This is a genomic window from Psychrobacter sp. 4Dc (assembly GCF_002836715.1).
Classification (GTDB): Bacteria; Pseudomonadota; Gammaproteobacteria; order Pseudomonadales; family Moraxellaceae; genus Psychrobacter.
Genome location: NZ_PJAT01000087.1, coordinates 1 through 48,780, shown reverse-complemented (window position 1 = coordinate 48,780; position 48,780 = coordinate 1). Strand labels below are relative to the sequence as shown.

Below are 48,780 nucleotides of genomic sequence, written 5' to 3'. Positions count from 1 at the left end.
CAGAACCATGAGATATGATTGGTTAAATCAGGAGCTGTTTGATAATCTAGAGCAGGTACGCGCACAAGCAGAAAACTGGTTATACCATTATAATCATAAGCGCCCAAATATGGGCAATGGCGGTTTTACACCGATACAGAAACTCAATCAGGCAGCTTAATTCTATTTATTAGGTGTCTTAAGTTTGGGAGGGTTACCAAGTAACCGTGATTTTTCTTCACTGTGGTTTCTCTAGAAAACAACCTTGCCACTCAGTTTAATGATTAAGCTCTATGGTTACATTAAGACAAGTCTATATAGTGATAGTTTTGCTTAGACTGCTCTAGTTCCTCTAAATCTATATCTACTGTTACTATATCTGGCGACGAACCAAGTTTTTTGATGATTCGTCCCGTAGGAGAAACGATTAGACTCTCTCTCCTACAAACTGACCGCCATGACCGACGCCGACACCATTGCAGGTAATCACAAAACATTGGTTCTCTATAGCCCGAGCTTGAGTCAATACATAGTGGGTATTCGCATAGGAAGACATGTTGCCATTTGGCATAAAAATAATTTTGGCGCCTTTTTTTGCCAGTGCTCTTGAGCCTTCTGGAAACTCTAGCTCAAAACAAATCTGAGCACCGCAAACCACATCATTAATGCTAACCACTGATAAGTCTTCTCCACTGGTAAATACCCCAACGTCATCAAGCCAAAGCTTTGATTTTCGGTGTTTATGAATGATTTTGCCGTTTTTTATAAAAGAACATGCGTTATAGAAAAGTTGATACTGCTTATCAATATGTCCAATAATGATGGTTGCCTTTGTATTTTTGCTTGCTTCCAATATGCTTTGGAAGTGCTCTGTTGATTGATGATATAACGCTTCAATATTGTCTAGCGTGGGAAAGCCAGTCAAAGCAAGTTCTGGAAAAATCATAAAGCCATCGCAAACTTGATGATCATGGATTGATTTTAATATCGCAGCAGCATTTACCGATACTTGATAATCGGTAATATCCATTTGATTGAGGATTATTTGCATAGGTCTTGCTCTTTATCGTAGGGGGTTGATACTTTCACAGCACTTATTGGTCGCAATTATGGGTAATACTCGTTAATGACGGTCTTTAGAAACACTTATTTCAAATGCTATTTAAAACACTTTTAAAGACATTGCGATTCCAACCAACGGCTCAATTTAATAATGTCAGCTTGATTTGACTTTAAATCATTATAAAAGAAATAGAAACTGTCGCCAGTGAGTAATTCATGCATTGGGATTTTGACAAGATTTTGCTGATGCGTTTGTTCTAGCATCATATAGTTGTCGATAAGCGTAATACCTAAGTTATAACGCGCGGCCTGTGCGGCAAGAAGTACGTGGCTAAACTGATTGATTTTTACATTGCTTGGTAACTCGAACCCACCTGCTTTGCACCACTTTAGCCAATCATTGGCCGCGTTTTCACTTTTTCCAGCGTATTTTACGGACAGTATAGGGTGTTGCCATAACGCCTCAGGCAATGGCTGATCCTTTATTTCCGCCCAAAGTTTTTGGCCACAGACAGGAAATAGCTTCTCAGCGAATAAAAGCTTGCTGACTACATTGCGTTTCGGTGGATTGACGGTAATAAAGCAATCCGAACACTGCTCATTATAGTCGTCTTGGTCTGTCACCATATTTAAGGTCAGCTCAATCTCTGGGTGCTGTTCGCGGAAGTTTTCTAACCGAGGAATCAACCAATTGACAGCCACTGAACTATACAGTGCTAGGCGAATATGCCCAGGCTGGTCATTTCGAATGGCCTGACTGGTATTGGACAGAGCCGTCAGCGATTGATTTACTTCTGTGAAATAACGCTCGCCTATATCTGTTAAAGAAAGGGTTCGGCCCTGCCTATAAAACAACGCTTCACCAAGATATTCTTCAAGCGTTCGAACCTGATGACTCACGGCACTTTGCGTCACGTTGAGGCTTTCTGCTGCCTTAGAAAAACTATTAAGCCTTGCTACAGATTCAAAGCATTGTATGGCACGTAATGGGGGGAGTTTCATTATGAGTTCAACTAATACTAAACGTTTTTATATCATTATACGTCATGAGTATACGCGAATATACTATTTATCTGACCATTAGATTAAATGGCTTAATTTAAAATTTTATGTATTTTGAGATAGGTATAAGCATGATAATGCCGAAGATGAGTGTTGGATTTGCAATGTTACTATTGGTTGCAGGAAACATGATTGCAGTCCTTTCGGATGCGCTGATAAAAGAGTTGCCAGATGGCGCAGCGGTCTATCAGTTTGTGCTATTGCGTCAGCTAACAGCTGTCTTGATGCTGCTACCGTTTTGTTTATTCAACCAAAAAGCCAAGCTACTTAGTCACGTAAAATGGCATTTTGTACGTGGGCATATTTGGTTGTTTGGCGCGGTATTTATGGTGTTGTCTATCCAAGCGCTACCGCTAGCCACGGTCAATGCGATTTTTTATACTGCGCCTTTACTGATGTTGCCGTTAGGGTTTTTGTTTTATAAAGACAGACTTACAGCACCAAGCATCATTGTGGCAATACTAGGCTTCATAGGTATTCTTGTCGTGGTAAAACCAACGCAAATTAATATGGGTGCTATATTTGCGTTGATCGTGGCCTTAACGATGGCGACGAACAACCTACTAGTGCGAAAATTACCTTCGAATCACACAGTTGCTCAGACCTTGTTTTTGACCAATTTAGTCGGAATACCGTTGGGGCTTAGTTTGGCTATTTGGGAAAATGCCCCTTTGAATTGGTACGCGCTATGGATAGCAGCAGGCTCAAATCTGTTTATTTTGATTTATGCGGGTATCTGCGTGCTGGTTTACCGAGCGGTAGAAGCACATAAAATATCTAGTGCAGAATATACCGGTCTGTTAGGAGCAGTGGTTATCGGCATCGTATGGTTTGATGAAATACCGGATATCAGTCTTTTGATAGGTTCGGCTCTTATTGTCTTACCTTTAATTTGGCTCGCCACGCTTGAGTCTATTAAATATAAAAGAACAGCCTTATAGCGTTTTGAAACATAGAGAACAGATAAGGAAAGCGTCATAATATTAGCATGACTTTATGTCATGAATTCGTGTGTTTAAATCGTTTTTTCATACTCATTTTTTGTGGCAAATTACTATAGATACAACCATTCAGGCAAGGCTCTAGTCTTCAATGGAGCCTGTGTTTGTTGGAGTTATTACTATGAGATAGGCCAAATAATGAGCAATATAACCACATTCTCAGTCACATCTTCAAATCGAAAAATCGACCCTCCACGGCGTCGAGGTGGCGCGTTTAAAGCTGATGGCTCTCTGAACGATAATGACCGTGTCGAGATAGGTCCCACAGATATTGCTTTCAATGAGTGGGCTGAGCTAGGGTTGACACCTCCTAACCTTACACGAATGCGTGAATACCGCCTCCAAAGAATCGTAAAAGAACTACAGAAAAGAGATCTTGGCGGCATCTTATTGTTTGATCCTCTTAATATTCGATATGCGACTGACTCCACAAATATGCAGGTATGGGTAACCCATAATCACTCTAGAGCCTGTTTTGTATCGGCATCAGGCCATCTTATTTTATGGGATTTTCACAATTGTGAGCACTTATCAGCACACCTTCCTTTGATCAAAGAAGTCAGAGGAGGCGCTTCTTTCTTCTACTTTGAAACCGGTGATAGAACTGACGAACATGCCTCTAGGTTTGCTTCAGAAATTCAATCTATTTTACGGGAGCATGCTGGAGACAATAAAAGATTGGCTATCGATAAAATTGAAATTGCTGGTTTCAATAAGATAAAACAGTTAGGAATCGATGTTTTTGATGGTCAGGAAGTGATGGAGTTTGCTCGATCTATTAAGAACGAAGATGAAATTAATGCCATGCGATGTTCAATTGCCTCAACAGAGGTTGCGATGAAGTGCATGCAAGAAGCAACAGTACCCGGTATCACTGAGAATGACATATGGTCTATTCTTCATGCGGAAAATATTCGTCGAGGTGGTGAGTGGATAGAATGTCGAATTCTTTCTTCAGGGCCTAGAACCAATCCTTGGTTTCAAGAAAGTGGCCCTCGAATTGTGAAGGAAGGTGAGTTACTTGCATTCGATACAGATCTGATTGGCCCTTATGGAATGTGTGCAGACTTGTCTCGAACTTGGATGATTGGAGAGAGCTTGCCAAGTGCAGAGCAAAAGCATCTCTATCAGGTAGCTTATGAACATATCCAACACAACATGACTATATTAAAACCAGGAATGACATTTGAGGAGGTGACAAAATCTGGTTTATTACTACCTGAAGAATATAGAGCGCAAAGATATGGTGTGATGATGCATGGCGTTGGTCTTTGTGATGAATACCCGTCTATTCGTTACCCCGAAGACCTTGAATGCCATGGCTATAGTGGTGTGTTGGAGCCGGGCATGGCCCTCTGCGTTGAAGCGTATGTAGGTCGAGTTGGAGGTAAAAATGGTGTCAAACTTGAAGATCAAATCATTATTACAGACACTGGGTTTGAAAACCTTACTAACTATCCTTTCGAAGCCGCTTTATTGGCTAATTAAAGATAGTCTATACAAGCTTGTTAAGATAAAGATTTGACATAGGTATAGTGCATTATCTGCGGGTTTAGATGGTTAGGATACTCATCAACACGCTGATAGCCATTGTTATCGTAGTACTGATAAGTGCACAGGGTGTCTGTATGTAATGCATACATGTCTGCACCCTGTGCCACGAGATAAGTCTCAAATGCTTGAATCAACGTCGCTCCAATACGGTGGCGACGATAGTCTGGATCTACACAGAAGAACTGTAGCTTGCTATCAAAATCGACTGTCTTTCGTTTCGCGCCAGCCGTTTCTTTTTTCTGTAAATCAATTAATACCTGTTGTCCTTGTTCAGATAGACCCAGCTTTTGTTCTATCTGAACAATAATAGGCTCATCATCGAATGGTAATGCCTTGTATGAATCTTCTTTAGTAACACCTATCACCACACCACAAGTGATGTCATCATATTCTGCAACTTGTATAAAAGTAGCATGATGACAGTCTTTCGCAAGAAATAGGGTAGCCAGTTGCTTTAGAACCTGCTTATCTGTAGCAGTAGTAAATACACTCAAATTCATATTGAAGACAAAGAGGTCGACAATGGCTGCAAAGTCTTCAGGCGTAGCACGACGATACTGTATTGTCATTAGTCACTCTCATTTATCATCAAAAGTACTGGCGTATGCTGATTGATCAAGCATTCATACGCCAGCATTTTGACATTCGTATTTCGCTAACAGACTTATCAAATAATGCTATTTTTATCTAATAATCCGTATTTACCACTTCATTTCACCTGTATTTACTTTACTGCCTATTTGTAAACTAGTATCCCCAGATAACGCGGGATAGGCTGCTTCCATGGTAGAAATTACTTTTTCTGACTGCTTGGAGTCTTGCTTTTTTGCCTCATCCAGTGCTTGCTCAAAGGTTTTTAGATAGCTGAGGGTGAAATCAACAGCATAGTCTTTTTTGAGTAGGTTGCCCGAATAGTGACCTGGTATCACAAGGTTTGGCTTTAATTGCTTCATTTGTTCCAATGATTGCATCCACTCGCTACGAGCTTCTTTAGTTTGGGTATCAGCAGTCCACACATGCATACCTGATGTTACCGACACACCGCCGAACACAGTTTTTGACTCTGGTACCCACATGTATGCTTGATGGGTTCCCATCTCTTTGATTTCGATTTTGTGACCTTCTAGGGTCAGTGTAGACTGATCAAGTGTTTGCGGTACTGTGATCTTGGTAGGCGCATGCTTGCCAAGGATTGGACCCCAATGCTTTAATTTTGCATCTTTAGTCGCCTCAATGTGTTCAATAATAGAAGGGCTAGACATAACCTTCACATTAGGGAAGGCTTTGACTAAAGGCTGAAGACCGAAATAGTAATCTGGATCGCCTGCCGTGATATAAATCATTTTTAGGTCTTTATTGCTTTTTTTGATCATATCAACCAATGCTTCACCATCTTTGACACTAAACTGTGTATCGAACAAGATAGCATCTTTCTCGCCACTTGCCAGCACAGAGGTCACTGGGAAAATAGCATTTTGATCAGGTTTATATGCTTGCAGTTGTAGATCGGCTGCGTTTGTTTGGGTTGCGAGCAGTAGTACACTGGCCGCCATAGAAGCTGTCATTAATTTTTTCATAATCTACCTGTATTTTCATTTGAGTAAATAGACCGCGTTAATGGCGGCATTCGTTGTTAGTAGCTATTCTATTCGATTGTATTTCGTTTAAATACGCTATAATTCGGTATTTACTGTTTCAGTTTTCGCGCAAATAAGGATGAAGAGATGGATAGGCTGACCGCGTTACAGGTGTTTGTTACGATCGTTGAACAAGGTAGCTTGAGCCGTGCCGCGGACATTCTAGACATGTCTAGAGCTAAAGTAACGCGCTATCTGACAGAGCTTGAGAGCTGGATGGATATGCGCTTATTACATCGCACAACTCGAAGTCTGAGCCTCACTGCACCTGGTGAGCAGACTCTTGAGGTGGCGTACCAGTTGCTTGGATTGACTGACTCGTTGGATCAGATACGCAATCAAAATACTTTGGAGCTAAAAGGTCAGCTGCGAATCACTGCCAGCTTTTCGCTGATTGATAGCCTTTTGATGGATGTGGTTGGTCGCTTTGTTTCTCACTGGCCCCGAACAGCAATTGATATTCTTACCACTGATGATTCGGTCAATTTAGTTGATGCCCGTATTGACTTGGCGATTCGTATCACCAATGACTTGGAGCCAAATGTCGTTGCCAGACGTATCGGTGAGTGCCACTCTATCGTATGCGCTGCACCTGAATATTTACAAAGGCGTGGCAGACCTACAGATGTACAGTCGCTTGTACATCACAACTGTCTATCGTTTGCGTATTTTGGACGGTCGGCATGGGTGTTTGATGGGCCAAATGGTCCAGAGTCTGTTCCTATCTCTGGCAATATCAGCGCCAATATCTCTGAAGTTTTGCTCTCTGCCACGTTGCGTGGACATGGGATCAGTTTACAGCCATCTGGCGCAGTCAAATCTTTGATTGCATCTGGACAACTTATTGAGTTATTACCTGAATGGAAACCCAAAACTTTGGGTGTTTATGTGGTTTATGCCAATCGAAAGCAGGTGACACCACTACAAAGAAAGTTTATTGATTTTCTTGCCGAAGAAATAAAGCGTTCGCCTTATTGGTAGCAAGTAATAGATAGATCGGAATATTTGTTTATACTATTTTAAAAATAATAAAGTAGATCAATAAGAAATTTTATTAAAAAACGTCAGAAATCTATAGCAGAAACTCAAACGGTCAATAGCAACGTTAAAATGATGCTTATTGACCATTTGATAATGTTTAGACTTCGCTATATCCCATATAGGATGGCCAAGCCTGCTTATAGGGTTGTTGTTCTTTTATACAGTTCTTATATCGTTGGGAGCTATCGCTATAAATATTTGAGGATAGTAATGTGCTTATTACTATGTTTGAATTTAGCAAAAGCACGCATTAAAGGATACAGTAAAATGCTCAGTGCAATCGCAATGAACCAAAGTGTACTGACGTCATTTACACCAAAATATTCTCCATGCGTCATACCGAACTGTTGAACGGCAAATACATACAGCAGTTTCAATACATAGAGATGTACGATATAAAAAAACATGGGTACAGAACCAATGACTACCAGTGGTTTTATCCATGATTTGGTTTCAATCTTTTGGAGCATTACTAATAAGACCAGTCCTATGCCTACATTCCACAATATAAAGAGTAACGATGGTGGATATTTGGTGAGATTCATAAAGCTCATGAAGGTTTCACTCAGAGTCGGCATCATCAGCCATGCTTGATCGCCGTATACATTGGCCAGTCGCAGTACCACAAATAACGCGATACTCACCATGCCAAATGTCAGTAACGTACGATTTCTCTTTTGCACAGACGTAGAGTCACCGAACACAGATGTACCGATACAATATCCCAGTATGATAACGCCAATCCAAGGCAGTACAGGATAAGAGGTTCTAAAACGAATCACCTCACCAAACTCAATCCAGCCGCGTTCATGAAGTATCAGCCACAGTTGATGCATAATAGGAACGTCGGCAAAGGAGACGGTATCTAATAAATTGTGCCCAAATATAATCACCAAGCTCAGTAGCCACAGCCACTTCTTAGGCAAACCAATAACCGCTGAGAGCGCAATCATACTGAAGCCAATCGCCCATATCACTTGGAGGTAAACCACATCAGGTGGAAATTGTGCTGTCCAAGCAAAATTAATGACAATCAGCTCCAAAAATACCAAAAAAATCCCGCGTTTGATTAAAAATTCGCGGGTCATTTGGATACTATTGTGCTTATGTTGGTACAAATATGCAGACAGTCCCGTCAGTAACACAAAGACAGGCGCACATAAATGGGCAATCATTCGGCTGAAAAATAGTGGTTCATCCGTTCCTGGTATCAGCATTGGATCAGGAACTTGATGGTGTAAGTAAAAGGTCTCTCGAACATGATCCACCATCATGATGAGCATCACAAGCCCTCGAAGTGCGTCGATCGCTTGTAACCGTTGAAACGGTGTCGGCATACAATAGCCTTTATATAATTAAAACGAAACATTATAACATATCAATTAATAGCGCTTACTCATTCAAGTGTGCATTTTCGTAGAGGTAATCATTCATTTAAATGTTCATGCTTGTCTCAACTTTTTATGCTGTGTCTGACCTAACGATAGCGTACCGCTATTAAAACGGCGCGAAATTATCAGGCTGACTGTGCGTAGCAGTCCAACGTTGATTGGCATCAATATGACTATTAAGCCCAACTCCTCGTGGTACTTGCATATTATCGCCATACAGCCAAAGCACCATATTGGTACGTTTGCCACTAGTTATTGGATGTGCGGCGTGCGGCACCGAGCCTCTATGAATAATCGCCATGCCAGGTTTAGAGATGGCACGTTTGGTTTGCCCTAAATGGCGATCGACAAAGTCGACTTCTGATCCAGTAAAGTCTTCGCCTGGCAGATTTAGATTAATATTCATAGTCACCGCTGAAGTATCAGTATGAAGTTGTAGCGATGTGTCGCCTGTCGGCTGGTATTGAATCGAGAATCCAAAGGTCTGAGTGTCATAGCCATAAACATTGGCAAATAATAACCGAGCGATAGGCCGCATATATTGATTCATGACTCTATGATAAAGCGCCTGAAAATTAGGGGTGGCCAGATAGCCTAGCGAGCGTGCATCTAGCATGGCCCCATTACTGTTCAATGCAATACCATAAGGAGGACGTATGGGAATGTTAGCGTCTGCAATTGCTTGCAAATAACGGCGCAACGTTGATAGTTGTGCTGGGTCAAAGAGTTGCCCCTGATATACGTCAGGTAGTATCTCTTGCCATAAATTTTTAACAGCCATCTCCGTAGAAGGAGCGCGCCATGCTTGCGTCACTGCATCACGTAGAGTTGGGTCAAATAATGAATCATCGAGTACAGGCAAGTCATGCTCAGTGGTTTCCCATTCTGCCCATGCTTGCTCTAGTAACTGGCTGTTTTGATGCCAGAAATGCTCTACCGATGGTGCACGTCTAAGCATGTCTGATTTTGAAGGTAGTGGTAAGTTGCGTGCTTGCTGTAGTGCGCTTTGTTTATTATCTCTATCATGGTGGCTATGGTGTTGAGTAACCTGTGTGCTCATAGGCCGTATTATAGTATCCATCGTGTATCTCCAAACGTGTGAGTAAGCCTTATAGGTGCATGCTACTATAATTAATAATTTTGATAATCAGTAGGTTTAGAGAAACAGTTTCAATAATTTTTATATAATGATGAGGCTAGCAGCAGCAAGCGATGGTTGTTGCTAAGTTAGACGCTAATTGAACGAAGGCATGACGATGAAAAATTTGCAGGATTTACGTATTTTTATTGAGACCGCTCGTTTAGGTAGCTTGTCTGCCTGCGCGCGCCACTTAGATTTGTCACCTGCAGTGGTGAGTGCAGCAATAAAACGGTTAGAGGCCGAAATCGAAACGGTATTGTTTATTCGCTCAACCCGCCGGCTACGTCTGACCAGTAAAGGTGAGCAGTATTTAAAGCATTGCCGAGATGCGGTGGCTATTTTAGACAATGCTTATGCAGGACTGCATGACAATGATGCTGAGCTGATGGGTACAATTCGGCTGTCAGCATCATCAGATTTGGGTCGAAACTTAATTTTGCCTTGGTTGGACGATTTTATAGACATTCACCCAAAAGTGACGGTGCAGCTACATATGTCAGACAGCTATGTGGACTTGTACGGTCAGCAGATTGATTTGGCACTACGTTACGGCGCGCCCAAAGATTCATCACTGGTCGCACTACCCATAGTGTTGAATAATCGCCCTATACTGTGTGCGTCAAAGGAGTATTTGAGCAAAATTGATAAGGGTATCGGTATCCCAAAAATGCCGGAAGATTTATCGCAGCATAATTGTTTACGTTTGGGTCATGATGAAAAGTATTTGAGCGAGTGGACTTTTGAAAAAGAGGGCAAGACTAAACGTGTGGAAGTGGATGGCAATCGCAGAAGTAAAGACGGTGACGTTGTACGCCGCTGGGCAGTGGCGGGTAAAGGCATCGCATTAAAGTCTCAGTTAGATATAGCCGGCGATTTAAAGGCGGGGAGACTGGTCGAGGTGGAGTTGGACGGCTGGCAAGTGGCCAACTATCCGCTGTATTTGATTTGCCCAGAACGGCGATTAATCGATCCATTGTTTAATGCGGTCAAAGAATACTTGATTGAACGGGTAGAGCAGGTATTAAGGTAAAACGAGAACTAATGATTACCCTGTTTACTCAGACGAGCAAAACAACAGTTCCTAGACAGTAATTGCTTGATTATTATGACTATTGCCATATTTTATCAAGCACCGTAAACCAGTTTTTTGACGTCACCTTTTCAATCAGTTGATTTGAGAAGTGACGTTGTTGCATTCGCTCAATCAACATATAGATTTGACTGATATCAGATAACTCATCAGGTAGTAGGCAACCATCGAAATCAGAGCCAAACCCAACGTGATCTTCCCCTAGATGGTCGATCAGATAATCAAGATGGTCGACAATCACATCGAGTGATGTTTGCGTATTACGTTGCCCATCTGCACGAAGAAACGCCACATCGAAATTCACTCCAACCAAACCATCGCTTTGTTTAATAGCAGCCAGCTGCTGATCAGTTAAGTTCCGTGCTTGCTGACATAGAGCATGCGAATTGGAGTGTGTCGCAACAATAGGCTGGCAGGCAATCTCTAGCGTATCCCAAAAAGCGCGTTCATTCATATGCGACACGTCGATCAGCATCTGCTTGTCATGACAGGCCAAAACAAGCGCTTTACCTTGAGTTGTGAGCCCAGTTCCCGTATCTGGAGAGTGTGGAAAAGACGCATTTAAGCCATCACCGAAGAGGCTCTTTCTATTCCATAGTGGGCCAATACTTCTAAGCCCTGCCTTATAAAACACATTCAGTAGGTCAGGCTGTATGGCTAAAAACTCAGCACCTTCCAAATGCAATACAATGCCCAGTTGCTTGTTCTGCTGACAGGCTTTGATTTGTTCTAACGAGGTGCAAATCTGAATCTGACCGTCAGATCTTGCCTCTAGTTGCTGGGCTAGTTTCAATTGTGTGCAGCAGATATCGACGATTTCTTGCGGAGTAAAATCTGAATGTGATGGGTTGGCTAATTTGTCAGGATGATTATTTTTCACATAAGCGAAGGGCGGTAAGAAAATGGAAAACAGTCCGCCCATCCAATTTGCTTCTTTGCAGCGTTGTAAATCCAAATGTCCCGGTAACGTGCCATAAATAAAGTCATGTACTGGATCGGCAGCTGAACTTAGCCAAAGGCGAGTCAAAAGATCATTATGTCCGTCAAATATGACAGGCTTAGTATTAGCATTCATATTTCACCTGTTACCATACGAGTAGGAATCAATTTGTCTTTATTCAGCTGTTTGTTACTCAGTGACTTAGAATTCTTTGGATTACGAAAGCGCAGTTCTTCAAAAGGTACAGGCGTCTCGCTGTTGATACGCGCCTCCTCAATTAGGTAGTGATAAGGCGATTTGCCACAGACAGGATCAGCATTTTTAGCATCCCCAGTCAGCATAAACGCTTGGCAACGGCAGCCGCCGTAATCGCGTTCTTTGTCTGGGCAGCTTTGGCAGATGTCAGGCATCCAGTCATCACCGCGAAACTGATTGAAGCTCGCAGACTCATACCATATATCTGACAGCGGTGTCTCTCGTACATTAGGAAACTGTATTGGCATTTGTCTCGCAGCATGGCAAGGCAGGGCTGTACCGTCTGGGGCCACTGTTAAGAAAATCTTGCCCCAGCCATCCATACAGGGCTTTGGACGTTCTTCATAATAATCAGGCACCACAAAAATAAGTTTGCATTTGATACTACGTTCTTCAATCTGCTTGCGGTATTCATTGGTAATGCGTTCAGCTCGGACCACTTGCGCTTTGGTTGGTAGCAAACCCTCTATATTCTCAAATGCCCAACCGTAAAACTGACAAATAGCCAGCTCGACCGTGTCGGCTTCCAGCTCTAAGCAGAGGTCAATAATCTGGTCAATCTGATCGATGTTTTGCCGATGAATGACAAAGTTAAGTACCATCGGATAGTCGTATTGCTTAACCAGACGTGACATCTCATACTTTTGCTCAAAGGCATGTTTTGAACCTGCCAAGGCATTGTTGACCGTTGGATCACTGGCTTGAAAGCTAATTTGAATATGCTGAAGACCTGCTTCTTTTAAACGCGCAATCCGAGCTTCGGTCAATCCCATACCCGACGTGATCAAGTTAGTATAAAAGCCTTGGTTATGCGCATAAGCGACCAGCTCTTCTAGGTCTTGACGAACCAGTGGTTCACCGCCAGAAAAGCCAAGCTGTACCGCGCCCATTTGCCGCGCCTGATCAAACACATCAAACCATTCCTCTGTCGTTAGCTCTTCTTTATACTGAGCATAGTCAATAGGGTTTGAGCAATAGGGGCATTGTAAGGGGCAGCGATAGGTCAGCTCAGCAAGCAGCCATAGCGGTAGTCCGACTGGCGTATTCATACTAAATCAATCCAATGTTCACGCTGGGCGACCAGCATATATTCAATGATGTCTTGCTCGATTTCGGGGATATCCCCAAACATAGCTTGTACCTTTTGGATAATATCAGCAATGGACGCTTTACCATCAATATGTTGCCCAATGATGCTGGCACTGTCATTGAGCTTAATCATACCCTCAGGATAGAGTAAGACATAGGCGTTTTGCGCAGGCTCAAACTGAAAACGATAACCGTGACGCCATACCGGTACGATGGATTGATCCAGCTCAGGTAAACTAGCAGGTATACTCATTTAAACAATCCTTTATGCCAGACATTGTCAGTGGTAACGCTTTGATAAGGGGCTTGATTATGCACATAGGCCAAGCTCAAGGAATCCAAGATCGTCCATAAGATATCGAGCTTAAATTGTAAGATTTCTAACATACGCTCTTGTTGCTCAGCCGTTTTGAACGAGTCAAGCGTGATGGTCAAACCATGCTCAACATCGCGGCGCGCTTGGCTCAAGCGTGAGCGGAAATAGGTATAGCCTTGCTCTTTTATCCAAGGGTAATGCTTGGGCCACGACTCTAAACGTGACTGGTGAATTTGCGGGGCAAACAGCTCGGTCAGTGAGCTACTGGCGGCTTCTCGCCATGAGGTACGACGCGCAAAGTTCACATAAGCATCGACGGCAAAACGCACACCCGGTAGCACTAGCTCTTCAGAAATCACCTGCTCACGCGTCAAACCAACTGCCTCTGCCAGACCTAACCATGCTTCACGACCGCCGCCGTCAGGATATACGCCATCTTGGTCAATCATGCGCTGAATCCATTCTTGACGCACGCGCTGATCAGGACAGTTTGCCATAATGGCCGCGTCTTTCAATGGAATGTTGATCTGATAATAAAAACGGTTGGCAACCCATGCTTGAATCTGCTGCTGTGTCGCTTTGCCTTCATGCATCATGATATGAAAGGGATGATAAATATGATAATACTGACCCTTAGCCATAATCGCTTGTTCAAACGCTTCTGGGCTTAACGCTGTGTTTTCTTCTTGCATTGTGTTTTCACCTTACGATTGCTATCTTTACCTTACCGTTTGTCTTAAAGCTCAATTTGCATACCATCAAATGCCACTTCAACACCATGTTGTTTTAATGTCGCAGCCTGTTCAGACTGTTCATTCAATATCGGATTGGTATTATTGATATGAATCAATACCTTACGAGCGTTATCGAGCTGGTCTAGATAATGCAATGAGCCATCTTCACCACTGATATGCAAATGTCCCATGTCTTGACCAGTTTTTGTACCAACACCGCACTCTTGCATTTCATTGTCCGTCCATAGCGTACCGTCAATCATTACGCAATCAGAGCTTTTCATGATTTGCATTACTTGATCGTCCATCTTACCTAGACCTGGCGCATAAAAGAGTTGTTTTTGTGTTTTTAAGTCTTTTACAATCAGCGCAATATTGTCGCCATCATGCGGGTCATTACGGTGCGGAGAATAGGGCGGTGCAGAGCTTCTAATCACTAAAGGCGTCAATTCTAAATTGTCAAACCCTTCAATCTTAAAGGTCTTCTTTGGATCAATTTGATGATGTTGCAAGCCGCCATTCCAGTGCTTCAACATATTAAAGAGAGGAAATCCTGTCGTTAGATCTTGATAGACCATCTCAGTACACCAAACAGGAATCGGACAACCTTCACGAAGGGTCAATAGCCCAGTCGTATGGTCAAGCTGACTGTCCATTAAGACCACATTTGTGATACCTGTATCTCTTAGTTGACGTGCAGGCTGTGCTGCCTTGAACTCAAATAATTGTTGGCGGATATCAGGTGACGCGTTGAATAAGATCCAATCCACACCATTTTCTGATATGGCTATAGAAGATTGGGTACGGGTTTTTGCCTGAATCGTGCCTTGACGGACACCGTGGCAATTATCGCAGTTACAGTTCCACTGCGGAAAACCGCCACCCGCTGCTGAGCCTAAAACGTGAATATGCATAGATCAATATTTCCAAATTGCTAAAAAAGTAAAAGCCCTAATCATCTAGGGCTTTTAATGTATTCAGGTTTATGAGTTTTTAGCGTGCTTCAAAATACATAGTGATTTCGAAACCGATACGGATGTCTTGAAAAGCTGGTTTAGTCCACTGCATGAGGTTACTCCGAAACGATCTTACACATAATAGGTAAGATTAATAAAGTGAGTTTTCAATGGTAGTATAAGCCAACCCTTGCTGTCAATTTGTTAGATGTTAGTAAAGCGTTAACGAACATCGATCAAGCAGTCTTCTATAGCACAGATGAAAGCCTATTTATCATGTTAAAAAGACAGTATATCGAGCATAAGATTAAAAATATCTTTGAATAGTTTGAGTATAAATTATAACTATAAAAAATCTGCTCGAAGTGAGGTAAGCGTATTTCGAGAACTTATGGGTTATACAGATATATTGCAAAAACCGAATTTATCTATAAAGTAATAGTTTAACTTGATAGATATTGGAGCCTGAAGATGATTGCTGAATTACAAGGCAGTGAATTAACCAAAGCCATCTTGGGAAATGTCAGCAACTATGTATGGTGTGCTGTCAGCAACGTTAGCGATGATTATGCTATAGCAACCATAGATAATGGTTACTATGAATTATTGGTCCCTATTGTAGCCTTTAATAACGATCAGTTCGTTTGTGATAAAGGTGAGCTATGGGAATATGCTGTCTCAGTAAAGAGAGTGGCACTTACTCATGATGATGTGGGGCTGGGAGTTTCCTAAAAACTGTGTAACTGCTTATAATCCACTAACAGGAGAATAAGCAATGACTACTCAATCTGACATTAAAAAACTGGCCGAGCAAATGGCTGGTAGCATGAACAGCTTCGATGACATCAAAGACTTTCAGAGGCAGCTCATGCAATCTTTTATCGATACTGCCTTAGAGGCTGAGATGGAAGACCATCTCGGCTACCCCAAGCATGAGAAAGCAGATAAACCAAACAAGCGCAACGGACACACTAAAAAGACCGTCCGCAGTGATACAGGCGATCTTGAAATCTCTACCCCAAGAGACCGTGATAGCAGCTTTGAGCCTGTACTCGTTAGTAAGCATCAAACCCGTATCTCAGGTCTCGATGATAAAATCATCTTCCTTTACGCCAAGGGTCAAACCACCACTGAGATCGTAGAGAGCATTAAAGAGCTCTACGATGTCGACATCTCAAGCTCTCTTGTCTCAAGAGTCACTGACAATATATTAGAGGACATCACCGCTTGGCAGAACCGGCCGCTGAGCAGTGTTTATCCTATCGTCTATTTGGACTGCATCGTCGTGAAGATACGTCAAGACAAGCAGATCATCAACAAAGCCATTTACTTAGCCCTAGGCATCAATCTTAGCGGTAAGAAAGAGCTGCTTGGTATGTGGCTCTCAGAGAATGAAGGCGCTAAGTTCTGGCTGGGTGTTCTTACCGAGCTTCAAAACCGTGGCGTACAAGATATCCTCATTGCTTGTGTTGACGGTCTAAAGGGTTTCCCTGATGCCATCAACACCGTCTATCCAAAGGCACAGGTTCAGCTGTGTATCGTACACATGGTGCGCTATTCAATGAAGTTTGTGCCGTGGACGGATAAAAAGGCCGTAGCGGCTGATTTAAAGGCCATTTACGGCGCTGATACCCTTGAGATGGCAGAGGCCAATCTTGAGCACTTTGATGAGACTTGGGGCAAAGATTACCCGCACGTGGTCAAGTCTTGGCGCAATAACTGGGAGGGCTTAACGGTGTTCTTTGAGTATCCGAAAGACATCAGAAAAGTGATTTATACCACCAATGCGATAGAGTCGCTAAACAGTGTGATTCGGACGGCAGTGAATAAGCGTAAGGTGTTCCCATCTGATCAGGCAGCATTCAAAGTGGTGTACTTAGCCACCCAGCAGGCGTCTAAAAAGTGGTCGATGCCAATCCGTAACTGGACGTCTGCTTTGAATCGCTTTATGATTATGTTTGATGACCGTATAAGCAGGCATTTAATCTAAATGGCAGTTACACAGAATCTGGGATGGTCTCGCTTGATATTTTTATCGGTTCAATTATCCAATATACCATTATGCCGATTTTAGCGATTAGCGTGGCTAGATTGTTTGATTTATCACCTGGGTTGACACTGGGTCTAGTATTGGTTGGTACTTGTCCTGGTGGTGTGTCTTCAAACATTATGAGCTACCTTGCCAAAGGTGATGTGGCGTTTTCGGTAGGTATGACCACCGTATCGACCATCATTGCACCGTTAGTGACGCCACTTTGGCTCAATTATTTGGTTGGTCAATCTGTAGAGATGGATGGCTGGGGTATGTTCCGCTTTATGCTATTAGTGACATTGTTGCCAGTCGCTATCGGCTCTATGTTAAACATACTATTCCAAAACAAACACTGGTTTAATGATGTACGTGCGGTGATGCCAGGCGTGGCTGTATTAGCTTTTGCCGCTATCGTCGGTGGCGTTGCCGCTGTATTTGGCGATCAGTTCTTGCAGTCAGGGCTAGTCGTTATCTTGGCCATTGCGGTACACAATATCGTCGGCTATATATTGGGCTACTACTCAGGGGCCTTATTTGGTATGAGCAAACCCAAAAAACGCACCATATCTATCGAGGTTGGCGTACAAAATGCAGGTCTGGCCACTGGCTTAAGCACGAAATTTTTCCCTGGCAATGCAGAGTCCGCCATCGCTGCCGCCGTCGCTTGTATTTGGCACTCTGTTTCTGGCTCTGTATTGGCCAATATCTTTGCTTGGTGGGATAAACGTCAAGAAGCGAAAAATCCTACCGTCATCGAGACTGAAGAGACCATGGAGCTTGGCAAACCAATTAGAAATCATTAGTACTAATAAAGGTAGTACTGAACTAGGTGATATTGAACCAGTTAGTAAAGTTAAAAAGCTATGCTAGATCATTGTTTCTAGCATAGTGTTCTCTAATAATGTACCTCTTAACATAGAGACTTTTAACATAGTGTTTTTTAATATAGCGCTCTCCAGCATAGTATTTTTAGCATAGCACTATCGACAATTTGCATGAACTGCTAGCCTCTCTTCTAGGTTCTCACCTAACGCAGTCTATCGTAACTCATTTCCAAAACGTTTACGCACCTGACGCAAGTATAAAGCTGGCGCAATACGCCACAGTAAACTGCCAAAGCGCGAGAGAGGGTCCGGCAATATCCAACGTTTGCGCCGCTGCAAACCTTGATCGATCCGTTCGGCCATCCACTCAGCACTACGCATATTACCGATCATTGAGCGTGGATGCTTTGCGATACTGCCATCACGGCCGAGCGCGTGGTTCTCGATAGGTGTATCAAGAAAGCTAGGATAGACCATAAGGATATGTATACCCTCAGACTCTAGCTCCAAGCGCAATACTTCAAAGAACTGTGTCAGCGCCCCTTTTGCCGCACAGTATGCAGCCCGTCCAGGAACGGGCATCCAGCCAGCCATTGAGCCGATACAGATAATTTGGCCTTTAGATTCTCTTAGCATCGGTAACGCAGCCATGGTCAGCTCCACTGCTCCTTGCCAATCTACCGCCATAACTTTGCGGAACACCGCAGGATCAGTCTGATGTGCTGGTGATCGATGGGTAATCCCAGCATTATTCACCAATAGATCAAGACGGCCAAAGCGCTCGCTAACTTGCTCAATAAGGGCAGCAATATCATCAATTTGAGTGATATCAGTGACGACTGTCATGACTCTAGCAGAGTCCTCTAACTCACGAGCGCGGGCGATCAGCGCTTGCTCATCTATATCAGCGAGTACTAAGTGATGCCCAGCGGCATACCAGTACCGTGCCATCGCCCAACCAAGTCCTGATGCAGCACCAGTGATTAAAGTAACAGTTATTGATGATATTGATGGCATCGATGATTATCTCCCTATCAAGGTTTACGCAATCCATTACATTCGATGAAGTACTCGAAGGTTTCGGCAGACGTTTTTGCCAAAGAGTAACCAAACTCTTCTTTGAGTCGCCTGTTACTCAGTACTGGGCGATAACGCAAAAAATTAACCTGCTCTGGTCCCGTTGGCTTACCACCCCATTTTGCCACTTGTAAACCAGCTTTAACCAAACCCATTGGCAGGGTCAATAGCGGTTTATTAAGTCGGTTTGCGATATCCCTCATCGTCAGTGCGCCATCGCCTGCCATGTTATAGATACCAGATTTATCCTCGCGAATCCCCATTTCCATAGCGCCGATCACGTCTTGATCCCAAATAAACACAAAAGGCGACTCACTACCTTTGAGCGCAAGCACGCGCGGTGCCATAAACAGACTGGTAATTTGATTGCGCGTATCAGCGCCTAGTACGGTGCCAGGTCGAAAAATCAGCTGCTGTAATTGTGGATGCTGCTCGTGGAATGCTGCAAGCATTTCCTCGACTTGTCTTTTGTGATCCGAGTAGGCAAACTCAGGATTACCGCGTAGTGCATCTTGCTCATCAATCCATTCAGGATTGTCAGCATGATAGCCGTAGGCAGCACCCGAACTGGTGAGCGTTATATGTGCGACACCTGCTTTGATGCAGCAATCAATTACGTTGCGCGTGCCATTGACATCGATATCATAGTCACGAGCACGATCTTTTGACGCTTGCAAGATAGAGGCGAGATGCACGACATGAGTGATGCCCTCTTCTTTTAGTAACGTTGCCAAACACTCATCACGCACATCTAATACGTGGATTGGAAAGTCTAGGTCATCACGCTTGCGAATATCTGTACCGATGACATGGTAATGAGCAGCCAGACGATTGCCCAACTGATGGCCGATGTAACCTGCGGCACCAGTGATTAATATACGCTTGTTCACTATGCTTTTATTCGTTACGCTTTTATTCATAGGGTATCCGTGCCCAAATTTGTGAAAGTGTCAGTCCTGACACCAAATGCCATACGCCCCAGAATGCCGTGATCAGCATCATGCCGCCTGCCTCTGGGAAAAAAGTAAATAAAATAACCAGTCCTAGCCCTGAGTTTTGTATTCCTACTTCTAAAGTCACCGCGCGCCGATCCGCGACTGGCAACTTGAGCACTAGCCCCATGCCATAACCTAACGAAAGCGCCAATAAATTATGGCCAACAACCAACCAAAAGAAGCTATGAAAACGCTCTAAAAATAGCGCGAAATTGCTAGAAAAAGCGATCGCCACAAAAGCTATTAGCACCTTATCAAGCAACAGCCGTACTTTACCAAACCTAGTATATTTAAAATTGACTCAGTAATTCATTGTAATAGAAATGATTATCATTATAATAACGATTTAAATTACATGCTGGAAATATTCATGCAACTGTCTCGCTTATCTGCTGCTTTGTTTCGTCTTAATTCTCTGAATGTGTCTGGCGCTTCTCTACGATTAGCGTCCATACCTTCACGCCTAGTATCGACGAAATCACTACCTCTAAAATCACTATGTTCAGTCATCATCCTAACCACAAGTCACTCGGCATGGGCGCTAGTAGATGATGCAGATACTCAAACCACCCCTAATGTGGTACTTGATACTATCGTCGTCACCAGTAGTGCTGATGCGTCAGCAGATGGGTTACCTAGCGCATATGAAGGTGGTCAGGTGGCAATAGGCAGCCGCGTCGGACTCTTGGGCAACCAAGACATCATGGACACGCCGTTCTCTACCACCTCATATACCAATGAATATATCGCCAATCAGCAAGCGCAAAGTGTGGGTGACCTACTCAAAAAAGATCCTACTGTACGTGTGGCAAGAGGTTTTGGTAACTTTCAAGAGGCCTACTTCATGCGTGGCTTTATCACCACATCAGATGACACCATGTACAATGGTCTATACGGCATCTTACCTAGACAGTACATTGCAACTGAGTTGTTCGAGCGCGTCGAGGTTCAGCGCGGTGCCTCAGCGACGTTAAATGGCGCAGCACCGAGTGGTGGTAACGCAGGCGGTACGATTAACCTGTTACCCAAACGAGCGGATAATGAGCCACTACGTCAGCTAACGGTTGGCTATGGTCAAGGTGACCAAGGTAAGGTCGCAGTAGATGTCAGTGATCGCTTTGGTAGCGATGATGCTATTGGCGTTCGCTTTAATGCTGCTTATCAAGATGGTGACAGCGCTATCGATGATGAGTCATCGACCTTGGGTTTGGCTGCCCTTGGTTTGGACTATAGAGGAGATCAGTATCGCCTATCAGCAGATTTAGGTTGGCAAGACAATAAGCTGTCAGAGACTCGTCCTAGTGTCAATCTTGGTGGGGTTTCTAGTGTACCAAATGCTCCAGACGGCTCAAAAAATTGGGCGCAGCCTTGGACCTACTCAGATGAAAAGGATGTCTTTGGTACGATTCGAGGAGAATATGACTTTAATGACAATATTACCGCTTATGGTGCTTACGGTGTGCGAAGTGGCGAGGAAGAAAACTCACTAGCCACGTTAACTGTCAACAACGTTGATGGTGCGGGTACAGTTTATCGCTTTGACAATACTCGAGAAGATAAAGTACAAAGCGCCGAGCTTGGTCTGCGTGGTAAATTACAAACCGGTGAAGTGGCTCATAGCTTAGTGTTTGCCGCAAACCTCTATGATCAAGAAGAAAAAGGCGCATTCGCATATGATTTTGGCAATCAGCTAGCGACCAATTTTTATCGCCCTACCGACTACACGGAAGTCCCTTTTACAAGCACAGCAATCTTCGGTGGAAATTTAGACGACCCCAAATTAACCAATGAAAAGCAACTCCAAAGCTTTGCGCTAGCAGACACCATATCGATGTTCGATGACAAACTGAAAACCACCTTGGGTGTGCGTCATCAAAATATAAAAACCACCAGCTATGATGCCAACACGCAGGCAGAAACGGCTCATTACGATAAGAGTGAGTGGACCCCAAGTATCGGTATTGTTTATCAGCCAACGATGGACTGGTCTGTATATGGTAATTATATCGAAAGTCTAGCACCAGGAAAAAGAGCGCCTCTAACTAACGATAATGACGCTGTCACTAATGGTGGTCAAAATCTAGATCCGTACGTGAGTGAGCAAACTGAACTGGGTGTGAAATACGACAATGGTATGATTGGCAGTAGTCTCGCTGTCTTCCGAACTGATGAACCGCGTGCTTATATCAACAACTCAAATACGTTTACTGCTGCTGGAGAAAATCGTCATCAAGGTGTGGAGTTGACTGTCTTTGGTAGCCCAAGTGAAAACATGCGCCTCAATGCTGGTGTTACTTACTTAAGTGCTAAGCAAAAAGACACTGGTGATAGTGCATTAGATGGTAATCGAGTGATTGGTGTGCCTACCTTACAGAGCAATGTCAACCTAGAGTATGATTTAGCCGCCGTTGAAGGACTGACATTGACGGGTGATATTATCCACACAGGCTCTCGTTATTCGGATAATGCCAATACCTTAAAGGTTGATGGTTATACTACCTTAGACCTTGGTGCACGCTATCGCACTATGTTGGCAGGACAAGACGTTACTCTAAAAGGCATGGTAACCAATGTCACAGGTGAAGACTACTGGCAGTCAGTAGGCGGTTATTCAGATGCAGGCTATCTAAATGCAGGTGAACCAACGGCCTTAAAAGTATCGGCAACGTTCGATTTTTAAGATTTATTAGTAGGCTTTCTTAGGTTTTATAAAAGGGATTAGGCGCGACCTACTCCCTTTTCTGCTATCAAAAATTTATTCTATTACTGAGTTACTATGTCCTCTCATACCACAGCGTCCTCTCGCATGACTGCTTCTTTATACCATATGATTTGGGCGAATTATCGTCTGCCTTTTCTCAAAGTCATTTTGCTAAATTTGGTCAATGCCGCTGTCAGCGTGGGTATTATTGCCTATATCAATCATACCTTTATCAGTCAGCCAGTATTCGATACCTTATCTTGGTTAAGTTTGGCGCAGTTTTCACTGCTGGTGTTGTTACTGCTAGTAACGACATTTTTGTCGCAATATGCATTGACGCGATTGGGACATCGATTCGTCTATGAGCTTAGAACAAAACTGGTCAAACAAATCATCGATACTACCGTTCCTCAGATAGACCATCTGGGTAGCGCACGCTTACTTGCCAGCTTATCTTCAGATATTCAATCGATTACTGTTGCTTTTGTTCGTATGCCAGAGCTGGTACAAGGTATTATTTTGTCTGTTGGCGTTGGGCTATATCTGGGCTGGTTGTCGTTGCCATTATTGTTCATTGTCATGTTTTGGATTGTGATGACGATTTGGATAAGTACCATATTGGTCAAGCATGTCTATACCCATTTGACCGAATTAAGAGAGATTAATGATGCGTTATATCAGGATTATCAATCGATAATAGAAGGTCGTAAAGAGCTTGCTCTTAATCAACATCGAGCAGAAAAACTGTATACAGATGATTTTTTGGCTCATGCCAAATCGTACGAGAAGACCGTGACCAAGTCTGATACTTTTCATTTATCAGCGGTGAACTGGTCCAATATTATGATGTTCGCATCGATTGGTATCGTGTTTGCAGTGGCCAATTATCTCGATATTCCGATGGGGGTTGCCACTACTTTTTCTTTGACGATTTTGTTTATGCAGTCGCCGCTCCTACATGCGGTTGGCGCTTACCCAACATTGCAGACCGCTCAAGTTGCGCTAGAAAAGATACAGTCTTTAGAATTGGCCGAGCATCAGCCGAGCTTTGCGACAAATACTGTTGCACAGGACTGGAAATCTATAACTTTGAATAATATCAATTATCGCTATGTAGGCAGTAGTCATAATAGTAATGCACCAGACACAGCAGTTAATGATAATACTCAAAATAGCGATAACAGTGATAGCAATCAAAACCCTACCAATAATATCTTAAAGTCCGTCAATTTAACCTTGCAACGAGGCGATGTGGTTTTCTTGATCGGTGCGAATGGTAGCGGTAAATCTACCCTTGCCAAAATCATTACTGGTATCTTTACTCCTACTACAGGAACGGTACAAGTCGATGGACAAAGCGTTAATTCAGAGAACAACGCCGATTTTAGACAGCTATTTTCCGCGATTTTTAGCGACCAACATCTATTTAAGCAACTGATTGGATATGAGGGCAATGAGCCTGATGCTGACCTAGTGTCTGACTGGCTGCATAAGCTCAATCTACAAGAAAAAGTAAGTGTGTCTGACCATAAACTCTCTACAGATAAGCTGTCGCAAGGTCAGAGAAAACGCTTGGCCATGCTAATCGCCGTCGCCGAACAAAAAGACATATTACTGCTCGATGAGTGGGCAGCCGACCAAGACCCTGCCTTTCGCCGCGTGTTTTACCAAACGCTCATCCCTGAGCTAAAAGCCATGGGTAAGACATTGTTTATTATTAGTCATGATGACGGTTATTTTGAGCATGCTGATCGATTATTACTGATGAAAGAAGGCCGTCTCATTGAGTTAAATGCCGAAGAGCGACAGCGTGCTAGCAAAGATGCCATTGCTATGCTTAAGTAAGCAATGCTTTAACTACTAGCATGGACCGAGCTATTTCAATCCCATAAAACGTTTGATCAACTTTAAGCTAAATGGCAGTTAATCTAAGCATTTTTTAAGCAAAAAAAGGAGCGCCTTACTATAAGGCGCTCTTTTACTATATAAGGAACAGCTGTATTCTGCTATGCGCTTATTTTAACCATTTCTGCAAAAACCCAACACGAGAAATCACTAAAAAGTCCAATAACGCAATAATCACAATCGCAATAATGGCAGTTGGGAATATGATAGCCACTGCCAATAAAGGAATAGCGAGCGGCCACCAAACGGTAAAACGCTGCCCACGCGCTGGCGGGTTGAGGCCGCGATACTCACTAGCATGACGCGGGCGACGCTGCCACCACATGACATAGCCACTCACACACATGGCAATCACCGATAGACAAAACAGCACATTGGCCAGTAAGCTCCACCAGCCGAGCGTGCCCATATGCAGTGCGAGACCTGCCGCCATAAACTTACCAAACGCATTATAGTCATCAAAATGAATATCAGCTAAGACATTGCCCGAATAACGGTCGATATGTACTGTACGATCTGCTGTCGGACTTTTCATATCATAGCTCATTGAATCTTGGCTAATGGTCCAGACGCCTGTACTACCTTGTGGTAGGTTCAATTGATAACGCCCTTCAAAGCCGATTTCACGAGCGTAGCGATCCACTGTATCAATCATAATGGGTATATTGGCGGCGATACCATCTTTACCCATGGTCGTGCCTGACACAGGCATTGGCGTCAGCTCAAGTACCCAAGGAACTTCTTTGGTGTCGCCAGAGTTTAGGGCACTGCCATGCGTGGGTGCTTCAGTATGCGCTTCAGACGCTGCCGCACCATGTACATGCGGCGCTGGTGTAGACTCTTGCATAGCAGCATGTTGACTGTGGTCAATCGATACAGGAACAGGTGCAACGCCCCACTTACCCGCAGGAAACTGGCTCCATGCTTGCACCACTCTTTCGCCCCATACACCTGCCCATGCCATACCTGATATACAGAAAAACAGTAGCAGCACAGATATCCAACTACCCAATGTCGCATGAATCGTACGGATAAAAGAGCGCTTTTTCTTATTGGTTACCCTTTCACTAGGTATCAACATCGCTTTGACTGATTTACGTTTTTGCCACCACAGATACCAACCAGACAAAATCATTAAAATGGTTAATGATGCCGCCGTTTCTAACAAATAATCACCGACTTTGCCAATCAGCAAATCACTGTGAATATCATTGAACGTACTATAAAGACCACTACTGGTAGGCACACTTTGGACGATATCGGCTGTATAGGGGTTGACTGCCACCATATTGTTTTGGTCGTCTGATTTTATCTGAAATAAAGCCACCGTATCGGTATCACGAGGGGCGATATATTTAACCAGTGTGCTATCAGACAAGGTGCTCAGCGCGTTCTTTGCTTGAGTAGAGACAGGTGCTTGAACCGTAGACTCTGGCACGATAACCGTTAAGCGGTCGTTATCACGTCCTACTGTGTTGGACATAAACAGCATACCGAGCGCCGTTATCGCTAAGACAATTAAAAAGGGAGCAACAAAAATGCCTGCATAAAAATGCCAACGCCACACTGTGAAATAGCGTTGGTTATTGGTGGATTGGTTGGAGGGTGTGTCCATAAATGTGACCTTAAACAATCTTTGGTTGCTCAATAAACAACGTAAACCTATCGATAATAGTGATGTATCTGCTTGCAAGGCCAATCTTAAAAAGTCTCGCAAAGAACTAGGATGACGCCGTATGATGACTGCAATACAGCGATGTAAAAATCCTACTGTAAATAATTGTATTCAGAATGCTGCTGCATAATACGAGAAAAATCTGACAAAAACCATCGTTTAAAATACATCGCTCCAAATAGTAAATCTGCATGGCTCTATTCGCAATACTCTGTCTTTAGCCCCTTATTAACAGTGCAAATACTTCTCAAAACTGTCTCGTTGTAATTTTTAATGATAATAATTATCATTAGTGTTATTATTAGCATCCTTATAAATTTGCTTTAACTGTTACAAATAATATTTAATCATTTTAGTCCAAGAGGAAATCTGATGCGGTCTCATCTAACCACTAACGTCATTCGCAAAAAATATCTCACCACAGCAGTACAAATTGGCCTGATCATGGGTATGAGTCACGCCGCTTACGCTGTAGAGACGACAAACAATACTGAAAACGATGAGGCTGCTACACCATCAGCTACCTTAGATGCTATTACCGTCTACTCAGATGGCTATCGTAGTACTGGCACCAAAACTGCATTGGATCCAAACGATGCGCCAATGAGTTATACCAGAATTGATCAAGACCTGTTGCAAAAGCGTCAGGCTGATAGTGTCAATGCTGCATTACGTTATGAGCCAGGCGTAAGCTCTGAGAGCCGCGGTACGGTATCTGTTTTTGATGAGTACAATATCCGCGGATTTAAAACCTACTCAAACTTTTATGACGGACTAAGACTGCCCTACGATGGCGCTTGGAACCTAATGCCACAAGTCGATGTCTATGCGACTGAAGCGGTCGAGGTGGTGAAAGGTCCTGCATCTTCCCTCTATGGCTATGCAGCACCCGGCGGTATGGTGAACCAAATCGCCAAAGCCCCTAAAAGCACTCAAGAGAACGAAGTGCAGCTTCGACTCGGCCATCAGAACCTAAAAGAAGTGGCCGTCGATAGTACAGGGCCTATCACGGACACCTTGGATTATCGATTTGTTGCGCTAAAACGCCAAAAAGACGGTCAAATGCAAACCACAGAAGAAGAGCGATTGCTGATTAATCCATCGCTTGAATGGCAGGCAACTGATGATGTCTCGGTACTTGCCAATCTGTTTTATCAAGATGATCCAGAGATGGTACCATCTACCCCCTTACCTGCTGTCGGCACTGTCTACAAGGCAAGCTATGGCAAGCTCGGCAGTGATGCCTATGCAGGCGATGAATGGAATAAATTTAGTAAAGAAGTATTTATGCCAAGTGTTACTGTGAACTGGGATATCAATGACCAGTTGACTTTTAAACATATCACGCGCTATACCGATGCCGAGGCGCAACAACGCAATATGTATAATAGAGGGTTTGTAGAGGGCAGTGACACGATTCTCAATCGCGTGGCATATACCACGGATGAGAGCATGAATAATTGGACCACAGATAACCAACTGGCCTATACATTCGATACTGCCAATACCTCGCACAATCTACTGTTCGGTGCTGAGTATCAAGAGACAGACAGCAGCGCGATTTACTATGATGCTGGTGCAAATGGCTCGCCAAATCTTGACTTGTCTAATCCAGACTACTCACAAGTAAATACGGCTACGCTACCGCTAGATACCTATCGTCAGACGCAAGATATCGAACAAAACCAGCTTGGATTCTATGTGCAAGACGAGATGAGGTGGCAAGATTTGACCGTTGTAGCCGGACTACGTCACGACAACTTCGAGAGTACGACCGAGCAAACTGACGCCTCTCAAGGTGCAGTTTATAATAATGAGACGTTTGGTAATGATGCATCAAAGACTAGCGGCCGTTTTGCTGCGATTTATGATTTTGACAATGGTTTATCACCATTTGTCAGCTATTCAGAGTCATTCCAGCCCGTTGTTGGTAGCAACTTTATTACTAATGAACCTTTTGAACCAAGCACTGCTGATCAGCTAGAAGCAGGCCTCAAATATCTGTCTCCAGACCATGCCACTCAAGGAACGCTTGCCGTATTCGATATCACACAGAAAAATGTCGTAGTAACCAATCCTGCTGATTATCGACAGAAAGTTCAAACTGGTGAAATTCAATCAAAAGGCTTTGAGGTATCAGGCAGTCGTATGCTTAATGACTGGGTAGATCTCGCGGCAAGCTACAGCTACACCGATGCTGAGATCACAGAAGATGAGTTCAACCCTGATGTGGTCGGCAACACTCCTGCCCAAACTGCTAAACACAAAGCCACGCTATGGGCAGACTACTATGCTACGGACAAGCTCACTCTTAATGCTGGCATTCGTTACGAAGACGGTATGCAGATTGACAAGCAAAACACAGATGAGCTACCAAGCGTGACCTTGGTCGATATTGGTGGCAGTTATCAAATCAATCCTATGCTGGCGGTAGGAGCTAGTATCAACAATCTGTTTGATAAGACCTATGTTGGTGCGTGTTACGACATCGATAACTGCTGGATGGGACCTGAACGTCAAATGTCAGTCAGTCTAAAAGCCAATTTTTAATCAAATTTACAAGCAGCGGGTTGGTTCTATTAGTAAGCCAACCCCTAGCCCCTAACCCGCTGTTAGAAGGAAAGCACAATATGGCAAAACCTACTCCAAGAGTACTAGAAGTTATTGGCACTAAATACATTACGCCAAATATGTGCCGTGTCACGCTTGGCGGTGCTGGCATGGTTGATTTTCCTATCGATCAAGAAAGTGCTTATATCAAACTGATATTCCCTCAAGATGCAGGTAGCCGCCCACTGATGCGTACTTATACGGTGAGCGTGCAACGTGAAGACGCAATAGATGTTGACTTTGCTTTACATGAAACAGAAGGACCTGCATCAGCATGGGCACAAAATGCGCAAGTCGGCGATCAAATTCTGATAGGTGGTCCAGGGCCAAAAAAACTCATCAACAATGAAGCAGATTGGTTTTTATTAGTCGGTGATATGACCGCGCTACCAGCGATTACGGTCAACTTAGCACAGTTACCTACTGATGCTCGTGGTTACGCAGTACTTGAAGTGACGACTGAGGCAGATCGTCAGACGCTCAAAAAACCAGAGAACGTCGAGATACATTGGGTGATTAATGCCCATCCAAATGCAGACGATAGCCCTTTACTGGACTGTGTTAAATCATTGAACTGGCTTGATGGTCAACCTGCTGTTTGGGCAGCTTGTGAGTTTCATAGTATGCGTGCACTGCGCCAGTACTTCAAAGTTGAGTGCGCAATACCAAAGACGCATTTATATGTTTCTAGCTACTGGAAAGTCGATAGCACAGAGGATCAGCATAAAATCGTCAAAAGTCAGGATGCGCAAACGGAAGATCAGTAGTTACGTATTTCGAAACAAAAAAGGTGGAGCTAATATTAGCCCCACCTTTTTTTATCAATCATCACTTATCATGCTTCAACCACCTTCCCCTCTTTAACCCGACTAATCGTCAGCCCCGTGAACCCGAATAGCAGCGTCAATAGCAGTGACAAATAACAGAAGAACGCATAAGGCAAGTAATCTAATACCGGCACCCCTAACGCCTGACTGATAAACACCCCGCACACACTCCAAGGCACCAGCGGATTAATCACCGTTCCCGCATCCTCAATCGTCCGAGACAAATTCTTTGGATGTAAGTTCAAACGCTCAAACGTCGAACGAAATGCTGTACCTGACAACAAGATACTCAAATACTGCTCACCAATCAGCACGTTAATGCTCAATGCCGACATCGCTGCCGCAAATATCGCTCGTCCTGATGTCGTCAATGTGTCTTTAATACCAGATAGCAGTGCAGGCAGAATCCCTAGTGCCGTTAATAGACCACCTAAGCTTAATGCCAGTATCACAATCGCCTGAGTAAAGAACATACTCTGTACACCGCCACGCGACAGCATACCACCTACCTCACCCAGCTCTAATGATTCAGCAGGAGCATAGCCTGCAAACAAGTAACCACCCAATTGACCAAAGCTTGGTGAGCTATGGATATAAGTAATGATCAGTGCCGCGGCAATGGTACAGATAATCGTATAAATTGCATTGACCCGAAACAGCGCCAATCCAACCAATATCACAAAGGGTAATACCGAATACCCATGTACCAACCCACTATCTATCAGCTGACCTTGCAATATCGTCACTTGACTCAGATCAGCACTGGTCGTCTGTCCTGAGAACATCCAAAACAAGATAACCGTCAGTATCCATGCAGGTACGGTCGTATACATCATATTGCGAATATGCTCAAACAGATCGATACCGACTACTGAAGACGCAATCGTACAAGTATCAGACAAGGGTGACATCTTATCGCCGAAGAACGCACCTGATACTACTGCCCCCGCCGCTATCGCCACATTGGCATCAAAGGCGTTACTCATACCAATAAAGGCCACGCCCAAAGTCGCTGCAGTCGTCAAACTACTACCCAATGCAATACCGATAATAGAGGTCAAGATAAAGGCAGAGATATAATAATACTCAGGTGAGATCAGCTGAAAGCCTACATACATGAGTGTAGGAATCGCACCAGACATCATCAAAGCCGCAACCATCAGTCCAATAAAGAAGAACAAATAGATGGCACTAATACCGCGCATGACACCTGAGGCCATTTGCGCTTGCATGTCATCAAAGCTGAGACCTTTGTACATACCGATAGCCAGTAGCACACAGATGGCCAAGATAAGAGACAGATGAGGCACCCAGCCAAAGCCAATCATGGTGATGCCCATGATACCGATGACGATGGCGGATATAATGAAGGCGAGCTTGGCACTGATTAATGTAAGCGGTTTTGGTGGCATGACACATCCTTAAAATGCCAGTAAATACTGGCACTAAATTGGGTTTGATTTTAATTTTAATTTTAATGGTAGAAGTACGATTAAAGTGACTTGCTAGTGAAGCAACTTATTACTTGCCTAGTAAGTCATCGGTCTTAGCTGCCATGACAAAATCATTGCGATGCAAACCCTTGATGCTATGCGACCACCAAGTGACCGTAGCCTTACCCCACTCTACCAATATACCCGGATGATGTCCTTCTGCTTCAGCGATTTCTGCCAGTTGATTGGCAAATGCCATTGCTGAGACGAAGTTTTTAAATTTATACTGACGCTGCAATTGCTGAATACCATCTACTTCAATCAATGACCAATCAGGAATTTGCGGTAATAGTTCTCGTGCTTCGGCTTCTTCAACTTTCGGTGCGCCAATGCGGCAAGCTTCGCAGCTGTTTTGTGATAGTGCTGTCATAATAAAATCCTTTTATAGTGGCTATTTTTTAATACTCGTACATCCATGTTGATATAGCTTTGCTGCTATCTCAATATTCCGTACTGAAGTGTTGGTTTTCATGTTTAATTTTGAATTGACGTTTTTAACGAGTTTTTTCTGGATAGGTCGGCTCAAATAGTCCAAGCGACATAGCTTTTTTGACCGCACTCATAATGTCACTATTGACGATATCAAATAAGGTATCTAATTCATCAATGACATAGTAAATAGGCTGTATCTGATCGATACGATAAGGCGTACGCAACACATCGAGCAAATCAAACGCTCGGTGCTCAGGTTGAGACTGAGGTTGAGATTGCGGCTTGTTTTGAGCGATTGAAAGCTCTTGCGGCGTCCGATCAAGTGCGTAGATCGTTTCAGAAGGTGAGCTTAATATACCGCCACCATAGATTCTACGATTTTCTATGCGACTGCCAACCAAGCCAAACTCAATGGTAAACCAATACAATCGTGCTAAAAACCAGCGCTCCTCTTTCGTTGCACTCAAACCAAGCTTGCCATACGTCTCATTAAACGTCGCAAACGCAGGATGGGTCAATAGCGGACAATGCCCAACGATTTCATGAAAGATATCAGGCTCTTCAATATAGTCCATGTCATCAAATCGACGAATAAACGTCGCCACAGGAAAGGACTTATTGGCCAGTAGTTTGAAAAATTTACCAAAGCTGATTAATGCAGGCACAGCGGCGGTCTGCCAACCTGTGGTCGCTTGTAATACCTCGTCAATATCTCGTAGCTGAGGAATACGTGTGGTCGGTAGGTTTAACTTAGTTAAACCCTCTAAATATGCAGTACACGCACGATTGGGCGTTTGTTCCGCTTGACGTGCCAGCAGCGCTTGCCACATCGCATGCTCATCATCACTATAGTGAATATGACCATGACTATCGGGTTGGTGTGAGATATACGGTTGTTTTTTATTTGTCGCATTAGAATGACTGGACGCATCGTTGCTTTGCTTATTAGTCGCAACGCTATTGGTACCGATGGCCGTATTAAGAGAATCTATCTGTGATAGGCGTTCCATGCCTGTATTCCTTTTATCGCAATGAGAGCATTACCTTTGCTGTCGTGCTTGTAGGTAATACTCCTATTAAGGACAACACAAACTCCTTTTGTCTTGTCCATTGATTAAACGTGGCCCGAGCATTAGACAATATTATAGCGTTTCAGTCTCTGGCTGACCGACTGTGCCGCGACGTACTTGGTCGCGCTCTATCGACTCAAACAACGCTTTAAAGTTACCTTCACCAAAGCCATCTGCATAATCGCCTTTACGCTGAATAAACTCAAAGAACACTGGGCTACCCAAGATGGTCTCAGAGAAAATCTGTAGCAGCAGACGCGGTGCACCGCCTTCTGTGGTGCCGTCTAATAAGATACCGCGCGTTTGCAAGTCGGTGACATTTTCACCATGATTTGGCAAACGCTCACTCAGCATTTCATAATAAGCGGCATTTGGTGCGGTCATCAGCGGAATACCAGCTGCTTTTAGCTTATCAATACTGGCAAACAAGTCATCACTGGCTAAAGCAATATGCTGAATACCTTCGCCATTGAAGTGCATTAGATACTCTTCGATTTGGCCACCGCCCTGCTTGGCTTCTTCATTCAGTGGAATACGGATTTTTCCATCGGGTGCGGTCATGGCTTTACTGGTTAGTCCCGTGTACTCACCTTTGATATCAAAGTAACGAATCTCGCGGAAATTAAAGATACGCTCATAGAATTTTGCCCAGTACGCCATGCGTCCACGATAGACGTTGTGCGTTAGATGGTCGATAACTTTAAAGCCATAGCCGACAGGATTCCTGTCGATATCTGCAAAGAACTCAAAATCGACATCATAGATAGATTCGCCATCTTTATAACGGTCAATCAAATAGATTAGTGAGCCGCCGATGCCTTTGATAGCAGGCAATCTAAGCTCCATTACACCTGTTGGTACGTCTACTGGCTGTGCGCCCATTTCAACGGCACGCTCATATGCTTTTTTGGCATCTTTTACCCGAAAGCCCATGCTACAAGCACCTGCGCCATGCTCTTCAACGAAGTAACTGGCTGGGCTTTTTGGTTCGCGGTTTAGGATAAGGTTGATATCACCTTGGCGATATAGAGCAACGTCTTTCGAGCGATGATTGGCGACATGAGCAAAACCAAGCTGCTTAAACAATGCGTCGACTGCATCAGGCTGCGGAGAAGCAAACTCGACAAAATCAAATCCATTTAGTCCCATTGGGTTGTCAAATAAATCTGCCATTGTAATTATCCTTAATTTCAATTGATGGTAAAAAGTCGGTTATTAGCGAAAGTCTATAAAACGATTAATAATCAATCTTTATTGTTGACGTTGTATTTATATTAGATTAGCTTTATTTATAAGACTAATTGTTTTTTATGATTTATTTATCAGGTTTACTTATGAATATCAGCATTCGCCAATTGACCGCATTTATCAAAGTCGCTGACAACGGCAGCTTTACTCGTGCCAGCGAACAGATGTATTTGACTCAATCTGCCGTCAGCGGATTGATTAAGGAGCTAGAGACTGGCCTTGGTATCGTGTTGTTTGATCGCACCACTCGCCAGTTGTCTCTGTCAGCAGTAGGGCGGCATCTGCTACCACAAGCAAGGCGTATCTTGAATGAGATGCAGCTGTTTGAAAATGAAGCGAGTAGTCTGACTAGCTTGGCCCAAGGTCAGGTGCGCTTGGCGGTATCACAGTTTGCAGCATCTTCCCTACCCGCAGTCATCGCTCAATTTGCCAAAGAATATCCAAATATTGGCGTCTCACTATTGGACTGTTCAGCAGAAAATTTGCTCAAGCATATTCAAGATATCGAAGTCGATTTAGGGGTTGGTACCGAGCTCGGTTTTATAGAAACTGATGATGACATCAGGGCTGACTTGTTATATCAGCTACCATTTTGCGTGGTTATGCCAAACAATCATGCACTGGCACAAAGAGACGAAATTACTTGGCAAGATTTATTAGAGACACCGCTAATTACTTTACAAGGTCCGTTCCTAGATCAAGTAACCGCAGAACTCGACGACTCTATCTCCGCTCATGTTCAACAAGCCCGCTACAAGGTGAACTTTATGTCTACCGCGCTTGAGATGACACGTCAAGGCTTTGGTATCACGCTGTGTCTGCCTTATATGCCTGAAGTTATTGATTGGGTCAGCGCCAATGGTCTGCTGATGCGACCACTCACTCAACCAGTCAAAATGCGGCAATTCTTTATCTATCAACGTGCTTCACGGGCTCTCTCTCCAGCGACAATTGCTTTTAAGCAATTTTTGCAAACGTATTTTGCGACTCATTATAACGACCTACATCACTCTGACTCATCGTCTAGCGAATGACGTATAGCATGTCAAATGCGCTTGATAGATGGATAAACAATCTATTTGGCTATTTATTTTATTAATTGCCTCATATAACCCACTCTCGTGTTGAGTTCAGCCGCGATTTGCTCTATGATTTTCGGCTGCTCGATTTATATTTTTATAAGGAAATGGCATGTTTGAACGTATCGATTATTACGCTGGTGATCCAATCTTAGGTCTTATGGAAAAATACTCAGCAGATAGCAATCCTAACAAGGTCAATTTAGGCATTGGTATTTATTATGATGAGAATGGCGTATTGCCTGTACTCGACTGTGTAAAAACAGCCGAAGAGCGTATTGCTGATCCTATCGCCCCGCGTCCATACCTACCAATGGCAGGTCTACCAGGCCACCGTAAAGGCTGTCAGGAATTACTATTTGGTAAAGACGCTCAGATTTTAAAAGACGGCTTGGTCGCTACTATCGCTACAATCGGTGGTTCTGGCGCTTTGAAAGTTGGTGCTGAATTTATTCATGACTGGTTCCCACAAGCTAAGTGCTATGTGAGCGATCCAACATGGGGCAACCATATTGCTATCTTTGAAGGCTCTGATGTAGAAGTCGGTAAATACCCGTACTACGACAAAGCCAACAGCAGCATCAAATTTGATGAAATGATTGCGTTTTTTGAAACATTAAACAAAAATGACGTCATTTTGCTACACCCATGCTGCCATAACCCAACCGGTATGGATTTGACCCAAGCGCAATGGGATACCGTACTCAACGTCGTGAAGGCGCGTGAGCTGATTCCATTCATGGACATCGCTTATCAAGGGTTTGGCGAAGACATGGACAGCGACGCTTACGCTATTCGTAAAGCGGTTGAGATGGGCTTGCCATTGTTTGTTAGCAACTCATTCTCTAAAAACTTATCGCTATACGGCGAGCGCGTCGGCGGCCTATCAGTCGTCTGCCCAACCGTAGACGAAACCGAGCGCGTATTCGGTCAGCTAAACGCAACCGTACGCCGTATCTACTCAAGCCCGCCGTCACATGGTGGACGTGTGGTCGATATCGTCATGAACGATGAAGCGCTACATGAGCAGTGGGTTGGCGAAGTTTATGCGATGCGCGACCGTATCAAAGCCATGCGCCTAAAGCTAAAGTCAGTGTTAGAAGCCAAAATCCCTCACCGTAACTTTGACTACATCACTCGTCAAAACGGTATGTTTAGCTTTACTGGTCTCACGCCTGAGCAAGTCGAACGCCTACAGACCGAGTTTGGTATCTATATGGTTTCTAACTCACGTATGTGTGTGGCTGGCCTAAATACCAGCAACATCGACTATGTGGCCAATGCCATGGCAGACGTCTTAAAAGATTAATTAGTCCAAGTTACTTAACATGTTCCTCAATATGTAACTTTATAAAAAATAAACATAGATAAGAAAGGCTGAGCGATTGCTTAGCCTTTTTTTTGTGCCTAGTATTTAATCAAAATTATTTCGTCAAAACTATTTTATTAAAATCATCTAGTCAGAACCGTTTAGTCAAAACAACGACAACCACTTTTCAAAGCAGCCTTTTCACAAAAGACATTGCACAAAAAACTTGCAATCCATATATCAATAAATTACATTATACGTAAGTAATTAATTATAACGTAATTCATAATGTATATTAGCAAGGAGCAAATCATGTCAACGACTGACAGCACCCTCACCTCTTTTATCGATATCGCTGCTGACTCTGACTTTTCTATTCACAACCTTCCTTATGGCATCTTTAGCGAGACCAAAGACGCTGCTGGTGATAGCAAGCGCCGTGCAGGCGTTGCCATCGGTGAGCATGTACTGGATCTATCTGTACTCGAAGCCGAAGGATTATTAAGTTTGAACGGTGGTCCGTATTTTGACCAGTCCACTCTAAATGCTTTTATTGATTCTGGTCGAGACAATTGGACGCAAGCACGTACGACGATTCAGACACTGCTGTCTAGCGACAGTGACACCCTACGTGACAATGCAGACTTACAGAACAAAGTCCTGTTTAAGCAAGCAGACGTCACCATGCGTTTGCCAGTGCAAGTACCGGGCTTTACCGATTTTTACTCATCGAAAGAGCACGCGACCAACGTCGGCACCATGTTCCGCGATCCAAACAACGCCCTGCTACCTAATTGGACCGAAATGCCTGTCGGCTATAACGGACGCGCCAGCACCGTCATCGTCAGTGGAACTGATATCGTACGTCCATCAGGTCAGCTAAAGCCTAGCCCTGATGAGCGTCCTATTTTTTCTGCCTGTAAGCGCTTGGATTTTGAGCTAGAGACCGCATTTGTCGTTGGTAAAGGTAATCATATCGGTCAGCCAATCGCCGTAGATGATGCCGCTGATCATATCTTTGGCATGGTGTTGCTCAATGACTGGTCAGCACGAGATATCCAAAAATGGGAATACGTGCCTTTAGGTCCATTTAATGCTAAGACCTTTGCCTCCGAGGTTTCTCCTTGGATTGTCACCATGGATGCGTTGGCACCGTTTAAAACAGCTTGCCCAACTCAAGAACCCAAGCCACTTGCTTATCTAAACGGAAAAGCGAACGACAACAGCTTTGACATCAATCTATCGGTTGAATTACTGCCTGAAAATGCGGAAACCGCGACAGTCATTTGCGAGACCAACTTCAAATATATGTACTGGTCAATGGCACAGCAGCTTACCCACCACACCATCACTGGCTGCAAAGTTGAAGTCGGTGACATGATGGGTTCAGGCACGATTTCAGGACCAACGCCTGATTCTTATGGCTCGATGCTAGAGATTGCTTGGAATGCTACCAAACCAGTCACGCTTGAAGGTGGCGAAACACGCAGCTTTATCGAAGATGGTGACACAGTCATTATGAAAGGCTATAGCGAAAAAGACGGCATCCGTGTTGGCTTTGGTGAAGTACGCGGCAAGGTATTACCAGCACTGAGCTTTGATTTTGATAAATAGTATTTAAGAAATAACATAGATAGAGAAATAGCAAAATAGGCGTGAAAACTCTCATGCAGGCTGATAGGAAGACAAATGCATTCACCTACTCATCGTTATGTGAATACAGCCAAATGAGTGACGCGCCTTATCAAAAGGAGTTTGATATGAGCTTTCAAATTGAGAAAATCCATCATGTGGCTTATCGCTGCAAAGATGCCAAAGAAACCGTCGAATGGTATAAAAAAAATCTAAATATGGATTTTATTCTGGCATTCGCAGAAGATCATGTGCCTTCGACCAAAGCCTTTGACCCTTATATGCACGTCTTTTTGGACGCTGGTAATGGAAATGTCTTAGCGTTTTTTGAAGTACCCAATCAACCTGAGATGGGCTTTGATCCTAGTACCCCAAGCTGGGTGCAGCATTTGGCGCTAAAGGTTAAGGACCGTGACGAGCTTATTGTTGCCAAAGAGCATTTAGAAAATGCAGGCATTGATGTCATTGGCGTGACCAATCACGGTATATTCCACTCGATTTACTTCTTTGACCCCAATGGTCATCGTCTCGAGCTGACCTATGATGATCCAACCTCAGAAGACAAAGTATCGATGATTACAGATGCCATCAAGCAAGACATGCTAGATGAGTGGTCTCGTACCAAGCGTGCTCCTGCACATACACAGTTTCTGCATAGTGATGAGCTGGCTGAAGCACGCGAAGTTGCTCCTGTCGGCGAGTAACTCTCCTGTCATTCTGTTTACTGCCTTTTTAAATGATCAGTTAATCATCGCTTTAATTATAAAAGTGCTAATTGACGACATACCCTAGGTATTAATGAATAGCGAACCATATCTAACCATCATGAAAGGACTCTATGATGAAAATAAGAACCCCTCTAGGAATATTCTTAGCCGCCTCGATTGCGATGACTGGTTGCTCCAATAACGACCAAGCAGGAGGCGCGTCTACAGATGCAGGTGAAGTGACAACATTGCGGTTCTCGCATTTCATGACTGCCACTGACAATATAAACACCGAAGCGTTAGAGCCATGGGCAAAGAAAATTGAAGCAGATTCAAAAGGTCGCTTAAAGGTTGAGATATACCCTTCTGCGACGCTCAGCAAACCAGGTGCTACCTATGACGCTACAGCTAAAGGTAGCGTAGATATTGGTATGCAAGCGCAAGGATATACAGCAGGACGTTTTCCTTTGACTCAAATCGTAGAGTTGCCAGGCATCACAAATACTGCACAGCAGCAGAGCTGTATACTTCATAAACTATATGACGAGGGTGTCATTAAAGACGAGTACGAAGACACTCACTTGCTAGCGCTGATAGGCACTGGACAAGGTGCACTTCATACGGTTGATAAACCGATTCGCACGCCAGCTGATATGAAAGGTCTGCGTATTCGCCAACCTTCTGCGGTTGCTAGCCACATTATCGAAGCCACTGGTGCTGCACCTGTCGGCATGCCTGCCAGTGATACTTATACCTCTCTGCAGCGCGGTGTCATTGACGGACTTAGCTTTACTTGGCAACCCATTCAAGCGTTTCGCCTTGATGAGCTGATCAATACGCACACCAATATTCCTTTTTATAACTCCACCTTTGTGATTAGCATGAACAAAGAGAAATATAACAGCTTGCCTGATGACCTCAAAAAAGTGATTGATGACAATTCTGGCGCAGAGCTGGCAGCACATATCTCTAAAGTATTTGACATCAGCAATGCCAAAGCGATGGCCGCCGCCAAAGCAAAAGGCGATATTATGATTGATATTCCTGATCCACTCAATGACCCAGATTGGAGAGGCCCATTAATGGAAGGCTCTCAGCATTACCTAGATGAAGTAAATGCAACTGGCCTAGACGCTGACAACGTATACGAAAAAGCAAAAGCGGCCAGTAGCGCCTGTATGGTCTAAAGGATACATATCAGATGACTATGGCGTGAATTGAAGGCACGCCCTAGCTTATAGCACCACATACTGGCTAGGCAATTTGATAACGCTGTGCTATCGCCAGTATTTTCTTAACCACATTATGTTGCTCACTCATAGGCAATTGCTCTGTTGTTCCAATGATAGTGATAGCATATTCTAGCGGTAAATCTTCATCATCAGTTTTATCACTACTCGTGGGTTGGTTAACAACGCTATTGGCAAGCTGCGGCAATATGACAGGTATCGTAATGGCATTAATCCCCATAAGCATATCGCCCGTCACTGTCGCATAGCCTTGAGTACGAATTTTGGCTTGTAGCTGAGCAAAATCCTGCCATTTCTCGGTCATATCTACAGCGGTATTAGTCGTATGCCATTCAGCTGTGACCAATGGCTGAATGACGGCATCAGGTTGATAACTGGCAAATAACTGCCCTGTGGCCGATGTCGTCAGAGGCATACGTGAGCCAATGCGAGTAATGATACTAATCGGACTGTCTGGCTCAACGGACTGGATAATAATAGGGCCTTCGCTAAACCATTTGGCGATTTGCACACCGCAATTTAAGGTATCTTTGATTTCATTAGCCACTTGCGTGAGACGTGCCAACAGATTGTTTTGGTTGAGTTCAGTATGTCCTAGTGATGCCAATGCATTGACTCTATCGCCAAGCCCATAGCGACCATCATCGAGCTTACGCGCGTAGTTTTTGCGGATGAGACTGACCAAGTAACGATGGGATTTTGCTGGATGCATTTGCATAGCTTCAGCGATATCTTTTAGCATCATAGGCTCATTGCGGTCGATCAGCACATCGAGTATCGACAGCCCAATCTCAAGCGACTGAACCCCACTTTGGTTTTTACTGCTGATAGAACTGTCTACAAGGGTTTTGTCTGCTGGCATGATTTGCTCGATTCTGGTGTGCTTGGTTATTTTTTAATGATGGCTTGCTTAATAATGGTTTGTTCAATAATGACTTGCTCGATCAAATACCAGTGAGATACAGACCTTACTTCATAATATTTATCTTTATAAAAACACATCTACATAAGGACATGAATCATGATGACACTTTATGGCTACTTTCGTAGTAGCACGTCTTACCGTACTCGTATCGCTATGAACCTAAAAGGCTTACATTACAATGATATCACGATCAATCTGGCACAGGATGAACAGTTAGAATCTGCCTTCAAAGCGATTAACCCGCAAGGACTGGTGCCTGTCCTACAGACTGACGATTTATTATTATACCAAAGTCCAGCTATCTTGGAGTGGTTAGAAGATGTCTACCCTGAGCACGCACTATTACCTGACGATGCTGCTGGGCGTATGCAGGTACGCGCGCTGAGCGCCATGATTGGTTGCGACATCCACCCAATCAATAATCGCCGCATTTTACAGTACCTGCGTAATGAGCTGTCAGTAGATGAGAAAGATGTGATTGCATGGTGCAATCGCTGGATCAGTGAAGGTTTTGCCGCTTTAGAAACACGTTTGGCGGCGGATAACAATCGCGGACAGTTCTGCTATAGGAACAGTCCTACTCTCGCAGATTGTTATTTGATTCCGCAAGTCTCTTCTGCTCGCCGCTTCAAAGTAGATTTGAGCGCTTATCCCAATATCGTCGCCATTGATACTCATTGCCGTACACTAAAAGCGTTCGCAGATGCGGATCCTATGATGCAGCCTGATGCGCCGAAACGTGATGCCTAATTTAAGACAGTTTTTATAGGATACCTATCTTTATAGAATATTTATCTTCTCGGCCAAATATTAAGTGACTTAGAATTAACACTTAATATTTGGTCTAGCTTTATTCTTCGCTATTCTTTACCCCTACCTATTTTTACAGCTTAATTCCTAGCTTAATTGCTTAACTTTGCCTCATTAATTACTATTTATTCAATTTTTACAATATAATTTTTAATATATTCATATTAACGGTTGTATGGTGGGCAGCTGTTGGTTATTCTTTATATAAGCATTTGTCATCGCTCAAATTTGTACTTTATTAGCTGTAGAAAAAGTACTGTCTTATTCATCATAATAAGGTTGAACAATATGAATGATATATCCTCAGCAGAAATAACCACCCTACCATCGGATGCAGCAAACAAGATTTATGCATCAGCAATCATGTTCAGAGATGAAACAGAAAGCGCTAGAAAAATTGCGCCCGTGGTAGTCAATAAACTTTCAGAATTTGCATTATTTAGAATGGGGTTGCCTAAATCGTTAGGAGGATGGGCAGGCAACCCAGTAGAAACGCTAAAAACTTATGAGACGTTGGCCAGTGCTGAGGCCTCCGTTGCTTGGATCGTTTGGAACAACCATTTGGCCTGTACATTCGGTCGATTTTTGGATGAGTCCAGTATGAAAGAGGTATATAGCGACCCCTCTCATATTTATGCCAATTCCGCACGGCCTGAAGGCGTGGCCCAAACAGTAGATAATGGCTACATGGTATCAGGACAATGGACACTCGTCTCTGGATGCCAATTGGCTGACTGGTTTGTGTTACGTTGTCTCGTTATCTCCGAAGGCTCTCCTACAACCCTTGGTCCAGGTGCAAATTTAAAACTATTCTTTATTCCTAAAAAAGACGTAAAAATCATTGATACGTGGGATGTGGGCGGTCTAAATGGCACAGGTAGCCACGATATAGTCATCAAAGGCGCTTTTGTCAAAGAGGATTATGCAGTTGACTTTGATAGTCCTGTGGCTGTCGATACTGCCTACAGTCGTCTGCCTATCGGCTGTATCAATGCTGCTGGCTGTGCAGCGATGGCGCTAGGCGTATTAAAAGCCGCCATGGACGACTTGGTTGATATGTGTCTTGAAAGGGTAACGCCTGATAAGAGTCCAGATTTACGCGACCGTGCAACGGTACAGGCTACCATTGCTAAGAGCAAAACAATACTGGCATCAAAACGCGACCAACTGCATCATAGTGTCGAGGTACTATGGGAAGAGGCACAGCAGCAGAACACCTTTACTGATATACAGCTTGCCGATGTGTGGGCAGCGTCTTATGAAGGCGCAAGAGAAGCTCGTGACATGGTATCTGAAATTTACGCAGTCGCAGGCACAGCCTCCCTATATAAAAAGCATAAGATAGAAAGGGCGCATAGAGATATTCATGCGATTTTGCAGCATGGCATTATTCAACCTCACTGGATGAATCAAGCAGGTATGGCCTATGTTGGACTGACACCGAATGGTGCAATGTTTAGAATATAACAGCGTCTTAATTATAAATCATAAGCGCTTGTAAGATACAACTTACAAGCGCTTATGATTTATCGATAGCTTTATTACTTTAATTGTTTATCTTTAAGCCGTAAAAAAGCAAGACATTGGATGTCTTGCTTTTTTATAGTCTATCGATAATGAACCGCCCCGACTATATCGGAGAGTGGATTGCTTGAGTCAGGCAGCTTTGTCTGACTTAGTAAGACTATCATAGTATCGTCTCTCAAACTCAAAAGGCGACACATAACCAATCGTACTATGAATGCGAGTTTTGTTAAACCAATCGACCCATTCAAGGGTTGCTAATTCAACATCATACGCATCCCGCCACTGCTGTTTTAAATATTCAATCACCTCTGTTTTATAAAGCCCGTTAACCGTTTCAGCCAATGCATTATCGTATGAATCACCGGTTGTACCAACAGATGCAATAACGCCAGAATCAGCCATCTTATCAATATAGCGAATGGATAAGTACTGAACGCCGCGATCACTATGATGAATCACATCTTTTGGGTTATTTCTGTCTCCAATGGCTTGATTTAACGCTGCCATCACCATATCCGTGTTCATACGATCTGATACTTTCCAACCAACGATAGCGCGAGCAAACACATCAATGATAAAAGCAGTATATACCCAACCACTCAATGTCTTTATATAGGTAAAATCAGCTACCCATAGTTGGTTAGGGCGATGGGCGTTAAAGTTACGATTAACTAAATCATCAGCACGCTTTTGATCATCACGAGACTTAGTCGTTATCTTACCTTTACCTCGCCAAACACCTTGCATACCATGCTGACGCATTAACCGCTCTATAGTGCAGCGTGCAGCGTGCAGGATGTATACCCTCTGCTTTCAACTGTTGCCAAACTTTACGAGCACCGTATCGGCATTTGCTGTTCTTCCAGATACGTTTAATCTCATTAAGGTAGAAATCGTCATGCTGACTACGCTGTGAACGCTTTTCAGGATTTTCTTCTAGTTCTTTAGCACGATAGTATGTGGATGGAGCAATCGGTAATACTCTACAGATTGGCTCGACTCCATATTGTTGTTTATGATCTTCAATAAAATCAACCATTACTTGGGTTTGCGATCGAGCTCCGCCTGGGCGAAAAAAGCGGCAGCTTTCTTTATAATCTCATTGGCTTGCTTTAACTCTCTGTTCTCACGTTCAAGCTCTTTGATACGCTCCGCTTGGCTTTGAGCTTGAATGTTTGCAGGAATGGTTTTATCAATGTGCTTTTTATGCCATGATCGTAGGGTCTCAGGCGTGCAACCTATCTTTGGCGCTATGGCTTTGATGGCTGACCAGGTGGATGGGTAATCGTCTTTAGCTGCAATCAGCATACGGACGGCGCTCTCTTTCATTTCAGGGGTATAATTTCGTGTTTTCATTGTCATATTCTCTTGGAGCGTTGAGTCTCCGACAATCCCGGGGCGGTTCACAATGCATTTGCCTGCATGCCAAAGCCAGCAGCTAGTAGCCCAAGCGCTATAGTGCTCAGACGTAACGTACGGATAACAGATAGGTTAGACGTTGTGTTGATGGTAGCGTTAGAGCTAACGCTAGATTTGGAAGATTTGCCACGTCCCTTCGCGTATTCACCAACGGCGGTAAAACAACTTAAGGCTTCATTCCAGATGACTTTATAGATGCGGTTCATGATGCGTACTCCCTTACAGACTTGTCAGATTTAAAAAATCAGAGATAAGATCTATGTCAGAGAGACGATGTGACAAAATAAAACGGGTTATAAGCTTATAGTAACGAGACCTTGTTCAAATAATAGTTGTAGTAGTCTTTAAGGAATAAGACGTTCTGTTTTGTATAATCTTTATCACTCTCTGTATATATTAGTATTACCGAATATATACAGAGAGACAATACCGTTCATCCGTGTTTTGATACCGTTCGTCTATTATATTCATATAAACGAATATAATTACTTTTAATTTTTGTCTATTTATAATAAATTACGTCGATTTTAAGAAGAGTCAGCTTTTATCTATTACTAAATATACTCTTATACACATTAAAAATACATGATAAGCGCACATTGGTTACATAAATTGTTTCTGCATTATTTATCTTTTTGTCTGCTAGGTAGCACTATTTGAACCGCCAACCCTTGGATACCATCTTGGCGATTATGAGCATTGATATATCCTTTATGCGCCATGACTACAGCATGGACAATGGCCAATCCAAGACCATAGCCGCCAGTATCACGATGCCGAGCAGTATCGAGCCGCACAAAGGGATGAAAAATACGCTCTAAGTCTTTTTCTGCGACACCGCCACCTTCGTCTGTTATATTAATTTGAACAGCTGGTACCTTATTGTCCATTTGTATTGCCTTTATTTCAGCAATCACTGTCGAACCCGCTGCCGTGTGCATAAAGGCATTGCGAATGACATTTTCAAGCGCGCTATACAACTGCTCTGCATTACCTTGGACGGTCCAAAAACCTTCCAAACTATCTAGCGCTGAGGCTACAGGCGGTTGCCATTGCCAATGTACGTCTTTATGTTGAAACTCAAAGCAGACATCCTCTCCGATATTGCTAATGATGTCTGATATATCGACTGCCTCACTCTCCAAATTATCGACGGTATATTGCTGCATTTGTAGGGATTGAATATGAATGATTTGCTCAATCAGCTCATTCATCCGCGCAGACTCTTTGTCAATACGGTCTAAATAACGATGGGCATTGGGTGCAAAATCACGAGTCAGCTCAGTTGCAACATCGAGACGCGCGAGCGGTGAGCGCAGCTCATGCGAGATATCACTGAGCATCTGCTTACGCGCCAGCTCACTATCAGCCAGTCTCGTTGACAAATGAGCCACGTCTTTGGCTAATAATCCCAGCTCATCATCACCCATTTTTGACAGCGCTGGATTGGCTTGATAATCCCCATCAATCATACGATGAACAGTACTCTGCACACGTCCAATACGCTGAGTCAGCGTACGGCTGAGCCAGACACAAACCAACACACTAAAGATAACGATCAATAGCAAACGTATTGGGAAATTACCGTGCTGTATCTCTACCACGTCTGAAAAACGCAAATGCGGACGCAACTGTATGATGATTGACTGACCATCAGGTAATTCAACAGACATATCGGCCAATTCAGGACGAGTATCGATATCAGCTACTGCGGCGCTACTTGCCGTTCTTGGTTTTAGGAATTTTTGCCAGAAAGACGGCTCATCTTTTGGTAACTCATTGTCGTGCTCACGCAGTCTATTGTCAGCATTACGACCTTCTACACCATAAACGTTATTCTCTACTCTAGGTGGTCTAGGCGACACCGGTCGCAACGGTTGTATCGCACGATCCATTAGCTGCCGACCACTTTGCAGCTGTCCTTGCGCGCGCTCATCTTTGTCACGGTAACGCGGGAATATAATAGCGCCCTGCTCATCATAGACTCTGATTTGATTCATCAACTGGCGGTCTTGACGATACATCTGCCTGACAGACTCTACATCACCAGCCCGTAGTGATGCGACCATCTCTTCACGCTTTATCAATAGGCTATCGATTTGTACGTCCATACGAGAGGTCAGCTCTTTTTCAGCCAACCAGCGTTCTACTAGGATAGACAATACAGAGGTGATTAAAATCGTCAGTAATAGACTAAGGAACAAACGCCAAAACAGAGTAATGCGCACTTTAAACTTAGATGCTTTTTTGAGGGTCTGCTCAGAAGCTTTCATCGATATGTCCGTCATTACAGCACCAGTTGATAACCTTTTCCACGCACCGCTTTTATTGGCTCATCGTGGAAAGGTTGAAGCTTTTTGCGTAAGCGAGATACATGTACATCGAGGCTACGGTCAAATGGCTGCAATTCACGCTGCAAGACATTTTCTGACAGCCATGCTTTACTTACCACCTCCCCTTTTTGTTTGAGCAAGGCCACGAGCAGATCAAACTCTGTACCAGTGACTTGCAGCGTTACCCCATCTATCTGACAGGCACGTTGGTTTTGATCGAGATGCAACCGACTCTCTGGCAACGGAGTATGCTCTGATGCGGTCGTATTGGTACGTTTAATCACTGCATTAATACGCGCTAGCAGCTCTCGAGGGTTACACGGTTTGGTGATATAATCATCAGCACCAAGCTCTAGACCAATTATACGATCAATCTCTTCCCCTTTTGCCGTCAGCATAATGACTGGAATATCGATAATATTTGGTAATTGGCGCAGGACGCTCAGACCATCTAGTTTCGGCATCATAATATCGAGTACGAGTAAATCATAAACCGTATCTTCGTGTGCTACTGCTTTAAGTCGTTGTATGACTGCTGCACCATCATGGACACAATCACACTGAATGCCATGATTGTGCAAATACTCTTGTAATAACTGGGTTAACTCTTCGTCATCATCGCCTATCAGAATGTTTGGCATGCTTCTCTCCTTTAATTTTATTTATCTCTATTTACTCAATCTATAATAATCATGACGCAGTAAGTCCGCGTACAGGTGTCATTTTGATATGGTTAGCGAGATTGTCGCCGTGGTATCTTTATTGCCGGTAGACTGTAGTTAACCATATTATCAGGCAAGCACTTGCCAATTCACCAGAAACGTTACCTTTCTTAATACTTCATAAATGTTCGTAACCTTCAACTGTCGTAATATACTCCTATCAACAGCAAGTATTGCATTTCTAAGATGGCTGACCATAACGAGCGATAACGTTCAACAGATGGTACTTGCGAGATAAAAATTTAGTGCTTATGAAATCAAACTCAATGTAATCAAGGATATTATGATGAAAAAATTACTATTAGGCTCAGTATTAGCAGCGTCTAGCATATTTACCGTGACCGCTTGCACCAGCGTTAACGCGACTACTGATACAACGCCAACTGCACAAATGCAGAAGAACCACAAAGATGGCATGAAAAAAGGTGAGATGAGAGGCCCAATGTCAAAACTGGACTTAACCGCGACACAGCAAGCGCAAATCAAAGCCATCATGCAAAACAAACGTGGCGATCGCACTGCTGACCGTGCAGAACATCAAGCGGAACGTGCGCAAATGGATCAGCAAATACAAGCACTGACCAATGCAAGCACATTGAATAGTGCTGCAGTAAACCGTTTGGCCGATCAGCAAGCTGCTAAAACGAAGCAGCGCTTTATTGAGCGTGTACAAACACAACACGCCATTGCTCAAGTATTAACTGCTGAGCAACGCGCAAAACTTGCACAAATGAAAGAAGATAGAAAAGGTAACGACGAAGGCCGTCGTGGTCCAGACCATCGTGAGCAACGTGGTGATCGTGCACAGCAAGGTATGTAATAAACCACTCCGGAAAAGTGTTATTTTACCTAGCTGTATACGTATAAAATGAAAAAGCACGCCGTTAATAGGTGCGCTTTTTTTAGTGCAAAATTATCCTGTTCAAAAAC

General features: G+C 43.6%; 44 protein-coding genes, 1 pseudogene and 1 other annotated feature. Of the genes and pseudogenes, 20 read left to right on the top strand and 25 right to left on the bottom strand.

The genetic code is table 11. From position 1 onward, the window contains the following. Positions 1-160: integrase core domain-containing protein (locus CXF61_RS06110; protein ID WP_165596939.1), on the top strand; the 160-nt coding region annotated here is incomplete at its 5' end. Positions 161-406: 246 nt separating this feature from the next. Here CXF61_RS06110 and CXF61_RS06105 read toward each other — a convergent pair. Next, complete coding sequence (locus tag CXF61_RS06105; protein WP_165597549.1) at positions 407-1,030, bottom strand: carbon-nitrogen hydrolase family protein; 624 nt, start codon at positions 1,028-1,030, stop codon at positions 407-409. 122 nt (positions 1,031-1,152) lie between these two features. After that, positions 1,153-2,043: a LysR family transcriptional regulator gene (locus tag CXF61_RS06100; RefSeq protein ID WP_165597548.1), complete on the bottom strand. Its 891-nt coding sequence runs from the start codon at positions 2,041-2,043 to the stop codon at positions 1,153-1,155. Between the two features lie 131 nt (positions 2,044-2,174). Here CXF61_RS06100 and CXF61_RS06095 point away from each other — a divergent pair, with 131 nt between their 5' ends. Both CXF61_RS06095 and dddP read left to right on the top strand, forming a co-directional pair. Beyond that, complete coding sequence (locus CXF61_RS06095) at positions 2,175-3,044, top strand: DMT family transporter (RefSeq protein ID WP_264755671.1); 870 nt, start codon at positions 2,175-2,177, stop codon at positions 3,042-3,044. A 198-nt stretch (positions 3,045-3,242) separates the two neighbouring features. After that, positions 3,243-4,592, top strand: coding sequence for a dimethylsulfonioproprionate lyase DddP (dddP, locus tag CXF61_RS06090; RefSeq protein WP_165597547.1), 1,350 nt, complete (start codon positions 3,243-3,245; stop codon positions 4,590-4,592). 20 nt (positions 4,593-4,612) lie between these two features. On the opposite strand, the gene CXF61_RS06085 is transcribed toward dddP, so the two are convergent. Both CXF61_RS06085 and CXF61_RS06080 read right to left on the bottom strand, forming a co-directional pair. Continuing rightward, on the bottom strand, positions 4,613-5,227 hold the full coding sequence (locus CXF61_RS06085) for a GNAT family N-acetyltransferase (RefSeq protein WP_165597546.1): 615 nt from the start codon (positions 5,225-5,227) through the stop codon (positions 4,613-4,615). Between the two features lie 132 nt (positions 5,228-5,359). Further along, a complete protein-coding gene (locus CXF61_RS06080) occupies positions 5,360-6,235 on the bottom strand; it encodes an MBL fold metallo-hydrolase (RefSeq protein WP_165597545.1) in 876 nt (291 codons plus the stop codon). 147 nt (positions 6,236-6,382) lie between these two features. Here CXF61_RS06080 and CXF61_RS06075 point away from each other — a divergent pair, with 147 nt between their 5' ends. Then, on the top strand, positions 6,383-7,276 hold the full coding sequence (locus CXF61_RS06075; RefSeq protein ID WP_165597544.1) for a LysR family transcriptional regulator: 894 nt from the start codon (positions 6,383-6,385) through the stop codon (positions 7,274-7,276). 248 nt (positions 7,277-7,524) lie between these two features. On the opposite strand, the gene CXF61_RS06070 is transcribed toward CXF61_RS06075, so the two are convergent. Further along, positions 7,525-8,673, bottom strand: a complete 1,149-nt coding sequence (locus tag CXF61_RS06070; RefSeq protein WP_165597543.1) for an acetyltransferase domain-containing protein — start codon at positions 8,671-8,673, stop codon at positions 7,525-7,527. 160 nt (positions 8,674-8,833) lie between these two features. After that, entirely contained in the window at positions 8,834-9,808 is a 975-nt protein-coding gene (locus CXF61_RS06065; RefSeq protein WP_264755670.1) for a hypothetical protein, read from the bottom strand. Positions 9,809-9,983: 175 nt separating this feature from the next. Here CXF61_RS06065 and CXF61_RS06060 point away from each other — a divergent pair, with 175 nt between their 5' ends. Next, on the top strand, positions 9,984-10,898 hold the full coding sequence (locus tag CXF61_RS06060) for a LysR family transcriptional regulator (protein WP_165597542.1): 915 nt from the start codon (positions 9,984-9,986) through the stop codon (positions 10,896-10,898). 79 nt (positions 10,899-10,977) lie between these two features. Here CXF61_RS06060 and CXF61_RS06055 read toward each other — a convergent pair whose 3' ends face one another. The 6 genes from CXF61_RS06055 to pqqA form a co-directional block, all read right to left on the bottom strand. Beyond that, positions 10,978-12,033, bottom strand: coding sequence for a dipeptidase (locus tag CXF61_RS06055; protein WP_165597541.1), 1,056 nt, complete (start codon positions 12,031-12,033; stop codon positions 10,978-10,980). After that, entirely contained in the window at positions 12,030-13,202 is a 1,173-nt protein-coding gene (pqqE, locus tag CXF61_RS06050; RefSeq protein WP_165597540.1) for a pyrroloquinoline quinone biosynthesis protein PqqE, read from the bottom strand. The genes CXF61_RS06055 and pqqE overlap by 4 nt, the downstream gene beginning before the upstream one ends. Beyond that, complete coding sequence (gene pqqD, locus CXF61_RS06045) at positions 13,199-13,495, bottom strand: pyrroloquinoline quinone biosynthesis peptide chaperone PqqD (protein WP_165597539.1); 297 nt, start codon at positions 13,493-13,495, stop codon at positions 13,199-13,201. Before pqqD ends, pqqE begins: the two co-directional genes overlap by 4 nt. Continuing rightward, a complete protein-coding gene (pqqC, locus tag CXF61_RS06040; RefSeq protein ID WP_165597538.1) occupies positions 13,492-14,250 on the bottom strand; it encodes a pyrroloquinoline-quinone synthase PqqC in 759 nt (252 codons plus the stop codon). Before pqqC ends, pqqD begins: the two co-directional genes overlap by 4 nt. 44 nt (positions 14,251-14,294) lie before the next feature. Next, complete coding sequence (gene pqqB / locus CXF61_RS06035) at positions 14,295-15,206, bottom strand: pyrroloquinoline quinone biosynthesis protein PqqB (protein ID WP_165597537.1); 912 nt, start codon at positions 15,204-15,206, stop codon at positions 14,295-14,297. 79 nt (positions 15,207-15,285) lie between these two features. After that, the gene (gene pqqA / locus CXF61_RS06030) at positions 15,286-15,360 is read right to left on the bottom strand and encodes a pyrroloquinoline quinone precursor peptide PqqA (protein ID WP_075107140.1); all 75 of its coding nucleotides are present in this window, start codon (positions 15,358-15,360) and stop codon (positions 15,286-15,288) included. Positions 15,361-15,719: 359 nt separating this feature from the next. On the opposite strand from pqqA, the gene CXF61_RS06025 reads away from it, so the two are divergent. From CXF61_RS06025 to CXF61_RS06015, 3 genes are read left to right on the top strand one after another with little or no spacing between them, the layout of a single operon-like run. After that, positions 15,720-15,980, top strand: coding sequence for a hypothetical protein (locus CXF61_RS06025; protein WP_165597536.1), 261 nt, complete (start codon positions 15,720-15,722; stop codon positions 15,978-15,980). Positions 15,981-16,023: 43 nt separating this feature from the next. After that, a complete protein-coding gene (locus CXF61_RS06020; RefSeq protein WP_165597535.1) occupies positions 16,024-17,238 on the top strand; it encodes an IS256 family transposase in 1,215 nt (404 codons plus the stop codon). Between the two features lie 23 nt (positions 17,239-17,261). Further along, a complete protein-coding gene (locus CXF61_RS06015) occupies positions 17,262-18,083 on the top strand; it encodes a bile acid:sodium symporter family protein (protein WP_165597534.1) in 822 nt (273 codons plus the stop codon). A 234-nt stretch (positions 18,084-18,317) separates the two neighbouring features. Here CXF61_RS06015 and CXF61_RS06010 read toward each other — a convergent pair whose 3' ends face one another. Genes CXF61_RS06010 through CXF61_RS06000 form a run of 3 tightly spaced genes read right to left on the bottom strand, consistent with a single transcriptional unit; the run spans position 18,318 to position 20,411 of the window. After that, positions 18,318-19,121: an SDR family oxidoreductase gene (locus CXF61_RS06010; protein ID WP_227526615.1), complete on the bottom strand. Its 804-nt coding sequence runs from the start codon at positions 19,119-19,121 to the stop codon at positions 18,318-18,320. Between the two features lie 17 nt (positions 19,122-19,138). Further along, the gene (locus CXF61_RS06005) at positions 19,139-20,101 is read right to left on the bottom strand and encodes an SDR family oxidoreductase (RefSeq protein ID WP_165597533.1); all 963 of its coding nucleotides are present in this window, start codon (positions 20,099-20,101) and stop codon (positions 19,139-19,141) included. Continuing rightward, positions 20,094-20,411 carry a bile acid:sodium symporter family protein gene (locus CXF61_RS06000; RefSeq protein WP_264755669.1) on the bottom strand — a complete coding sequence of 106 codons (318 nt, stop codon included), beginning with the start codon at positions 20,409-20,411 and terminating at the stop codon, positions 20,094-20,096. Before CXF61_RS06000 ends, CXF61_RS06005 begins: the two co-directional genes overlap by 8 nt. Before the next feature lie 135 nt (positions 20,412-20,546). Between CXF61_RS06000 and CXF61_RS05995 the strand changes: the two genes are divergently transcribed. Together CXF61_RS05995 and CXF61_RS05990 are read left to right on the top strand one after the other, a co-directional pair. Further along, positions 20,547-22,856, top strand: a complete 2,310-nt coding sequence (locus CXF61_RS05995) for a TonB-dependent receptor (protein ID WP_165597532.1) — start codon at positions 20,547-20,549, stop codon at positions 22,854-22,856. 96 nt (positions 22,857-22,952) lie between these two features. Then, complete coding sequence (locus CXF61_RS05990) at positions 22,953-24,722, top strand: multidrug ABC transporter permease/ATP-binding protein (protein WP_227526614.1); 1,770 nt, start codon at positions 22,953-22,955, stop codon at positions 24,720-24,722. 169 nt (positions 24,723-24,891) lie between these two features. Here CXF61_RS05990 and CXF61_RS05985 read toward each other — a convergent pair whose 3' ends face one another. Next, positions 24,892-26,397 (bottom strand): PepSY-associated TM helix domain-containing protein, encoded by a 1,506-nt coding sequence (locus CXF61_RS05985; RefSeq protein ID WP_165597531.1) that lies wholly within the window; start codon positions 26,395-26,397, stop codon positions 24,892-24,894. 432 nt (positions 26,398-26,829) lie between these two features. Between CXF61_RS05985 and CXF61_RS05980 the strand changes: the two genes are divergently transcribed. Together CXF61_RS05980 and CXF61_RS05975 are read left to right on the top strand one after the other, a co-directional pair. Then, the gene (locus CXF61_RS05980) at positions 26,830-29,007 is read left to right on the top strand and encodes a TonB-dependent siderophore receptor (protein WP_165597530.1); all 2,178 of its coding nucleotides are present in this window, start codon (positions 26,830-26,832) and stop codon (positions 29,005-29,007) included. 80 nt (positions 29,008-29,087) lie between these two features. Beyond that, positions 29,088-29,834: a siderophore-interacting protein gene (locus tag CXF61_RS05975; protein ID WP_165597529.1), complete on the top strand. Its 747-nt coding sequence runs from the start codon at positions 29,088-29,090 to the stop codon at positions 29,832-29,834. Between the two features lie 68 nt (positions 29,835-29,902). Here the strand turns inward: CXF61_RS05975 and CXF61_RS05970 are convergent, their stop codons facing one another. The 4 genes from CXF61_RS05970 to hppD all read right to left on the bottom strand — a co-directional run bounded on the left by CXF61_RS05970 (position 29,903) and on the right by hppD (position 34,062). Continuing rightward, positions 29,903-31,306, bottom strand: a complete 1,404-nt coding sequence (locus CXF61_RS05970; RefSeq protein ID WP_165597528.1) for a Na+/H+ antiporter NhaC family protein — start codon at positions 31,304-31,306, stop codon at positions 29,903-29,905. Between the two features lie 109 nt (positions 31,307-31,415). Further along, positions 31,416-31,757, bottom strand: coding sequence for a 4a-hydroxytetrahydrobiopterin dehydratase (locus CXF61_RS05965; RefSeq protein WP_102090603.1), 342 nt, complete (start codon positions 31,755-31,757; stop codon positions 31,416-31,418). Between the two features lie 124 nt (positions 31,758-31,881). Further along, positions 31,882-32,829 carry a phenylalanine 4-monooxygenase gene (gene phhA, locus CXF61_RS05960; RefSeq protein ID WP_165597527.1) on the bottom strand — a complete coding sequence of 316 codons (948 nt, stop codon included), beginning with the start codon at positions 32,827-32,829 and terminating at the stop codon, positions 31,882-31,884. Positions 32,830-32,961: 132 nt separating this feature from the next. Further along, positions 32,962-34,062, bottom strand: a complete 1,101-nt coding sequence (gene hppD / locus CXF61_RS05955) for a 4-hydroxyphenylpyruvate dioxygenase (protein ID WP_165597526.1) — start codon at positions 34,060-34,062, stop codon at positions 32,962-32,964. A 161-nt stretch (positions 34,063-34,223) separates the two neighbouring features. Between hppD and CXF61_RS05950 the strand changes: the two genes are divergently transcribed. From CXF61_RS05950 to CXF61_RS05930, 5 genes are all read left to right on the top strand, one after another. Then, complete coding sequence (locus CXF61_RS05950) at positions 34,224-35,171, top strand: LysR family transcriptional regulator (protein ID WP_165597525.1); 948 nt, start codon at positions 34,224-34,226, stop codon at positions 35,169-35,171. A 157-nt stretch (positions 35,172-35,328) separates the two neighbouring features. Next, a complete protein-coding gene (locus CXF61_RS05945) occupies positions 35,329-36,525 on the top strand; it encodes an amino acid aminotransferase (RefSeq protein WP_165597524.1) in 1,197 nt (398 codons plus the stop codon). A gap of 312 nt (positions 36,526-36,837) precedes the next feature. Further along, positions 36,838-38,139 carry a fumarylacetoacetase gene (gene fahA, locus CXF61_RS05940; RefSeq protein ID WP_165597523.1) on the top strand — a complete coding sequence of 434 codons (1,302 nt, stop codon included), beginning with the start codon at positions 36,838-36,840 and terminating at the stop codon, positions 38,137-38,139. A gap of 146 nt (positions 38,140-38,285) precedes the next feature. After that, positions 38,286-38,861, top strand: coding sequence for a VOC family protein (locus CXF61_RS05935; protein ID WP_165597522.1), 576 nt, complete (start codon positions 38,286-38,288; stop codon positions 38,859-38,861). Positions 38,862-38,998: 137 nt separating this feature from the next. Then, positions 38,999-40,051 carry a TRAP transporter substrate-binding protein gene (locus CXF61_RS05930; protein ID WP_165597521.1) on the top strand — a complete coding sequence of 351 codons (1,053 nt, stop codon included), beginning with the start codon at positions 38,999-39,001 and terminating at the stop codon, positions 40,049-40,051. 67 nt (positions 40,052-40,118) lie between these two features. Here CXF61_RS05930 and CXF61_RS05925 read toward each other — a convergent pair whose 3' ends face one another. Further along, positions 40,119-40,976, bottom strand: a complete 858-nt coding sequence (locus CXF61_RS05925) for an IclR family transcriptional regulator (protein ID WP_165597520.1) — start codon at positions 40,974-40,976, stop codon at positions 40,119-40,121. A 162-nt stretch (positions 40,977-41,138) separates the two neighbouring features. Between CXF61_RS05925 and maiA the strand changes: the two genes are divergently transcribed. Next, positions 41,139-41,789 (top strand): maleylacetoacetate isomerase, encoded by a 651-nt coding sequence (gene maiA / locus CXF61_RS05920; protein ID WP_264755672.1) that lies wholly within the window; start codon positions 41,139-41,141, stop codon positions 41,787-41,789. 348 nt (positions 41,790-42,137) lie between these two features. Beyond that, positions 42,138-43,316 carry an acyl-CoA dehydrogenase family protein gene (locus CXF61_RS05915; protein ID WP_165597518.1) on the top strand — a complete coding sequence of 393 codons (1,179 nt, stop codon included), beginning with the start codon at positions 42,138-42,140 and terminating at the stop codon, positions 43,314-43,316. 189 nt (positions 43,317-43,505) lie between these two features. Here CXF61_RS05915 and CXF61_RS05910 read toward each other — a convergent pair. The 4 genes and pseudogenes from CXF61_RS05910 to CXF61_RS05895 all read right to left on the bottom strand — a co-directional run bounded on the left by CXF61_RS05910 (position 43,506) and on the right by CXF61_RS05895 (position 47,769). Further along, positions 43,506-44,732 (bottom strand): annotated as a pseudogene (locus tag CXF61_RS05910) (IS3 family transposase). After that, positions 44,341-44,457, bottom strand: a sequence feature (AL1L pseudoknot). It overlaps the preceding pseudogene by 117 nt. A 47-nt stretch (positions 44,733-44,779) precedes the next feature. Beyond that, positions 44,780-45,001, bottom strand: coding sequence for an ESPR domain-containing protein (locus tag CXF61_RS05905; protein ID WP_165597517.1), 222 nt, complete (start codon positions 44,999-45,001; stop codon positions 44,780-44,782). 417 nt (positions 45,002-45,418) lie between these two features. Continuing rightward, on the bottom strand, positions 45,419-47,068 hold the full coding sequence (locus tag CXF61_RS05900; protein WP_165597516.1) for a sensor histidine kinase: 1,650 nt from the start codon (positions 47,066-47,068) through the stop codon (positions 45,419-45,421). 14 nt (positions 47,069-47,082) lie between these two features. Further along, entirely contained in the window at positions 47,083-47,769 is a 687-nt protein-coding gene (locus CXF61_RS05895; RefSeq protein WP_165597515.1) for a response regulator transcription factor, read from the bottom strand. A 367-nt stretch (positions 47,770-48,136) separates the two neighbouring features. On the opposite strand from CXF61_RS05895, the gene CXF61_RS05890 reads away from it, so the two are divergent. After that, positions 48,137-48,670, top strand: a complete 534-nt coding sequence (locus CXF61_RS05890) for a Spy/CpxP family protein refolding chaperone (protein WP_165597514.1) — start codon at positions 48,137-48,139, stop codon at positions 48,668-48,670. Positions 48,671-48,780: the final 110 nt, after the last annotated feature.

Bases quoted from the DNA above. Each gene is read 5' to 3' on its own strand.
- CXF61_RS06105 (WP_165597549.1), bottom strand. From the start codon at position 1,030: ATGCAAATAATCCTCAATCAAATGGATATTACCGATTATCAAGTATCG.
- CXF61_RS06100 (WP_165597548.1), bottom strand. From the start codon at position 2,043: ATGAAACTCCCCCCATTACGTGCCATACAATGCTTTGAATCTGTAGCA.
- CXF61_RS06095 (WP_264755671.1), top strand. From the start codon at position 2,175: ATGATAATGCCGAAGATGAGTGTTGGATTTGCAATGTTACTATTGGTT.
- dddP (WP_165597547.1), top strand. From the start codon at position 3,243: ATGAGCAATATAACCACATTCTCAGTCACATCTTCAAATCGAAAAATC.
- CXF61_RS06085 (WP_165597546.1), bottom strand. From the start codon at position 5,227: ATGACAATACAGTATCGTCGTGCTACGCCTGAAGACTTTGCAGCCATT.
- CXF61_RS06080 (WP_165597545.1), bottom strand. From the start codon at position 6,235: ATGAAAAAATTAATGACAGCTTCTATGGCGGCCAGTGTACTACTGCTC.
- CXF61_RS06075 (WP_165597544.1), top strand. From the start codon at position 6,383: ATGGATAGGCTGACCGCGTTACAGGTGTTTGTTACGATCGTTGAACAA.
- CXF61_RS06070 (WP_165597543.1), bottom strand. From the start codon at position 8,673: ATGCCGACACCGTTTCAACGGTTACAAGCGATCGACGCACTTCGAGGG.
- CXF61_RS06065 (WP_264755670.1), bottom strand. From the start codon at position 9,808: ATGGATACTATAATACGGCCTATGAGCACACAGGTTACTCAACACCAT.
- CXF61_RS06060 (WP_165597542.1), top strand. From the start codon at position 9,984: ATGAAAAATTTGCAGGATTTACGTATTTTTATTGAGACCGCTCGTTTA.
- CXF61_RS06055 (WP_165597541.1), bottom strand. From the start codon at position 12,033: ATGAATGCTAATACTAAGCCTGTCATATTTGACGGACATAATGATCTT.
- pqqE (WP_165597540.1), bottom strand. From the start codon at position 13,202: ATGAATACGCCAGTCGGACTACCGCTATGGCTGCTTGCTGAGCTGACC.
- pqqD (WP_165597539.1), bottom strand. From the start codon at position 13,495: ATGAGTATACCTGCTAGTTTACCTGAGCTGGATCAATCCATCGTACCG.
- pqqC (WP_165597538.1), bottom strand. From the start codon at position 14,250: ATGCAAGAAGAAAACACAGCGTTAAGCCCAGAAGCGTTTGAACAAGCG.
- pqqB (WP_165597537.1), bottom strand. From the start codon at position 15,206: ATGCATATTCACGTTTTAGGCTCAGCAGCGGGTGGCGGTTTTCCGCAG.
- CXF61_RS06025 (WP_165597536.1), top strand. From the start codon at position 15,720: ATGATTGCTGAATTACAAGGCAGTGAATTAACCAAAGCCATCTTGGGA.
- CXF61_RS06020 (WP_165597535.1), top strand. From the start codon at position 16,024: ATGACTACTCAATCTGACATTAAAAAACTGGCCGAGCAAATGGCTGGT.
- CXF61_RS06015 (WP_165597534.1), top strand. From the start codon at position 17,262: ATGGTCTCGCTTGATATTTTTATCGGTTCAATTATCCAATATACCATT.
- CXF61_RS06010 (WP_227526615.1), bottom strand. From the start codon at position 19,121: ATGCCATCAATATCATCAATAACTGTTACTTTAATCACTGGTGCTGCA.
- CXF61_RS06005 (WP_165597533.1), bottom strand. From the start codon at position 20,101: ATGAATAAAAGCGTAACGAATAAAAGCATAGTGAACAAGCGTATATTA.
- CXF61_RS05995 (WP_165597532.1), top strand. From the start codon at position 20,547: ATGCAACTGTCTCGCTTATCTGCTGCTTTGTTTCGTCTTAATTCTCTG.
- CXF61_RS05990 (WP_227526614.1), top strand. From the start codon at position 22,953: ATGTCCTCTCATACCACAGCGTCCTCTCGCATGACTGCTTCTTTATAC.
- CXF61_RS05985 (WP_165597531.1), bottom strand. From the start codon at position 26,397: ATGGACACACCCTCCAACCAATCCACCAATAACCAACGCTATTTCACA.
- CXF61_RS05980 (WP_165597530.1), top strand. From the start codon at position 26,830: ATGCGGTCTCATCTAACCACTAACGTCATTCGCAAAAAATATCTCACC.
- CXF61_RS05975 (WP_165597529.1), top strand. From the start codon at position 29,088: ATGGCAAAACCTACTCCAAGAGTACTAGAAGTTATTGGCACTAAATAC.
- CXF61_RS05970 (WP_165597528.1), bottom strand. From the start codon at position 31,306: ATGCCACCAAAACCGCTTACATTAATCAGTGCCAAGCTCGCCTTCATT.
- CXF61_RS05965 (WP_102090603.1), bottom strand. From the start codon at position 31,757: ATGACAGCACTATCACAAAACAGCTGCGAAGCTTGCCGCATTGGCGCA.
- phhA (WP_165597527.1), bottom strand. From the start codon at position 32,829: ATGGAACGCCTATCACAGATAGATTCTCTTAATACGGCCATCGGTACC.
- hppD (WP_165597526.1), bottom strand. From the start codon at position 34,062: ATGGCAGATTTATTTGACAACCCAATGGGACTAAATGGATTTGATTTT.
- CXF61_RS05950 (WP_165597525.1), top strand. From the start codon at position 34,224: ATGAATATCAGCATTCGCCAATTGACCGCATTTATCAAAGTCGCTGAC.
- CXF61_RS05945 (WP_165597524.1), top strand. From the start codon at position 35,329: ATGTTTGAACGTATCGATTATTACGCTGGTGATCCAATCTTAGGTCTT.
- fahA (WP_165597523.1), top strand. From the start codon at position 36,838: ATGTCAACGACTGACAGCACCCTCACCTCTTTTATCGATATCGCTGCT.
- CXF61_RS05935 (WP_165597522.1), top strand. From the start codon at position 38,286: ATGAGCTTTCAAATTGAGAAAATCCATCATGTGGCTTATCGCTGCAAA.
- CXF61_RS05930 (WP_165597521.1), top strand. From the start codon at position 38,999: ATGAAAATAAGAACCCCTCTAGGAATATTCTTAGCCGCCTCGATTGCG.
- CXF61_RS05925 (WP_165597520.1), bottom strand. From the start codon at position 40,976: ATGCCAGCAGACAAAACCCTTGTAGACAGTTCTATCAGCAGTAAAAAC.
- maiA (WP_264755672.1), top strand. From the start codon at position 41,139: ATGACACTTTATGGCTACTTTCGTAGTAGCACGTCTTACCGTACTCGT.
- CXF61_RS05915 (WP_165597518.1), top strand. From the start codon at position 42,138: ATGAATGATATATCCTCAGCAGAAATAACCACCCTACCATCGGATGCA.
- CXF61_RS05905 (WP_165597517.1), bottom strand. From the start codon at position 45,001: ATGAACCGCATCTATAAAGTCATCTGGAATGAAGCCTTAAGTTGTTTT.
- CXF61_RS05900 (WP_165597516.1), bottom strand. From the start codon at position 47,068: ATGAAAGCTTCTGAGCAGACCCTCAAAAAAGCATCTAAGTTTAAAGTG.
- CXF61_RS05895 (WP_165597515.1), bottom strand. From the start codon at position 47,769: ATGCCAAACATTCTGATAGGCGATGATGACGAAGAGTTAACCCAGTTA.
- CXF61_RS05890 (WP_165597514.1), top strand. From the start codon at position 48,137: ATGAAAAAATTACTATTAGGCTCAGTATTAGCAGCGTCTAGCATATTT.